The organism is Sulfobacillus sp. hq2 (assembly GCF_002903155.1).
GTDB lineage: Bacteria > Bacillota > Sulfobacillia > Sulfobacillales > Sulfobacillaceae > Sulfobacillus > Sulfobacillus thermotolerans.
In genome coordinates, this window is record NZ_NWUL01000045.1 from 115,343 (window position 1) to 173,013 (window position 57,671).

General features: G+C 52.4%; 56 protein-coding genes (2 of these 56 running past the window's edge). 25 read left to right on the forward strand and 31 right to left on the reverse strand.

Features of this window, described 5'->3' with window-relative positions; all coding sequences use genetic code 11:
* Nucleotides 1-641 carry the 3' portion of a protease pro-enzyme activation domain-containing protein gene (locus CO251_RS13155; protein ID WP_103376275.1) on the forward strand. Its footprint begins 2,686 nt before the window's first position, so 641 of the gene's 3,327 nt are visible here — the last part of the coding sequence; its start codon lies beyond the left edge, outside the window; it ends in the stop codon at nt 639-641.
* A gap of 42 nt (nt 642-683) precedes the next feature.
* Here CO251_RS13155 and zwf read toward each other — a convergent pair whose 3' ends face one another.
* Both zwf and CO251_RS13165 read right to left on the reverse strand, forming a co-directional pair.
* Nucleotides 684-2,093, reverse strand: a complete 1,410-nt coding sequence (gene zwf / locus CO251_RS13160) for a glucose-6-phosphate dehydrogenase (protein ID WP_103376276.1) — start codon at nt 2,091-2,093, stop codon at nt 684-686.
* A complete protein-coding gene (locus tag CO251_RS13165; RefSeq protein WP_103376277.1) occupies nt 2,094-3,899 on the reverse strand; it encodes a glycoside hydrolase family 15 protein in 1,806 nt (601 codons plus the stop codon).
* A 256-nt stretch (nt 3,900-4,155) separates the two neighbouring features.
* Here CO251_RS13165 and CO251_RS13170 point away from each other — a divergent pair, with 256 nt between their 5' ends.
* Entirely contained in the window at nt 4,156-5,124 is a 969-nt protein-coding gene (locus CO251_RS13170) for a diacylglycerol kinase family protein (RefSeq protein ID WP_103376278.1), read from the forward strand.
* 11 nt (nt 5,125-5,135) lie between these two features.
* On the opposite strand, the gene CO251_RS13175 is transcribed toward CO251_RS13170, so the two are convergent.
* The 8 genes from CO251_RS13175 to rmuC form a co-directional block, all read right to left on the reverse strand.
* Entirely contained in the window at nt 5,136-6,161 is a 1,026-nt protein-coding gene (locus tag CO251_RS13175) for an XdhC family protein (protein ID WP_242968601.1), read from the reverse strand.
* A complete protein-coding gene (locus tag CO251_RS13180) occupies nt 6,161-6,616 on the reverse strand; it encodes a carbon monoxide dehydrogenase subunit G (protein WP_242968602.1) in 456 nt (151 codons plus the stop codon). The genes CO251_RS13175 and CO251_RS13180 overlap by 1 nt, the downstream gene beginning before the upstream one ends.
* 26 nt (nt 6,617-6,642) lie before the next feature.
* Entirely contained in the window at nt 6,643-7,761 is a 1,119-nt protein-coding gene (locus CO251_RS13185) for a VWA domain-containing protein (RefSeq protein ID WP_103376280.1), read from the reverse strand.
* Nucleotides 7,754-8,647 (reverse strand): MoxR family ATPase, encoded by an 894-nt coding sequence (locus CO251_RS13190; protein ID WP_103376281.1) that lies wholly within the window; start codon nt 8,645-8,647, stop codon nt 7,754-7,756. The genes CO251_RS13185 and CO251_RS13190 overlap by 8 nt, the downstream gene beginning before the upstream one ends.
* A gap of 5 nt (nt 8,648-8,652) precedes the next feature.
* Entirely contained in the window at nt 8,653-9,504 is an 852-nt protein-coding gene (locus CO251_RS13195; protein ID WP_103376282.1) for a xanthine dehydrogenase family protein subunit M, read from the reverse strand.
* A complete protein-coding gene (locus tag CO251_RS13200; protein ID WP_103376283.1) occupies nt 9,485-11,851 on the reverse strand; it encodes a xanthine dehydrogenase family protein molybdopterin-binding subunit in 2,367 nt (788 codons plus the stop codon). Before CO251_RS13200 ends, CO251_RS13195 begins: the two co-directional genes overlap by 20 nt.
* A 27-nt stretch (nt 11,852-11,878) precedes the next feature.
* The gene (locus CO251_RS13205) at nt 11,879-12,406 is read right to left on the reverse strand and encodes a (2Fe-2S)-binding protein (protein WP_103376284.1); all 528 of its coding nucleotides are present in this window, start codon (nt 12,404-12,406) and stop codon (nt 11,879-11,881) included.
* Nucleotides 12,407-12,620: 214 nt separating this feature from the next.
* Nucleotides 12,621-14,093 (reverse strand): DNA recombination protein RmuC, encoded by a 1,473-nt coding sequence (rmuC, locus tag CO251_RS13210; RefSeq protein WP_242968603.1) that lies wholly within the window; start codon nt 14,091-14,093, stop codon nt 12,621-12,623.
* 246 nt (nt 14,094-14,339) lie between these two features.
* Here rmuC and CO251_RS13215 point away from each other — a divergent pair, with 246 nt between their 5' ends.
* The 6 genes from CO251_RS13215 (at nt 14,340) to CO251_RS13240 (ending at nt 20,847) form a co-directional block, all read left to right on the forward strand.
* A complete protein-coding gene (locus CO251_RS13215) occupies nt 14,340-15,404 on the forward strand; it encodes a hypothetical protein (RefSeq protein WP_103376285.1) in 1,065 nt (354 codons plus the stop codon).
* A complete protein-coding gene (locus CO251_RS13220; protein ID WP_103376286.1) occupies nt 15,401-17,110 on the forward strand; it encodes an SCO family protein in 1,710 nt (569 codons plus the stop codon). The genes CO251_RS13215 and CO251_RS13220 overlap by 4 nt, the downstream gene beginning before the upstream one ends.
* Before the next feature lie 47 nt (nt 17,111-17,157).
* Nucleotides 17,158-18,072, forward strand: coding sequence for a hypothetical protein (locus CO251_RS13225; protein WP_103376287.1), 915 nt, complete (start codon nt 17,158-17,160; stop codon nt 18,070-18,072).
* A gap of 23 nt (nt 18,073-18,095) precedes the next feature.
* Complete coding sequence (locus tag CO251_RS13230; protein WP_103376288.1) at nt 18,096-18,635, forward strand: hypothetical protein; 540 nt, start codon at nt 18,096-18,098, stop codon at nt 18,633-18,635.
* A 191-nt stretch (nt 18,636-18,826) separates the two neighbouring features.
* On the forward strand, nt 18,827-19,405 hold the full coding sequence (locus CO251_RS13235; RefSeq protein ID WP_103376289.1) for a hypothetical protein: 579 nt from the start codon (nt 18,827-18,829) through the stop codon (nt 19,403-19,405).
* Between the two features lie 215 nt (nt 19,406-19,620).
* Nucleotides 19,621-20,847, forward strand: coding sequence for an MFS transporter (locus CO251_RS13240; RefSeq protein ID WP_103376290.1), 1,227 nt, complete (start codon nt 19,621-19,623; stop codon nt 20,845-20,847).
* A 50-nt stretch (nt 20,848-20,897) separates the two neighbouring features.
* Here CO251_RS13240 and CO251_RS13245 read toward each other — a convergent pair whose 3' ends face one another.
* The 3 genes from CO251_RS13245 to CO251_RS13255 form a co-directional block, all read right to left on the reverse strand.
* Entirely contained in the window at nt 20,898-21,740 is an 843-nt protein-coding gene (locus CO251_RS13245) for an MBL fold metallo-hydrolase (RefSeq protein WP_103376291.1), read from the reverse strand.
* A 4-nt stretch (nt 21,741-21,744) separates the two neighbouring features.
* Entirely contained in the window at nt 21,745-22,467 is a 723-nt protein-coding gene (locus tag CO251_RS13250; protein ID WP_103376292.1) for an NUDIX domain-containing protein, read from the reverse strand.
* A gap of 385 nt (nt 22,468-22,852) precedes the next feature.
* The gene (locus tag CO251_RS13255) at nt 22,853-23,803 is read right to left on the reverse strand and encodes an NADP-dependent oxidoreductase (protein WP_103376293.1); all 951 of its coding nucleotides are present in this window, start codon (nt 23,801-23,803) and stop codon (nt 22,853-22,855) included.
* Nucleotides 23,804-23,976: 173 nt separating this feature from the next.
* Here CO251_RS13255 and purU point away from each other — a divergent pair, with 173 nt between their 5' ends.
* The 7 genes from purU to CO251_RS13290 all read left to right on the forward strand — a co-directional run bounded on the left by purU (nt 23,977) and on the right by CO251_RS13290 (nt 31,218).
* Nucleotides 23,977-24,831, forward strand: coding sequence for a formyltetrahydrofolate deformylase (purU, locus tag CO251_RS13260; protein ID WP_103376294.1), 855 nt, complete (start codon nt 23,977-23,979; stop codon nt 24,829-24,831).
* Nucleotides 24,832-24,938: 107 nt separating this feature from the next.
* Entirely contained in the window at nt 24,939-25,628 is a 690-nt protein-coding gene (locus CO251_RS13265; protein WP_103376295.1) for an aspartate/glutamate racemase family protein, read from the forward strand.
* 184 nt (nt 25,629-25,812) lie between these two features.
* Nucleotides 25,813-27,570: an ABC transporter transmembrane domain-containing protein gene (locus tag CO251_RS13270; protein WP_103376296.1), complete on the forward strand. Its 1,758-nt coding sequence runs from the start codon at nt 25,813-25,815 to the stop codon at nt 27,568-27,570.
* Entirely contained in the window at nt 27,567-29,354 is a 1,788-nt protein-coding gene (locus CO251_RS13275) for an ABC transporter ATP-binding protein (protein ID WP_242968604.1), read from the forward strand. The genes CO251_RS13270 and CO251_RS13275 overlap by 4 nt, the downstream gene beginning before the upstream one ends.
* A gap of 172 nt (nt 29,355-29,526) precedes the next feature.
* The gene (locus CO251_RS13280) at nt 29,527-29,853 is read left to right on the forward strand and encodes a cyclic-di-AMP receptor (RefSeq protein ID WP_242968611.1); all 327 of its coding nucleotides are present in this window, start codon (nt 29,527-29,529) and stop codon (nt 29,851-29,853) included.
* Between the two features lie 45 nt (nt 29,854-29,898).
* Nucleotides 29,899-30,267, forward strand: coding sequence for a TIGR02328 family protein (locus tag CO251_RS13285; RefSeq protein WP_103376298.1), 369 nt, complete (start codon nt 29,899-29,901; stop codon nt 30,265-30,267).
* 228 nt (nt 30,268-30,495) lie between these two features.
* A complete protein-coding gene (locus CO251_RS13290) occupies nt 30,496-31,218 on the forward strand; it encodes a hypothetical protein (RefSeq protein WP_103376299.1) in 723 nt (240 codons plus the stop codon).
* A 12-nt stretch (nt 31,219-31,230) separates the two neighbouring features.
* Here CO251_RS13290 and CO251_RS13295 read toward each other — a convergent pair whose 3' ends face one another.
* From CO251_RS13295 to CO251_RS13305, 3 genes are all read right to left on the reverse strand, one after another.
* Nucleotides 31,231-31,452 carry a hypothetical protein gene (locus tag CO251_RS13295; protein ID WP_103376300.1) on the reverse strand — a complete coding sequence of 74 codons (222 nt, stop codon included), beginning with the start codon at nt 31,450-31,452 and terminating at the stop codon, nt 31,231-31,233.
* Between the two features lie 212 nt (nt 31,453-31,664).
* Entirely contained in the window at nt 31,665-32,969 is a 1,305-nt protein-coding gene (locus CO251_RS13300; RefSeq protein WP_103376301.1) for an acetamidase/formamidase family protein, read from the reverse strand.
* A gap of 48 nt (nt 32,970-33,017) precedes the next feature.
* Nucleotides 33,018-33,269 (reverse strand): hypothetical protein, encoded by a 252-nt coding sequence (locus CO251_RS13305; RefSeq protein WP_103376302.1) that lies wholly within the window; start codon nt 33,267-33,269, stop codon nt 33,018-33,020.
* A 209-nt stretch (nt 33,270-33,478) separates the two neighbouring features.
* Between CO251_RS13305 and CO251_RS13310 the strand changes: the two genes are divergently transcribed.
* The 5 genes from CO251_RS13310 to CO251_RS13330 all read left to right on the forward strand — a co-directional run bounded on the left by CO251_RS13310 (nt 33,479) and on the right by CO251_RS13330 (nt 38,949).
* Nucleotides 33,479-34,387 carry a bifunctional enoyl-CoA hydratase/phosphate acetyltransferase gene (locus CO251_RS13310; protein WP_207654686.1) on the forward strand — a complete coding sequence of 303 codons (909 nt, stop codon included), beginning with the start codon at nt 33,479-33,481 and terminating at the stop codon, nt 34,385-34,387.
* 31 nt (nt 34,388-34,418) lie between these two features.
* Nucleotides 34,419-35,471, forward strand: coding sequence for a thiamine pyrophosphate-dependent enzyme (locus tag CO251_RS13315; RefSeq protein ID WP_103376303.1), 1,053 nt, complete (start codon nt 34,419-34,421; stop codon nt 35,469-35,471).
* 13 nt (nt 35,472-35,484) lie between these two features.
* A complete protein-coding gene (locus CO251_RS13320; RefSeq protein ID WP_103376304.1) occupies nt 35,485-36,480 on the forward strand; it encodes an alpha-ketoacid dehydrogenase subunit beta in 996 nt (331 codons plus the stop codon).
* Complete coding sequence (locus CO251_RS13325) at nt 36,477-37,661, forward strand: 2-oxo acid dehydrogenase subunit E2 (RefSeq protein ID WP_103376305.1); 1,185 nt, start codon at nt 36,477-36,479, stop codon at nt 37,659-37,661. Before CO251_RS13320 ends, CO251_RS13325 begins: the two co-directional genes overlap by 4 nt.
* A gap of 100 nt (nt 37,662-37,761) precedes the next feature.
* Nucleotides 37,762-38,949 (forward strand): acetate/propionate family kinase, encoded by a 1,188-nt coding sequence (locus CO251_RS13330; RefSeq protein WP_103376306.1) that lies wholly within the window; start codon nt 37,762-37,764, stop codon nt 38,947-38,949.
* 69 nt (nt 38,950-39,018) lie between these two features.
* Here CO251_RS13330 and CO251_RS13335 read toward each other — a convergent pair whose 3' ends face one another.
* Nucleotides 39,019-41,400: a phosphoketolase gene (locus tag CO251_RS13335; protein WP_103376307.1), complete on the reverse strand. Its 2,382-nt coding sequence runs from the start codon at nt 41,398-41,400 to the stop codon at nt 39,019-39,021.
* Between the two features lie 185 nt (nt 41,401-41,585).
* Nucleotides 41,586-42,008, reverse strand: a complete 423-nt coding sequence (locus CO251_RS13340) for a hypothetical protein (protein ID WP_103376308.1) — start codon at nt 42,006-42,008, stop codon at nt 41,586-41,588.
* Nucleotides 42,009-42,363: 355 nt separating this feature from the next.
* On the opposite strand from CO251_RS13340, the gene CO251_RS13345 reads away from it, so the two are divergent.
* Together CO251_RS13345 and CO251_RS13350 are read left to right on the forward strand one after the other, a co-directional pair.
* Complete coding sequence (locus CO251_RS13345) at nt 42,364-42,855, forward strand: universal stress protein (RefSeq protein WP_103376309.1); 492 nt, start codon at nt 42,364-42,366, stop codon at nt 42,853-42,855.
* Nucleotides 42,856-43,874: 1,019 nt separating this feature from the next.
* Entirely contained in the window at nt 43,875-44,459 is a 585-nt protein-coding gene (locus CO251_RS13350) for a DUF981 family protein (RefSeq protein ID WP_103376310.1), read from the forward strand.
* A gap of 56 nt (nt 44,460-44,515) precedes the next feature.
* Here the strand turns inward: CO251_RS13350 and CO251_RS13355 are convergent, their stop codons facing one another.
* Nucleotides 44,516-46,468, reverse strand: a complete 1,953-nt coding sequence (locus CO251_RS13355; protein ID WP_158246351.1) for an EAL domain-containing protein — start codon at nt 46,466-46,468, stop codon at nt 44,516-44,518.
* Nucleotides 46,469-46,504: 36 nt separating this feature from the next.
* A complete protein-coding gene (locus tag CO251_RS13360) occupies nt 46,505-47,764 on the reverse strand; it encodes a globin-coupled sensor protein (RefSeq protein ID WP_103376312.1) in 1,260 nt (419 codons plus the stop codon).
* 354 nt (nt 47,765-48,118) lie between these two features.
* Between CO251_RS13360 and CO251_RS13365 the strand changes: the two genes are divergently transcribed.
* Nucleotides 48,119-48,571 carry a deaminase gene (locus CO251_RS13365; RefSeq protein WP_103376313.1) on the forward strand — a complete coding sequence of 151 codons (453 nt, stop codon included), beginning with the start codon at nt 48,119-48,121 and terminating at the stop codon, nt 48,569-48,571.
* Here CO251_RS13365 and CO251_RS13370 read toward each other — a convergent pair.
* The 3 genes from CO251_RS13370 to CO251_RS13380 form a co-directional block, all read right to left on the reverse strand.
* Nucleotides 48,568-48,927 (reverse strand): hypothetical protein, encoded by a 360-nt coding sequence (locus CO251_RS13370; RefSeq protein ID WP_103376314.1) that lies wholly within the window; start codon nt 48,925-48,927, stop codon nt 48,568-48,570. The two genes, CO251_RS13365 and CO251_RS13370, sit on opposite strands and share 4 nt — an antisense overlap.
* A 245-nt stretch (nt 48,928-49,172) precedes the next feature.
* On the reverse strand, nt 49,173-49,658 hold the full coding sequence (locus CO251_RS13375; RefSeq protein ID WP_242968605.1) for a GNAT family N-acetyltransferase: 486 nt from the start codon (nt 49,656-49,658) through the stop codon (nt 49,173-49,175).
* Nucleotides 49,659-49,693: 35 nt separating this feature from the next.
* Nucleotides 49,694-50,272 carry a hypothetical protein gene (locus CO251_RS13380; RefSeq protein WP_242968606.1) on the reverse strand — a complete coding sequence of 193 codons (579 nt, stop codon included), beginning with the start codon at nt 50,270-50,272 and terminating at the stop codon, nt 49,694-49,696.
* A gap of 312 nt (nt 50,273-50,584) precedes the next feature.
* On the opposite strand from CO251_RS13380, the gene CO251_RS13385 reads away from it, so the two are divergent.
* Together CO251_RS13385 and CO251_RS13390 are read left to right on the forward strand one after the other, a co-directional pair.
* On the forward strand, nt 50,585-51,199 hold the full coding sequence (locus CO251_RS13385; RefSeq protein ID WP_103376315.1) for a hypothetical protein: 615 nt from the start codon (nt 50,585-50,587) through the stop codon (nt 51,197-51,199).
* Nucleotides 51,200-51,466: 267 nt separating this feature from the next.
* A complete protein-coding gene (locus tag CO251_RS13390) occupies nt 51,467-51,697 on the forward strand; it encodes a DUF2249 domain-containing protein (protein WP_103376316.1) in 231 nt (76 codons plus the stop codon).
* Nucleotides 51,698-51,820: 123 nt separating this feature from the next.
* Here CO251_RS13390 and CO251_RS13395 read toward each other — a convergent pair whose 3' ends face one another.
* The 8 genes from CO251_RS13395 to ureC form a co-directional block, all read right to left on the reverse strand.
* Nucleotides 51,821-52,213: a phosphate-starvation-inducible PsiE family protein gene (locus CO251_RS13395; RefSeq protein WP_103376317.1), complete on the reverse strand. Its 393-nt coding sequence runs from the start codon at nt 52,211-52,213 to the stop codon at nt 51,821-51,823.
* A 205-nt stretch (nt 52,214-52,418) separates the two neighbouring features.
* Complete coding sequence (locus CO251_RS13400; RefSeq protein WP_207654687.1) at nt 52,419-53,702, reverse strand: MFS transporter; 1,284 nt, start codon at nt 53,700-53,702, stop codon at nt 52,419-52,421.
* A 127-nt stretch (nt 53,703-53,829) separates the two neighbouring features.
* Nucleotides 53,830-54,702, reverse strand: a complete 873-nt coding sequence (locus CO251_RS13405; RefSeq protein WP_103376318.1) for an acyl-ACP desaturase — start codon at nt 54,700-54,702, stop codon at nt 53,830-53,832.
* Between the two features lie 257 nt (nt 54,703-54,959).
* Entirely contained in the window at nt 54,960-55,802 is an 843-nt protein-coding gene (locus tag CO251_RS13410) for an urease accessory protein UreD (RefSeq protein ID WP_103376319.1), read from the reverse strand.
* Entirely contained in the window at nt 55,792-56,418 is a 627-nt protein-coding gene (gene ureG / locus CO251_RS13415; protein WP_103376320.1) for an urease accessory protein UreG, read from the reverse strand. The genes CO251_RS13410 and ureG overlap by 11 nt, the downstream gene beginning before the upstream one ends.
* 71 nt (nt 56,419-56,489) lie before the next feature.
* The gene (locus CO251_RS13420) at nt 56,490-57,182 is read right to left on the reverse strand and encodes an urease accessory protein UreF (protein ID WP_103376321.1); all 693 of its coding nucleotides are present in this window, start codon (nt 57,180-57,182) and stop codon (nt 56,490-56,492) included.
* The gene (locus tag CO251_RS13425; RefSeq protein ID WP_103376322.1) at nt 57,172-57,636 is read right to left on the reverse strand and encodes an urease accessory protein UreE; all 465 of its coding nucleotides are present in this window, start codon (nt 57,634-57,636) and stop codon (nt 57,172-57,174) included. Before CO251_RS13425 ends, CO251_RS13420 begins: the two co-directional genes overlap by 11 nt.
* Before the next feature lie 23 nt (nt 57,637-57,659).
* Nucleotides 57,660-57,671 carry the final stretch of an urease subunit alpha gene (ureC, locus tag CO251_RS13430; RefSeq protein WP_103376323.1) on the reverse strand. Its footprint extends 1,704 nt past the window's final position, so 12 of the gene's 1,716 nt are visible here — the last part of the coding sequence; its start codon lies off the right edge, out of view — the gene reads right to left on this strand; the stop codon is at nt 57,660-57,662.

Sequence of the window (57,671 nt, forward strand, 5' to 3'; positions counted from 1 at the left end):
TTTATATCCAAGGACTCGGCTCCTCACCTGTAACGTTCTCCGATACCATTAACGTCTTGGCTCCCAAGAACACGCCCATGGTGTCTGCGCTACATCTCAGCGGGCCTTCGGCTTTCGCGTCCCGCGGCCAATCCCTAACCTTAACCGCTCAGGCTACGGACGCGAACGGCACGCCCCTTTATCAATTCTGGCTGTTAGCTCCTAACAAAGGATGGGAAATGGTTCAAAACTATTCGCCTCAAAACACTTGGACCATTAGTAATCTCCAACCGGGATCTTATGTCATTGCTGTCTACGCGCTCGATGGCCAACAATTTGCGCAGCATGATTTCTCGCAAGCCTTTGATGCGACGACCGTCATCAACGTGGACAGCCACGTCAACTTAACCATCTCTTCAACCAATCCTGTGGCCTTAGACGCTCATGCATCTGGGATCTCGAATCCCGTTTATCAGTTCTGGATTCAAAGCCCCAACGGTCAATGGCACGCCAGTGGAGCCTACGGAGCGGGCACGGACCTCTTCCAACCTAATGGATCAGGCACTTATACCATTGTCGTCTACGCCAAAGACCTGTATGCTCCAGCCACCAGCGCATTCGCTGTTAGCACCTCCATGACCTTCACAGTGCCCGCAAACTAAAAACGGGCCGGCATCCCAACTATGGGGCCCGGCCCTTTGCCGTTATGATGGCAGTGGACGCCACTGCAATCCGGCCTCCATCAATCGATCCTGGCTGCGCGGCCCTTGGCTGCCAGCAGGGTAAACTTCTGGTGGGGTATTGGCCCACGCTTTCAAAATAGGGTCCACAATCCGCCATGACTGCTCAACTTCGTCCCACCGCGGGAAGGCGCTTTGTTCCCCACTGAGCACATCTAAGAGCAATTGTTCATACGCCGAATAATCATGCTCTCCAGCCTTTTTATACGGCGCACTCAAAGTCACTTGTTTGGTATCCATTTCCAGGCCGGGTTTTTTCGCAAACATCACGAGGTCAATAGCTTCATCGGGTTTCATCCGAAAGACTAGCCAATCCGCCAGGCCCGCCCCAAATAAGTGGCGCGGAACGGGTTTGAGCTGAATCGCAATTTCAGCGTAATCTGCAGCCAGCCGCTTACCGCTTCGCAAATAAAATGGAACGCCATGCCATCGCCAGTTATCGACATGGAGTTTCAATGCCGCATACGTTTCTGTCTGGGAATCTGCGGCAATTCCGTTTTCTTGAACATACCCAGGAACGGCCTGGCCCTGAGTCGTTCCCGGCCCATATTGACCTGCCACCGCACTGTCCGCTTCCAGAGCGCGCACAGCCCGTAATACTTCCGCCTTGTGATTATGGAGCTCCTCCGCTGCCCATCCACTCGGCGGTTCCATGGCGACCAGTGCGAAAAGCTGCAACAAATGATTTTGCAACATATCCCGCAAGGCACCCGCCTTGTCATAGTACTGCCAGCGTCCTTCTAGCCCTAATGTTTCCGCATAGGTAATCTGCACTTGCGCAATATGAGCCCCATTCCAGACGGATTCCAATAATCGATTGACAAAACGAAAGACAAGAACATTTTGCGCCGTATCCTTACCGAGAAAATGGTCAATGCGAAAGATCTGATCTTCTGCCCACCACGCGGCAATGGCGTTCCCTAACGTTTGGGCCGATTCCAGATCCCAACCAAACGGCTTTTCTACGACCAGCCGTCGCCACCCATTCGTTTGATCATTGAACCCTGCCTCTCCCAGGCCCTTTGCGGCTTGAGCAAACAGTTGCGGTGGCAATGCCAGATAAAACACGGCGGGTCCGGTAATGTCTGGAGCCAACTGCTTTAGATCGTGAGCCTGCAGATCGCCGGAACGATACGTTACGGAAGCTTTCAAGCGTTCCCAAGTGTTCGCATCAAAAATCGGCGCAAAAGACTTGAGGTTGTTTTCAACATGCGTCAAAAACTGCGAAGCACTCCAATCTTCTTTCGCATAGGCAATAATCCGCGTAGGCGCCCATTCACCTTGGGCGTATAAACGGTAAATGGCTGGAAACAAAAGTCGACGGGTTAAATCGCCTGTGGCTCCAAAAATAACAAAGGTGCTATGGTCCGTCATCTAACGCCCTCCTTCAACTTGAACTTTGCGTTCCGCGGCATATGGATCTGGAAACCCCCTGGTTGCTTGTTTTCGCTCCATCAACGCCGTAATCACAGCGGCATGAGGAAACAATTGCGGAAAGTTTCCATGAGGTTCTAGTGTCACCGGATCGATATGTTCAGCAAACAACCCCATGTCAGTCACACCACGTAACTGGGCCGCAATTAGCGCATCAGCTCGCTCGAGATTGCCTTTGCGCAAATAAACCCGAGCCAGCCAAAATCCTGCAAGCGTAAAAGGATACAGCACTGGACCCATATTGTCTTCACGGTAGCGATAAACGAAATCTTGGTGTAGCAAGGTGGCTTCAATGTGTTCCAAGGTCCTAGCAAACACCGGATCGTCCACCCCAACAAACCCATAAAGCGGCATCGTTAATAAGGCCGCATCGACATGGCGATGATGTTTGCCCTGCGTAAAATAGGGAAGGCCACTCTCTTTTACATCTTGCCAAAGACTGTTCGCCACCCGTTCCGCCACCTGCCCCCATGTCTTCGCGGTTACAAGATCTTGCATGGCCTCTTTCGCTAACGTTTCACCCACTTTGAGAGCCACCCAGCACATCAGTTGGGAATGTGTGTATAAATCGTCCTCATCGCGAAATTCCCACAACGAAGCATCCGGCGTCTTCCAGTACTCGGCAACCCATGACACCAGTGTCAAAATTGCCCACCAATATTCTTTAATAAAGGTCTGATCATGCGTCTGCCGCCAATATAATAAGACCACCCATAGCAAGTCGCCCTCAATGTCCATCTGAATTTGATCACTGGCTGCATTCCCGACACGGACGGGCCGCGAATTTTTATACCCCGCCAACCAAAGCAACTCACGCTCGCCTTGACTCCGTGTCCCATCCACGCGGTAAAACGGCGCAGCCAACGGTTTGCCCACTAAATCCACAGTATTTAACATGAATTCAATAAAACGTCGGCACGCTACCGGATCACCGGCCAACAACAAGGCTTCTGCTGCATACGAAGCATCACGGACCCAGACAAACCGGTAGTCCCATTGTCGACCCGCTCCCACAGCCTCCGGCAGCGATGTGGTCGCGGCCGCTAATAACGCTCCATTTGTACGGTACATGAGGCCCCTAATCACTAACATACTCCGGTTAAATGCCTCGGGGTGAGGTCCGTCATAAGGGAGCAGGCTTCGTTGCCAAAACTTCCGGGTGGCATCTTCGACGTTTGGCGCATGAGCCAGCGGTTCTTGTAGCCAGATGCGATCTCGTTCGTAATCTTGCCCATAGCGCAGAACTACGACAACTTGCCCTGGGCCAATTTCCCAATGATCCCGACGAGCAAGTTTTTTCATCGGCCCTTGAATCGTCAAAACTACCACTTCAGGTCCCGCCGGATGGCGAAAAATAGCGCCATCGTCAACGATTTCATAGGCTGAGCCCGCCGCGCCAAAAGAAAAAGTCGGACGGCAAATCAGTGTTAACGGAATATCGGCATCCACAACCCTCCACAGCGCCGCACGTCCAATGGGGAGAAAATCCCGCAGTTGTGCCTGACCCTGCTCGGTGTGGAAAGTTGTGACGACAATATTCGTGTTCTCGCCATAGACTTGTTCACTCTCAAAATCATCGCGGGGCTGGATGCTAAAAAACCCGCCCCGGGTTTTATCAAGCATGCGGCAAAAAATCGCATCACTATCAAAGCGAGGAAAGGGCAGCCATTCAATAACCCCGTCGGGGGAGACTAAAGCCGATGTATAACTATTGGACAAAAACCCATAAAACAACGGCTGAGACACGATAAGCGCTCCCTTCTAGGCGCATTGCAATGCGGATATGTCTCGCTATACACGCGCCTCTTTTCTACCTTACCGCACTTCCTCGCCAGAAGATACCAGTGTCCGGTATTGGCTTTACGGCTAAAATTCCATGAAGTATAGCACACCCATGATACAATGATCCCACAGCACTACGGACTAGGAGGCCTCATGAGTTCACTCAGACACCCCACCACCTGTCGTTACCATTTTTTCATATACTGCCTTTTGGACGACCATGGCAACCTTGCTCACTAAAGACCGTCCGTTATGGGCTCAAGGACGTATGATTGCCATTGTCAACCCGCATGCGGCGTCGGGACGGGCTCTACGTACATGGGAGGGGCTTAAGCGCGTGGCCGATACTTGGCACATGTCTTTAGCAACATGGCAAACAAAGCGTCCTAAGCACGCGACGCAGCTTACTCAACGTGCCCTTGAGCTCAATGCATCAGCGCTTTTTGTTATTGGTGGAGATGGCACGCTTAATGAAGTAGTCAACGGCCTTATGGCTAACCGGAATCGCCCGTTACCGGTCCTGATTTTAATCCCCGGAGGAACGGGTTCGGACTTTAGCCGGACGCTCTATGCCCCAGAGCTCAGGCATCTTTCCCCCCAATTGTTCTGGGAAGGGATTATGTCTTGGCCTGTCGTCTATGCGGACATTGGACAGCTGACACTTCAAGGGCCCGGCGGTATCGTGCAAAAATACTTTGCGAACGTTGCAGATGTCGGGTTAGGCGGTGTTACGGCATCCTACGTTAATCATCATAGCAAGCGGTTGGGCGGCCGAGCATCCTTTATCGTAGGCGCGTTCAAAGCCTACCAAATATTTCACCCCCAAGCACTGACGCTCACGATCGACGGATACCAAACACAGATGAGTCCCTTGACTGTCGTTATGGCTAACGGCGCATATTTTGGGGGAGGCATGTGGATTGCGCCTACTGCCCGCATTGATGACGGCGTATTAACGGTCATCTTAGTCGATAATGTTCCGCGTTCATTCTTTCTCCGCCACTTCTTGCAAGTGTACCGTGGACGGCATACCACCCTTCCCGGTGTACGCGTCATGGAGACTCAAGAACTGCGAATCGATGCCAATACTCCCCTCCCTCTCGATATTGACGGCGAGGATTTACTCACCAAGCATATTGAATGCCGGATTATCCCTGCCATTTTGCCAATTCTTAGACCAATCACATGAACTGGAGTTCTTTACTGTCCATGAATTTTCTCACGGCCCTTGAGGTGGTCAGGAGTGCGCTTGGCGCGTACCGCCATCATTTCGCTGACAATGCTAATGGCGACCTCTTCCGGCGTTTCGGCTCCCACATCCAATCCCACGGGAAAAAACGCCACATGAGGTTCGAATTGCCTATTAATATGTCGTAACATCTCTTGGGTGCGGCTTAAGGGCCCCAAAACTCCAACATACCGAGGCTGAGACCGTAAGGCCAAGTCTAGGCAGTGTTCATCACGGTCTTGATGATGGTTCATGATTACCCAATAGGCATGGGGCCAACGCTCGGCATCGACATGCTGCGCATCTTGATTCACCCATTCGACGGCTTGCGGGAAGACTTGGGGATTATTAAACATTCTGCGCGGATCCAACACACTGACTTCAAAGCCGGCTTGTTGTGCCAAGGCGACCAACGGTTTGACGTCATGTCCGGCCCCTGTTACCACCACTTTTTGCGGCGGCGTCAAATGGTCTAAGACCCATCCCTCTCGGACGACCGTTTGACCTTCTCCCACGGGCACGACAGAAGGCAACGGCGAACCTGAAAACGTCGTAATAACGGAACCCGCCTGTAAAAACCTCTCGGGGCCGTTCAGCTCAACACCAAGAACAAAGGGCGCATCCTCTTCCAGCAGACGGCCAAAGGCTTGCCAAAACGGATGGGCCACATCAATAGCCGCAACCCAGACATCGATTGCGCCTTTGCACCCAATGCCAAGGCCCCACATATCTTCTTCGGTTAAGTCATAATGGCACAGCATCGATTCTTTTGTGTTCATTAAATCTTGCGCATGCGCGAAAATATCCCCCTCAAGGCAGCCCCCGCTTAAGGTGCCCGCCATTTGCCCATCGCTCGCCATCATCATCTTCGCACCCGGCCGCCTATAAGCCGAACCCGTCACTGCCGTAATCATCGCCATACACACCTTGTGTCCGCTCGCCTGCGCCGCGCTCATAAGGTGCCAAAGATTTCGCGCTTCGCGTAGCTGGGACATCATCACGCCTCCTTGGCCTGCAATGCCGCTTCTTTGGCCATAGCCGAAAAAAACTGATTGACAATGTAGGTGGCGACACCTGATAACATGCGTTGCCCGACTTGCGCAATGGGCCCCCCAACTTGCGCTTCCCCCTGGTAAGTGACCAGGGCAGCTTGGTCTTGGGAGGAAAAAACAACGTCCATATGCACTTCTACAAATCCTCCAGGACCCTGTCCCGTCATAACCAAGCGATAGGACTGGGCCTTGATGGGATCTCTAATCTCCATACGTCCTTGATATTTGCCCTTGATAGACGCCACCCCTATCTCCATCTCTGCCGCATAGACACCTTCTTCTAATGGTTCCAGCGCCTTAAGTCCTGGCATAGTCCGCACTAAGACAGCCGGATCCATAAAGAGCCTGTAAGCCATCTCGGGGGAAACGCCAAGCCGTTTATGTCCATCGATTTTCATCATAATCTCCCTTCTAAAGAACCGTCATATTATGTTAACCGTGCCCACGCTCTGACACAGTCATCGAGACTGCCGGCTGGTTCGATGCGTGCCGCAAATTGTGCCAAGGCCCGCCCTGTATCCGTCGCAATGCGGTAGCCATCACGCCCTAGCCAAGGGTTCCACCAGACCACACGGTGGGAGCGTCTTGCAATGTTTCCCAATATCACCCCTAAGCCATCGGCTGGCAGCGCATCATAGCCGTCCGTGATGATCACCACATCGCTCCGCGTCGTCGTATGCGTTTGCAAGATTTTAGACAGCGCCCGGGCCGCCATGGCAAATTGCGTGCCTCCTCGTAAATCGTGGGCCATCTCAAACACAGCTTCATAGGCATGCGCCTGGTTCGCAATTTGTAACGCGGCCGTCACATTAGTGAGACGGGTGCTGAAAATGACCACTTGCAGCCGATTTTTTGTGGCCACTAGCGCATGCAGAAATTGAAAATACATGGCCATAAAGCCATCCATCGAACGGCTCGCGTCCCACACAATCCATGTCGGACGCATGGCCGTGCGCTGGGTTTGGTGCCACAGAGTCATAATTTCGGAGCGCCCCCGGTTCTTGCGCAAGAGTCTCGACAAATTCCACAATCGACCACGACGCGCATCTCTTCTACGGTAAGCTCGCATGACGTGTGGCGGCACCGCCAGTAAACGTCGTCGCCATAAATTATCCACGACGGTATGTGTGGGACTTTGGGCCCCATGGACTTCCTCGTCACTGGCTCGACCACTATGCGTCAACACGGTACGATTGCTCATGGTCAATGAGAGAGACATAGAGGCGTCAATCCAACTGACCCAAGTCCGTCCTTGTTCGGGCAAACCGATGCCCGACAGCCAGCGGTCACCGAATGGCGCTGCCGGAGTGATCCCCGCTAAAAAAGCGGCAAAATACGCATACGCCCGGTTAAATAACACCCGTTGCTCAGGCGATGAAATCCAAAGGGCCGACAGGACCGCATGCACACCAGGAAGCGAAAAGTCTTGGGTTAGCGCCATAGCCCGGGCAGCCAAGACCACATCTTCCACACTCAACGAGAATCCCCACTTACGTAAAGCCCGCGCAAACACCCCTAGATTCTGAGCCGCCCTATCCTCATCCATGAGCAATTTCCTGGAGAATGGTGGTTACGGCCTGATGGTCCGCTTGCCCCATATCTTCACGGTATTTCAAAACGCACCCCAACGTCCTCTCGACAGCCTCTGCCGAAAGGGTCTCAACCCCAAGAACTTCGAGCGCAGAAGCCCAGTCCAATGTCTCGGCCAACCCAGGGGGCTTTTGCAACGTCTTCGTTCGTAGACACTGCACATAGCGGACGATGTGCTCCGAAAGGCTAGGATTTAACTGCGGCATGCGTTCACGCAAGATGGCCATTTCCCTTTCATAAGTTGGGTAATCCAACCACTGGTACAAGCACCGTCTTTTCAGGGCATCGTGCACATCGCGTGTGCGGTTCGACGTCAGAATCACAATGGGACGCTCGACCGCTTGAATTGTTCCGAGTTCCGGTATGCTAATTTGAAATTCCGAAAGAACCTCTAGCAAAAACGCCTCAAATTCATCATCACTCCGATCAATCTCGTCAATAAGCAGGACAGGCGCCGGCCCATTGGGACGAATTGCCGCATAAAGGGGCCTTTTGAGCAAGAAATCCTCGTGATACAGCGATTGTTCGAGGGTATCGCGGTCATCTCCATCCAATTCGCGAATGCGAATGTGCAAGAGCTGCCGCGGATAGTTCCATTCATACAGCGCGCTTTCACGGTCAATGCCCTCATAGCATTGCAAACGGATTAAGGGAACGTCCAACATTTGGGCAACGGCTTGAGCCAGGGCGGTTTTCCCGACCCCTGGCTCTCCCTCTACAAAAAGTGGACGCTCAAGCGCAATGCTTAAGAATACTGCCGTGGCTAACGCAGAGTCTGCCAAATAATGCTGTGCGCGCAAGCCCGCTATGACATGGTCAACACTTTGCGGTTTTCTGCCCATAGCGCTCAGCCTTGATTACCTAATGCCGCAAGCGCGCGCGTCACATAAACACGACATAGATTGGCTTTATAGCCATCATCATCGTCGTCAAACGACTGGTCACTCGCCACCTGTTCGGCGGCCTGCAATATGACATCACGCGTAAACGTCTGACCTACCAGCATCTGCTCGGCACTAAAGGCCCGAAACGGCACCGAGCCTATGCCGGTTATCGCTATACGGCAGGAGTCAACCTGCGCGTCCCTTAGGACAACCCATGCAGCAACGCCAATGATGGGATAGCCTGAAGCCAGATGAGGACGTTTGAGATATATGGACCGGGCCCCTTGAGCCATTCGTGGAATGCGAATCGCTGTCAGCACTTCACCTGGGGCCAATGTCGTAATAAAAGGCGCTAAAAAAAAGGAATCAATATCTTCCCGCCGCTTTCCCGCCGGTCCGGCAATCTCCAACTCAGCCCCCAAAGCTAGTAGGGCTGCAGGCAGATCAGCGGCCGGATCCGCATGACATAAACTGCCACCAATGGTCCCTCGGTTGCGCACTTGTAAATCCCCAATGACCCGCGCTGCTTCGGCAACAAGCGGAGCGGCCAAAGCCACTGATGGATCACGGACAAGTTGCACGTAACGGGTAAATGCCCCAACCCGAAGTTCGTTATCACTTAAGACGATTCCTTGCAACTCAGGAATCTGGCCAATGTCAATAAGATGAGACACGGTGGATAAGCGCAGCTTCATTAAAGGCAATAAGCTATGGCCACCTGCTAATATTTTGGTATTATCCGGGTCTTCTTGTAACCACTCAATGACGTCTTGGACAGAATGCGCATTCCGGTAATCAAATGGCGTCGTGAACATGCATGTGACCTCCTTTGGACGCAATAGCCTGCCACACCTTGCGAGGGGTTAACGGCATCGGTAGATCTTGAATCCCAAAAGGTGCGAGGGCGTCCATGACCGCATTCACCACGGCAGGGGTGGAAGCAATCGCCCCCGTTTCCCCCACCCCTTTAACTCCTAAAGGATTGTGGGGTGAAGGCGTTGTCGTATGTGCGGTTTCAAATTTCGGAAAGAACCGCGCTTTAGGCATGGCATAATCCAAAAATGATCCCGTCATCAATTGCCCATTGGTGTCATATTCCACGCCTTCGTACAGCGCTTGCCCGATGCCTTGGACTAGCCCTCCATGAATCTGCCCCTCGACAAGCATGGGATTAATCACGACACCCACGTCATCGACCGCAACATAGCGCATCAATTCCACGTCACCCGTATCGGGATCCACTGAGACGATAGCAATGTGCGTACCAAATGGGTAGGTAAAATTTTCCGGATTGTAAAAAGCCGTGCCTTCCAACGCCGGTTCCATGCCCGCAGGCAAGCTCCACGCCAAATAGGCATCAAGCGCGGCTTCTTGAAATGTCACAGCACGTGCTGGCAATCCCTTGACCGAAAAGATTCCCTGCTCAAATTCCACATCATCTTCGCCCACTTCAAGCTTATGCGCCGCGATTTTTCTCGCCTTCGCAATCACCTTTTGATCTGCTAGATGAATAGCCGCACCCCCAACGACCGTTGTCCGCGACCCATAAGTCCCCCACCCCATGGCAATTTTGCTCGTATCGCCGTGAACCACTTCAATATCTTCTGGGGGAACGCCAAGCTCCTGGGCAACGATTTGCGCAAAAGTCGTTTCCTCACCCTGACCGTGTGGTGAAGCCCCTGTAAATACCGTCACTTTTCCGGTCGGGTGCACTCGCACCGTGGCACTTTCCCAAAGTCCCCCTTGAAACCCTACAGCCCCTGCCACTTCAGAAGGCCCTAATCCACACATCTCCACATAGGTGCTGAACCCAATACCAATATATTTGCCTTGCTGGCGCAGATTTTCTTGTTCACGCCGAAATGCCGCATAATCGACAATCTCTAGCGCCTTGGCCAATGCGCCTTGATAGTTGCCGCTATCATATTGCAGACCGAAAGGATTCGTATAGGGAAAAGCTTCCGCGGGGATTAAGTTGATGTTGCGCACTTCTAACGGGTCTTTGTTAATGGCGTGAGCGTATAAGTCCACCATTCGCTCAACCAAAAACGTAGCTTCTGGGCGCCCGGCGCCCCGATACGCATCGACAGGTGTCGTGTGCGTCAGCATCCCATAGACCTCCGCCGAAGCTTGCGGAATCGCATAGGCCCCATTCACGATGAGTCCAAATAAAATGGTGGGAACACCAGGCGCTGCGGTCGATAGATAGGCCCCTAAATTGGCATAAGTCTTGACGCGAATAGCTTCGATGCGCCCATCTTTTGTCCCCGCTAACGCCACCTCTTGCACATGATCGCGCCCGTGACTGGTCACGGTAAAGTTTTCTGTACGGGTCTCTGTCCATTTCACGGGCCGATTGAGCCGACGTGCCGCCCATGATACGATGATTTCATCCGGATAGCAGGAAATTTTACTACCAAAGGCGCCTCCGACATCAATCGCCACAACGCGCAATTTATGTTCCGGAATGCCCAAAATTCCAGACATGAGCAAACGATGAATGTGAGGATTTTGGGTCGTCGCCCAAAGGGTCAGTTCTTCGGTTGCCGGATTCCATTGTGCCACCGCTGATCGCGGCTCCATGGCATTAGGCACAAGCCGTTGTTGTCGAAATTCTTGACGCACGACGACTTCGGCCCGGTTGAAGATCTCCTCCACATCCCCTCCGACTTTCCAATGAAAGGCAACGTTTCCCGCAATATCTTCATGAACTAAGGGGGCTCCCTCTTGAGCGGCAGCAAAAGGATTGGTCACAGCGGGCAAGGACTCATATTCCACCTCTACAGCATCGACCCCGTCCCTGGCTTGTGCTGGTGTCTGAGCAATGACGACAGCCACGCCGTCTCCTTGATAGCGCACCATATCGACAGCCAAGGCTGGATGAGGGGTCATTTTCATTTCGGAGTCGGGGGGAATCCACGCAGTGGGAATGAAACCCACCTCGTCTTTCAAATCAGCGCCCGTAAAGGCGGCGACAACACCCGGCATTTTAAGCGCACGACTTACATCCACTTTAACAAGACGCGCATGCGCATGCGGACTGCGAACAATCCCCGCATAGAGCATGCCTGGCAATTTTATATCATCGGTATATTGACCTTTTCCACGGATTAAGCGAACATCTTCATGCCGCTTTAGTGCACTCCCGATTACATCAGCCACTGCACATCCCTCCTGGGCATTCACAAATTAACCGATTTTCGTTTCCCGTTCCTCCGTTTGGCGTTCGTCCATAATTTCTTGCGCCCTCTGCACAGAACGCACGATAGTCTCGTACCCCGTACAGCGACAGAGCAGCCCATCGAGCGCATCACGAATATCGGTTTCAGAAGGATGGGGGTTTGTTGAAAGCAGATACGAGGCCGTCAACATGGCACCAGGCGTGCAAAAACCACATTGCAACCCATGTTTTTCCCAAAATCCTTGTTGCACAGGATGCAATACCTCTTGTTCTAAGCCTTCGATAGTGACCACTTCCGCACCATTTGCTTGCACCGCCAACACGGTGCAAGACTTCACCGCGTCGCCATTTAACAACACCGTACACGCACCACATTGTGAGGTATCACACCCGACATGGGTGCCGGTTAAACCCGCTTCGTCCCGTAAAAAATGGACCAGGAGAGTGCGGGGCTCCACCGAACGCGTGATTGTTATTCCGTTTACCGTCATCGTGACAGACACTTGGCTAATCTCCACACGACGTCCCCCAATCATGGCTATCAGATTTGTACAACTAGTCCGATGGTATCACACCTACTAAATTGAAACAATAATCAAACACGTTATTATTCAAATCGACAATCCCATCAAATTCAACATTATTCGACAAACCACGAAGGGAAGTTTAGCGTGTGAGCTTATCCAACAGACACAAAAACCGCCATCTCGAAGGATGGCGGTTTAAAAATCCAAAAGAAGTCCCACACAATTATTCGAGCGAAGCTATATCTCCCTCCGGCAACAAGGAAGATATCTGCCCCGGCGAAGCCGCCTCTACCGTCCGCAACTTGCGCTCAATCGCGCGAGAACGAGTCCGGGCCGTATCAATGGTATTGCTCGCCTCTTGCAGTTTCTTTTGAGTCTTTTCGAGAATATCGCCAAATTTTCCAAACTCCGTTTTAACCGCCCCTAAGAGAGACCAGACCTCACTCGAGCGTTTTTGAATGGCCAAGGTGCGAAAACCCATTTGCAAACTATTTAACAGCGCTGTAATCGTCGTGGGTCCTGTGACAATGACATGGTACTCACGCTGCAACGCTTCCCACAGACCCGGCCGTCGTAGAATTTCCGCGAATAATCCTTCCACAGGAAGGAACATAATAGCAAAGTCGGTCGTGTGCGGAGGATTGATATATTTTTCTTGAATGGCTTTGGCTTCGTGGCGGACCCGATTTTCCAACATTTTTCCTGCTTCTGCCGCCACGGCTCCGTCTCCCGCTTCTTCGGCATCCATTAATTTTTGGTAATCCTCCAAAGGAAACTTGGAGTCAATCGGCAAAAGGACTTGTTTGGCATCATCATCTTTTCCAGGCAGAAAAATGGCAAAGTCGACGCGTTCAAGCGAGTCGGCCCGTACCGCGACGCTGCGCTGATATTGTTCGGGACTGAGCGTTTGTTCTAAAATATTGTCTAACTGAATTTCTCCCAACGTCCCGCGCGTTTTTACGTTAGCCAATACCTTCTTAAGATCCCCAACTCCCGAGGCTAGAGTCTGCATTTCCCCTAGTCCTCTATGCACTTGTTCTAAGCGTTCGCTGACCAGCTTAAACGATTCTCCGAGCCGTTGTTCCAGCGTTTGATGGAGCTTTTCGTCAACAGTGACCCGCATTTGTTCGAGTTGTTTATGATTGTCTTCCTGCAGTGCTGAGAGTTTCTGCTCCACAGTCGTGCGCATCTGTTCCAGTTTTGTTTCATTCACCGTCGTCAAATCCGCCAGTTGCTTGGAAAACGAATCTAAAAGCCCTTTATGTTGGGTAGCCATTTCACTAATGGCCGCAATCGTGTTTCGGTAATGAGCTTCCAACGCGTGCTGAGTCTCTTGGGAGAACGCATCAAAGCGATTCTTATCCGCATTGGCCAAACTTGACAAATTACTGGCGATAAACTGTTGAATGGTATGGAGAGCTGTTTGTTGCTCCCTAGACTTATCACCTAAGGTCACAAGCAGCGCATCCCCTAAACGCTTGAAGGCCTCTTGCACTTCTTCACGAGTCATTTTTGCGCTAAGGCTGGACTCTGTGCGTCCTTGCATCAATTCCTCACGAACGGCTTGCTCAACCGTCTTTTGATATTGCCCGATCACATCAGACACACGACCGTTCGAACGATATTGGATTAAGAGAATCATAACGATAATGTTTAACACTAACGACAGAGCCACTAAAATTTCCAAGAGCGTCAATCGATTTCCCCTCTTCTCACGCCGTGTTGCGAATTTCTTTCAAGTATACAATGCAACCATCACGTACGCAGTTAAAGCTTCCCTCGAATACCATATAACCCAAGGCCTGGTCGCCGCGAAGAAGTATAATCAGACTTATCCGGAGCACCCGTCCAAAATAGCCAGATTTAACCGTGTGCCGTCTTAAAATGCTGTGCTACCATAGTACTAACGTTTAATAACTACCACCAATAAGGGGTGTTCGTTATGAATATGGGGTCTCCCTTACCACCCGCATTTGCTGAAGCGGAATTTTACCATATTTTTTTCGTGTTATTAGCTATCGTCGTCGCGGGCGGCCTAATTATCGGTATCCGGGCATACCGTTTAGGCCACAAAACCATAGCTTCGCCATACCCAGCGGCTCACGAATGGTTGATGCGCGGCATTGGGGCACTATGGCTTTTAGATGGTCTGTTGCAAGCGCAACCGCTCATGATTACGCGTTTCATCGGCGGATTTCTTGCACCTATGCTGCAAGGACAACCTGCACCTGTTGAATCCCTAATGAATATTAGCATTCGGCTATGGGCTATCAACCCTGTACTTTGGAATGAATTCGCGACATGGATTCAGATCGGCATTGGACTCACCATGTTGTTTGGAGCTGGCACTATTTGGCGTCAAGTCGGACTATGGACCTCATTAGCGTGGGGACTCATTGTATGGGTCGGAGGCGAAGCCTTTGGCAGCCTATTTGTCGGCGGCAATTGGCTAAGCGGTTCCCCTGGCTCGGTTCTCTTGTATATGCTTGCCGCCATTCTTCTCCTCGCGCCCGCGACTTACTGGAATTCTCCCCGCGTGGCTAAGGTCTTAAGGCTCTCAATGATTGGCTTGTGGACGCTTTCAGCTTTTCTACAAGCTTGGCCGGCTGCTGGGTGGTGGCATGGTCAAAACCTCGCTTCGTACGTCTTGAGTATGGCTTCAATGCCGCAACCTGCCATCTTTTCTGCTCCTCTCTTTGCCTGGGCTAAATTATTGGGTCAGTCTCCTGCCTTATGGAACGGTATCTTAGTCGGCGTGTTTGCGGTATTGGCTGTCTTGTGGGCTCTCAAACCACGTTCTGGGTGGACGTGGTGGCTCACAGCCCTTGTGACCTTTGCCACTTGGTGGTTGGGCCAGGATTTTGGCGTGCTTGGTGGCATGGGAACCGATCCTAATAGCGGCGTTGTGGTGTTAATCGGACTGGTTGTCTACGCACAAGTCGTGCAACTCCCCTTATTCCATTGGGTATCACACCACGAACCCGCCGTGGAGCATTCCGCGTTATGAGTACGGACAAGAAAAAACTCGTATGGCCATGGATCGCTGCCCCAGCAGCGATTGTGGCCGGATTGGCAGCCGGTCATTTTTGGGTCTCTTCGCCCTCCACGACCCTATCAGCGGCGGCTACCCAGGCATTAGCCGCCGACGGCATGACGCCGGTCAACCATGTGCCGGCCCCTAATTTTCACCTGGTCAACCAAAACGGCCAGCCTGTCAGCTTAAGTCAATTTCGCGGTAAAGCGGTCGTCATGACCTTTTTGGACCCAGTATGCTGGTGGGATTGTCCGATCGATGCCCAAGAAATGGTCGACATGAATCACCTCCTTGGGCCCAAACTAGCGTCACGTGTGGCATTGGTCGCGGTCGTGGCAAACCCCGAGTACCATAGTATTTCCGATGTCCAGGCGTTTGACAAAGAGCATGGTCTAACTCATGTAAAAAACTGGACGTATGCTACCTCATCGTCGTTGAGCACGCTGAAAACCATTTGGCACCAATATTTTGAGTACGTGAATGCCCCGAAATATGGCATGGTCCAACACACTGATGTGTTTTGGCTCATTTCGCCCAATGGGCAAGAGGAATGGCTCAGCGATCCCAGCGCACGTACGCAATATATTGGAGGCACGTCCCAATTGCTGGCCACGTACGTCGCCAAAATGTTACATGCGTCGTTGCCGCCCCAGACTCTAAAAACTTCCAGCCTGGGGCACGGGATATGGCAGCCCATGGGCCTATCATACGCCTTAAGCGCACAAAATCTTTCCCAAGGATGGGCTCTTTACCCCTATCAAGGGTATCGCGGCTTAGGTCACACCGTCAGTGGCGGTTCAACATGGCATTTTGCCACGCCCTTAGGAGAAACAGAGCGAGGCGGCATCGAGATTAATAGTCTCAATCCCTCCACCGCTTGGTTGATGATTGGTGCGTATGGACTACAACCGGACCCTATGGTCCGCGTGACCACCAACAGCGGAGCCTCGTGGAGCACTGCATGGCCGGTACCGGGGGCGATTCCCCCAGAAGCCATTCACCCTCTGGCAGCGACCTCATCTAACTCTGCCTGGATATTGGCTAATCACAAGCTTTTAGAGACACAAAATCAGGGTCAAAACTGGACCACCGCCGCATCACATGCCCCCTGGGTAAAAGATGAAACGCTTTCTGCTCAGACTGCCCAGTCGCTATGGGTCACGGGAATGGATAAAGCCAGTCACCATGTCTCTATTTGGCATTACACCCATGGTTGGCATGCAGTGTCCGTGCCGGTCCCAACCGCATGGAACGGTTTAGGGGTCGTTGCTTCAGCCCCCGAGTGGAGCTCGTCTACAGACGGGGGCATGGCGTTATCCGTCACCATTCATGGTCGTCAATCCGTCGTGTGGGATGCCACAACCAATGCTGGGGCTTCATGGCATTTGGTCTCACCCACCGCAACCATTACCGGCAACCCTGCGGCAAGTGTGCGTGCCGACGGCAACACCGTCTACGCGTTGCAAAAAAATGGCTCGCAAACTCAAGTCATCTCATGGCAACCGGGGCAGACAACGTGGACCCCTGTGGGCACTCCACTGCCGAATCAGCAAGCAGGCGTAGCATTGGCGGTGCCCTCTTCGGGCATTCTTTGGGTAATGAGCCCGGATTCTCCGGTTCCCGTTGTCTGGACAAGTACCAACAACGGCGCAACATGGGTTAAATCGGGCGCTGTGTAAAGATATCACGGACAAAACCTCATTGTGGATGGGAGGGACAACAAAGCATGCCATGGCGCGAGCGTTTGAGGATAGGAACAGGCGCTTTATGGATCATTTCGGGGCTACTCATGTTTCAGCCGCTTATCCGTAGCCCTCTGTTCTTTACCGATGTGCTAGCTCCTGTGGCTGAAGCATGGCAACCTTTTGTTATTCGTGCGCTTTTACGCACTGGGGACCGTTTGTGGCTCACCGCCCCGCACCTCTGGCCTCTGCTAATCGGGGTGGGAGAAGTTTTGAGTGGCATTGGTTTACTGTGGCATCCTACAAAATGGGGATGGCTAACGCGTCTAAGCGCGTGGATACTAGTGCTATGGAGCATCGTCGTCTGGGTTATGGGAGAAGGCTTCGGAAGTTTGTTTAATGGAACAGGCAGCGTGCTCGACGGTACCCCAGGCAACGCCTTGCTTTACGGAATTTGCACAGCCTTGTTACTGATTCCCATCGATTTCTGGGATAGCGGGCAAGTGGCCCACCGCGTCCGCCAAGCCGTGGGGTGGATATGGATTATGATGGCGGGTCTTCAAGCATTACCAGGCGCTGGATTTTGGCACGGTTCAAGGCTAGCCGAGCTGTTTGGGCTCGTTACCATGAACGGTGCTGAGCCTGCATGGCTTCAACAATGGATTAATGAGGGAGTCATGTGGAGCTTTCATGATCCAGCGCTGGTCAATTTGCTTCTCGTCATCATCATGCTAGGGCTAGGTCTAGCGTGGCTTGTCAATTGGCGTTATGCTCCCCTCGCGACGACGTTATGGGTGCTATGGATTTGGATGATTCCGCAAGCATTTGGCGCCTTGATGACCCACCTGGCTCCCACAGTGGGGATGATAGGGCCGTGGCTGCTGCTTATTGGCTTGGCGCGGCACGATCGTAAATCCCTGCGGCAGTCTTCTCCCGCCGCTAAGCCCACCATTGCATAGCTATGAAGGAGAAGACTTTGCGTATGCGCCTTGGTCACAACGTCTCAACAATACTCATTAAGGCCCTCGGATTCGGCATTCTGATTGTCGGCTACGCTTTAATGGTCTCGGCTTGGGTGACCCGCGGTATTGTGTCAGCCGATCGATCAGGATGCCTTGGGCCGCACATTACCACCGCATGGGGCCTCAGCGTATTAGGTATGATAGCCGCCCTACTCCTTATCTCGTCCGTTTCCTCGCTAATTCATACCGTGATGTCCGCATTCCTTCCCCATCAATCAGAACGGTTGCGGTGGCAAATAGCCCGAACGGTCGCTATCGTTTTTTTGGTAGGAAACGCCTTAGCGGGCTTGATTTGGACCAACCCGACTTTGGACTTATTTGTCGCCCTACACCGTCCCCTCCGTACAGAGGCTGACCTGTTGATTTTGGCCATGGGGTTTGCCGGAGGCGTGGCGTGGCGGACGTTATGGCCGAAATGGGCATGGCTTGGTCTAATCATCTCTATCATTATGACCTATATGGTATTAGCGAATACATTAAGTCGCCACGCATGGTGCTAAGGTAGTTGCACCTCCATCGTCGCGACCATTCACAGGGCACGGCGCCTAGTTTAAACGCACTAGGCGCGGTACTACTGCCTTTGGCACATTTACCCTCCTAACGAAGCATTTTTAGCGGCAATCGTCTTATGGTAGGGTCCATGTCATACAATGACCTAAGTGACCAAACTCGCCAAAAGAATGGAGTAAAGATGGCACATTATTCGGTGTTGTCACCGGGGCTACCGGTTCAGTTGACCGTCGGCACACAAACATGGCCGGCTACGGTGCGAGCTAGGCTGCCTGATCGTATCTACTTTGCGTTCGACGACCTTGTGCCCGAACTGTTTCAACATCCCCAGACGGCCACGGTACAGTGGCACAGCCCCCCATTAACGTGGCAACTGACAATTGAGGCTCAAGCCAGTCCCTTGGATGAGCGCCTTTTAACAGGTTTGTTGGTCAGCGCCCCGCGTCCCGTGGAACACCGCCAGTTCCGCCGTTTTCTATGGCAATGGCCCATCCGCATTCAGTGGGGATGGTGGCCCCGCCACGTCTTGGGGACGACCCGCGACCTCTCGACGGCCGGATGTCGCCTGCAAACATCCCGCCCTTTGCCGGATCGTCAAAACCTAACGGCTATCCTAAGTGGGCCCACGCAGGTATGGACCTGTCAAGCGGCTTTGCTGCGACAAACTGAAGAAGCCGCCAACACGTGGACCGCTGTCATTTTGTGGATGCCCGGCCTTCAAACTCCCGAATGGCAGCAGTGGATTGCGCAGCAAGGATAATCTAAACTCCCCATTCTGTTCTATTCCTTCGTCGCCCTTGCCAAAAACGGCTCGGGCGAACTTTTCCCCTTACAAATTTTGATAACCATCTACATGGAAAAAATTTCTTATGGTATCATTGGCGTTATCTTTACTAAACACATATCTTTTTGAATACTGTGTGATGTTTCACCATTTATCATTCGTTCTAAGGGCATACCCATAGGAGGCTGACCGTGAAAAAACAGAAGTGGACAATGCTCACATTGATCTGGCTCATGATGTTTGTGGCCTACCTCGACCGTATTAATATTTCGGTCGCAGGCCCGACCATTATGCACTCGTTGCACATGAGCCCCGCCGTATTTGGTGTTGTGCTGTCATCATTCACCTTCGGGTACGCGTTATTACAAATTCCCGGCGGCTATTTTGCTGACCGGCTTGGCGCTCGAAAACTCTTAGTAATTGCCCTAATTTGGTGGTCTGTGTTTACGGGCATGACGGGACTAGTCTTTTCTGCAGGATTACTCATTGTGGTCCGGACACTATTTGGTGTCGGAGAAGGGCTGGAAAACGGCGCCCAATTCAAGTTGATTGGAGACTTCTTTTCATCTGAGGAACGCTCATCGGCCAATGGCTTATTTCTCACCGCCATCGCCTTAGGGCCAGCCTTTGTGGCTCCCGTCTCCACGTGGCTCTTAGCGCAAGTAGGATGGCATGGCCTTTTTCTGTGGTTTACGGTTCCCGGCATCATTATGGCGATTTTAATTTGGAAGCTCATCCCGACCACGCCAGACGGTGGGGTCGTGCATACCGAAGTGCGAAATAAGCACGGGCACCCCGCCAACTGGCGCCAGATTCTCGGTCAGCCCGGTATTTGGCTTGTTTTTCTGGCGTACCTCTTCTTTAATATCGCATTCTGGGGATTCTTGGGCTGGATGCCCAGCTATCTCTCGCTAAGCCGGCATATCAATCTCGCGGCCCTGGGTTTTGATGCATCAATTCCTTATGTTGCAGGATTTTTCGGCCTCATTATTATTGGATGGCTTGGCAACAAAGTATTTTACCGAACCCGCGCATTGCTTGTCGCTTTTAGCTATTTGCTCTCCGGTTTCTTTCTTTACATGGCTTATAGCGCCCACTCTGTCAATTCCAGCGTGATCGGATTGTCTGTTGCTGCATTCTTTCTATTTGGCGGCTTCGGACCTATTTGGGCCATTCCCTTGGATCTCATCCCTGATGCTTTACGAGGTACATTTACCGGCTTTGTTAATTTCGGTGGGCAAATTGGAGGATTTGTCGCTCCCATTGTCGTCGGCATAATTGTCAGCACAACGCATTCGTTTGTCGGCGGATTCTTGTTCATGATTGGCGGACTCATCTTAGCCGCTATCAGCTTGATCTTGCTGCAAATGATTACCCGCCCCCGCATGGGTCACGCATATCAAGCCAAGGCTTCCTAAAGCGCAGAAGAAAGATCCGGCGGTGAAGCCTAGTTGCTCCGCCGGGTCTTTCAAACCTCTATGGAGGGCAGCGCATATCGCCCCTCTCCTACCGATCGAATTTTTTGATCCTCTGCTAAATATTCCAAATGAGCCATCACCATTAAGGTTCCAACCTTTTGCAACGGCTCCGGATAAATGCGCTCGGCTAATTCAGACGCGGATTGCGGCTTTTCACGCAGGGATTCCACAATTTGTTCCAAGCGTTGATAGCGGTGGGTACGGTATCCGGCAATGTACGCGTGCGGATTTTCAATTAGATCACCATGCGCCGGTGCCGCCAATTTGAGATCAAGCGCAGCCAATCGGTCCAATGTATCTAAGTAGGTGCGCAGATGTCCATGGGGCGGGATAATGATACTAGTGCTGTTTCCCAACAAATTATCCCCTGCCAATAACAGGCCTTGCGCTGGCACGTATACATTGACTTGACCGGGCGTATGCCCTGGAGCTTCTACGAGTATCACCCCCGGCGCAATTTCTAGTCGTCCCCCTTGAAGAACAATCTCCCGCCACTTTGGTAACGCGCGCAACCTTGTGGAAAGCAAAAAGAAATCGGCTGAATGCAGCCAAAGGTCACAATCCCACGTATCAACCGCCCAAACAGCACCCCCGACGTGATCCGCATGACCATGAGTCATATAGACGGCCTGTATATCAGGTTTTCCCAATTCCTCCCATGCCGACTGTAACACACGCGTGCCCTCTGGCATTCCATCTGCCGTATCTACAAGAAGCATCCCATCGCGGCCTTGAATCCAGTAGCAGTGGGTATGTTGATAGGGAGGAATGGTGGCCGATGGTACGGCTGTCTGCCAGACATTTGGGACGATTGGCGTCAAATAGCTTCCCAACTGATTATCCCCCCGTTATCGAAGACTTCCATCGTTGATGTATCATGCGTAGAATATATTGCGTGGGAATCGCTAGTTGCGCGGGCGCATAACGCGTTAGCGCCTCGTCAGGCGTAAACCACTCGCCCACCGCCACTTCTTGCGACAAGGCCATTGGTCCCACCTCGATATCCCACGGCACCAAAAAGAACGCCGTATCAAACCGCCTTGTGCGCGGCCCTAAGTCCGGGGTCGTAATGCGCCCTGCCACTTCGAGCTGGGAAATGTCGGGAATAAAGCCTTCTTGCTCCATCAACGTAGGCAATTGGTCTGTCTGAGCAAGAAGACGATGTTGAAGCCTCCTGGCATCAATCCCGTTAAGACGCGGCGCAGTGAGCGCCATCCCCGTTTCTTCCCATAGTTCCCGTATCGCCGTCACCGCCAATGCCGTCCAATCCTCCACGGAAAAAGGCTCATGTCTTTCCAGCAGGGGTTGCTTTCCCATCATTTGATGAAATTCTGGTGCCATCGCCGCTTGAAAGGCTTCTTGTTCAATAAACCCCGCGTCAAACGTCCGAGTGGGCAACGTCTTCGCCACGAGTTCGTCGGCCGGGTCTTGTTTGCCCCCAGGAAACACCCAAAAACCCGGAAAAGATTGGACCGTTTGAGAACGTTGTGTTAAAAACACTTCCATACGGCCTTGTTGATGGCGATAGAGAATTATGCTAGCGGCTCGTCGCGTAGCCATTGTGCCTCACCTCTTTAACCTCACAGCGATTGTCATTCACGTAACCAAATTATTTTTTCACGAGTCGCTCAACCCATTTACCAAGGCACCTCAGCCTCGATACAGTCACATAAATTGTACTATAAATCGAAGCGGTCCAAAGATGCCATTGCGCGATTACGCAGGAGCCGGATTTGTTGGCATTGGGGCTGGCTGTCAGGTACTTACAAGCCGTTCCCCCAAGAACCTTCTTCTCAACGTGCTTGCTCAAGAACCGAGATAGTAAATTAAGGAGAGGCTCCCACCTTCGCGGGAACCTCTTCCCCTTAAATCCTTAACCAGTCCGCACTCATCCGTGAGAGATTACGTAATCGAGTCTGAGACGAGCGGCTGATGCCATGGGTGTTTATTTCTGATAGGCTCGAACCTCATCCACCACGATGCCAATCTTTCCACGGGTATGCGTAGTCTCGCTCAAGCGGTGGGCCCGAGCAATCTGGGCAAGGGGAAATACTTGACCCACGACCGGGCGCATACGGCCTGTCTCAAACAATTGGCCCAATGCCGTAAGTTTTGCCCCATTGGGTTGCAAAAAGAACCATTCAGCCCGCACGTGGTGGGCTTCCGCTGTCGCAGGGTCTGGCATTTGCGCCACAGATACCAATATGCCTCCTGGTTTTAGCACCCCAAAACTTTTCTCTTGAACCGCTCCGCCCATTGTGTCAAGGACGACGTCAAAGTCGTGGTGCATCTTCTCGAACGACTGGGTCTCGTAGTCAACGGCTTCATCGGCACCTAAGTCCTTGACATAGTCCAAATTCGAAGCTCGAGCCGTCGTGACGACAAAAGTTTGATACGCCTTCGCGAGTTGAATGGCATACCCCCCTACGCCCCCAGCCCCCGCATGCACCAATACCCGCATTCCCGGCTGGATTTGCGCAATTTCCACCAAGGCCTCCCATGCGGTGAGTCCAGCGAGCGGAACACTGGCTGCCTCAAGAAACGTTAGTGTCGACGGTTTTGGAGCCACAAGTGATTCATCAATCACGACATAATCGCTATATGTACCCGGCCTTTCCGTAGCCGGCCGGCTAAAAACGCGGTCACCCACGCGAAAATTCTTGACGTCTGGGCCGACCGCCTCTACGATTCCCGCACTATCCCATCCTAAAATAGCCGGAAAAGTCAGAGGCAGCCGTTCCGCCAAGTACCCTTTACGAATCTTCCAATCAACGGGATTAACCGATGTGGCGAAGTTGTTTACAAGCACATCGTGAGGACCTAGCGGAATAGGCTCCATAACGGCTTCGCGAAACACTTCTGGTGGACCATACTGGTCAATGACCATCGCCTTCATTCCTCAACCACCTTTCGCCTCGTGAATCTCTTGTATTGTAGACCAAGCATGCACGATTCCCAAGCCTTTCGTTGAGTGCCGAACACCTCAAAAGCCGTGACTTTTCACCTTTGCGTCTTTTGCCGTACAATAGAACAATTAACTGACACTGAAGAGATAAAGGAGCCGTTCTTGTGACTGACCGTTACCGCTTATTAATCGCATGTCCCGACACCCCCGGCATCATCGCCAGTGTCTCCGATGCGCTGTGGAAGGAAGGCGCCAACATTACCAGTTTCGATCAATACTCCGAAGGGCTGGAAAACGGCATGTTTTACATGCGCGCCGAATTTGACGCAGCTCCCGGTACTGCTAAGCCATTAACATCGCGCTTTCAAGTCATGGCGGAAGCATACCGTATGCAGTGGACATTGGCATTAGCCAGCCGCCCGCAGCGCTTGGCCGTTTTTGTCTCCCGTGAAGATCACTGCTTAAACGAGTTATTATGGCAAACGCAGCGTGGCGACATCGCAGCTCATATTGCTCTCATCATCAGCAATCATGTCGATTTACAACCCCTTGCCGAGCGCTTTAATATTCCCTATTATCACATCCCCGTCACCCAAACAACGAAAGCCCACAGCGAATCCGAAGCCAGACGGCTGATTGAGTCCCATGATGCCCAAACCATTGTCCTTGCCCGCTATATGCAAATCCTATCAGAAGATTTTGTTTCGGCGTATCCGGAGCGCATCATCAATATTCATCACTCCTTTTTACCCGCATTTGTTGGGCCCAAGCCTTATCACCAAGCGTACGCCCGCGGTGTGAAATTAATTGGAGCCACGGCCCATTATGTGACCAAAGATCTCGATGCGGGGCCGATTATCGAACAAGATGTGCACCGTGTTGACCACAGACACCAACTCGAAGACCTCAAGCGATTAGGACGTCAAGTCGAACGCATGGTCTTAGCACGCGCCGTCAGCTGGCATGTCAGCGACCGCGTCTTGGTTTCAGGGAACCGAACCGTGGTTTTTCCTTTTTAATAAGAATGAAATCACATTCTTCCGGTGGCAAAAGCCTCTCGGCTGTGATCACAAGGCTAGCGCATGGACCAACCATTTGCGCTATTTAGTACAGAAGGAGCACCGACATGCGCACTGCTGGGATTATTGCTGGACTGGGTCCATTAGCCGGAGCCTACTTTTATCGGCGCCTTATTGAGTTAACCCCCGCCCACCGAGACGAGGACCATATTCCAGTCATCCTGCTCTCGTCCCCACAGATTCCAAGCCGCATTGCCCACTTAGAGCACCGCGGCCCTTCGCCTCTCCCGGCTCTGATTCATGCGGCCCAGACCCTTGTCCAAGCCGGGGCCGAATTCCTGGTTATGCCCTCAAGCACGACGCATGCTTACTATGATGCATTGTCCCAAGCCGTTTCCGTTCCTTGGCTCAACATGTTAGCCGTGGTTTCCGACACCATTGCGTCTCACGGCATCCACCGGTTAGCAATTATGGCGACAACACCCACGGTCCAGTATCATCTGTATGATTCACATCTCTTGGCACGCCAGATTACACCCGTTCTTCCTGATGCCACAAGCCAAATGGATATCATGAATATCATTGAGCGTGTCAAAGGACAAGATGACCTTGTAGCCTTAGGCCAGGCCCTGTATGAAATTGCCCAAAGGCCCTGGTCTGCTACGGCCGACGGATTGCTATTAGCGTGCACGGAAATCCCCGTGGTCTTTCCTGTGGCATCATGGAACCAGCCTGCTATCTTCAGCGCTACGGATATCCTAGCGCAACATACGGCCGCGTGGTCTGGTCTCTCCTAGGGGCAAGATTTCGCCGCCCAAGCGTGCGGCGCCATATTCGTTTCGGCTATAATTGAACCACGGTGTCCTCGTGCTGTTGGTCCCGTATTCGAAAGTCGTATGACTTCTTCCCTTGCATTTTCGGTCAAAGGCCTCATGGGCGTCGACCGTCTTTCCATGGCAATTCCCGAAAGGACGAATCTAAGTGCAAGTGTTTTCCGATTTGATGTGGTTTTTTAAAGAGCATCGCACACGATATCTGGTAGGAGTGGCTTTACTCGTCGTCGTCGCGCTAATTGCCCTGATCCCCCCCAAAGTGGTTGGGATCGTGGTAAATGAATTAGCTCACCACACGCTCACCCACAGACGGCTTGCATATGCACTTCTGGCCATTTTGCTATCCGCTCTAGCATCCTACGGTTTGCGGTATCTCTGGCGCATTTTGCTTTATGGAGGATCCATTCAACTCGCCACCGAGCTGCGTGACCGGCTGTATCACCATTTCACCCTCATGGCTCCGGAATTCTACCACGAACACCGCATTGGGGATCTCATGGCTCATTCGACGAATGACGTGCAAGCGATTCAAGAAACAGCCGGAGATGGCGTCTTAACTCTGGTGGACTCCATTACCACGGGAACCGTCGTGATTGCCACCATGGCGGTGACCATCAGTTGGAAACTCACAGCCATAGCTCTACTGCCCATGCCTTTGATGGCCTATGCGGTCTCGCGCTACGGCAAACTCTTGCATGAACGATTCGCCGTCGCACAAGCCGCCTTTTCCGACATCAACGACCGTGTCCAAGAATACGTATCCGGCATTCGAGTGGTGCGGGCGTTTGGTCAAGAAGCATGGGAACGCCAGCAATTTGTCCGCCTGTCGCGAGACGTCGTAGACAAGAACGTGGCTGTCGCCCGCATTGATTCCCTTTTCGATCCCACGATTTCGGTCATTGTAGGGCTGTCTTACTTTCTCTCCATCGCCTTTGGGGCCGACTTTATTGTCCATCACCAGATGAATATCGGGGAGTTGACAACATTTACGCTCTATCTAGGGGAACTGATCTGGCCGATGCTGGCCTTTGGGTTTCTCTTTAATATTGTCGAGCGGGGCAGCGCTTCTTATGAACGCGTGCAACGGTTGCTAGAAATTCCCCCGGCTATTCAAGACGCTCCGCATGCCGACACCCATGTCCCCACTGGGGATATTGTCTATGATCTCGAACGCTTTACCTATCCCACTCAGGACACTCCGGCCTTAAAACACATTCATCTCCACATTCGGCAAGGCGAAACCTTGGGCATTGTGGGGCGTACGGGCTCTGGAAAAACCACGTTGATGCGGTTGCTTTTGCGTGAATTTGACGTGGACCAAGGCGACATACGTATCGGCAATCGGTCCATTAAAATGGTCACGTTAGACGCCTTGCGCCAATGCATCGCGTACGCTCCTCAAGATGATTTTCTCTTTTCTGCCACCATTCGGGAAAATATCGCGTTTGCCCGGCCCAACGCCGCACTCGAAGAGATTGAAGCCTCAGCGCGCTTGGCGCAGATCGCCCACGACATTGAACGGTTCCCCGAAGGCTATGAAACTCTTATTGGTGAACGCGGCACCACCTTATCCGGTGGCCAAAAACAGCGGATCTCAATCGCGCGGGCATTGTTGCAAGATGCGGAAATCCTACTGCTCGATGACACCTTATCCGCCGTCGATGGACGTACAGAGGCTCAAATTCTTGAAGCATTGCGTGCCAATCGTTTAGGACGCACCACCATCATTGCTACCCATCGCCTTCGCACCATCGCGCATGCTGACCAAATTATTGTGCTTGAGGATGGCATGATCGTGGAGCGCGGAACTCATGACAGTCTCTGGGCGCAGGGCGGCCGATATCATGACATGTACCAAAGGCAGCAGCTTGAAGCATTTGTCGAAGAAGGAGGAGCAACGGTATGATGGCAAGCGAATCTTTAGATTTTGTTCCCCAAGCATCTGGTCAACATACATTAAGGCGCCTTTTGCGCTACATGCTGCCTTACCGGCGAACCGTCATCTTCGCTTTGGTCTTATTGCTCCTCGCCACAGCGACAGACGTCTTGCAACCCATTCTCATCAAGGTCTTCATCGATCGCTATCTGATTCCTCGCCACTTTCCAAAGCCTGCGATGATAGGGCTAGGTGGGGGCTACTTGGCACTGGTGGTAATGACAGCTGGATTTAATGTTGCCCAATTGCTCTTATTTCAGGTATTGGCGCTCGATGTGATTCAAACGCTTAGGGTCGAACTTTTTGACAAAGTGCAGACGCTATCTTTAGCGTTTTTTGATCGAACGCCCGTAGGCGTTTTAGTCTCCCGCTTGACCAACGACACCGAAGCGATTTTAGACATGTTTATGACGGTGCTTTCCACGTTTGTCCAAAACATCACCGTGCTCGTAGGCATTTTAATTGCCATGTTTGCTCTTGACGTCCGTCTTGCCACCTATTGCCTGGTGTTGCTCCCGGTCACCGTCGCCATCATGTTGTTCTATCGCAAGATCACCGCTCCCGTTTTTCATCGAGCACGGCAACGGCTGTCTTTGCTCAATGCCAAACTCAATGAATCTCTTCAAGGCATGGCGGTGATTCAAGCCATGCGTCAAGAACCTCGCCTGCGGGAAGAATTTGGCACCATTAATCAAGCCTACCGGCAAGCGCGATTTCGCAACACACAGCTCAACGCGCTTTTGCTCAGACCATTAATGGACGGTATTTACTTATTGGCCCTCATGTTGATCCTGTGGTATTTTGGGGAGCGTTCCTTCGCCCATGTGGTGAACATCGGCGTCTTATATGCCTTCGTCACCTATCTCAGCCGATTTTTTGAACCCGTCAACAGCATGATGCAGCGCCTGAACTTTTTTCAGCAGGCTATGGTTTCATCGGAACGTGTCTTTCAAATTTTGGATAATCCGGACTTAGCGCCCCAACAAGAAGGAGACCACCACCCCGTAATCCAAAGAGGTCAAATTTGCTTTGAAGACGTGTCCTTTTCTTATGATGGCCAAACCGATGTGCTAAAACATATCAGCTTTACCGCACAGCCAGGCCAAACTGTCGCCCTTGTTGGCCATACTGGTAGCGGCAAGAGTTCGACGGTCAACCTGCTTCTGCGCTTCTATCCGGTCCAACGCGGACGCATTACCATTGACGGCATTGACTTGCGGCACTTTAGTGATGACGAGTTGCGTCGCAAGATCGGGCTGGTCCTCCAAGATCCGTTTTTATTTGTCGGGGATGTCAGTTCTAACATTCGGTTAGGAAACACTTGGATCACCGATGAGCAAGTGCAAGACGCGGCTCGGTTTGTGCAAGCCGACACATTCATTGACGCGTTCGATCAAGGATATCATGCGCCCATTGGCGAACGCGGGGCCACGCTCTCGACGGGCCAACGCCAATTGTTGTCCTTCGCCCGCACCATGGCGATGAATCCAGCGATTTTAGTCCTCGATGAAGCCACCGCCAGTGTCGATACGGAAACCGAAGAGGCCATCCAGCAAGCGTTGGCAAAAATGCGTCATGGCCGCACCACGATTGCTATAGCCCATCGCCTCTCGACAATTCAAGACGCGGACATGATTCTGGTTTTGCATCATGGAGAAATCGTGGAACGTGGCACCCATCAGCAGCTATTGGCCCAAAAAGGCTTATATTACAACATGTTTTTGCTGCAACAAGGATCAACCGCCGCTCCCTAAATCGATGTCAACGGCCCAGACCTGAACCTGGGATTCCCGCCGTAACGCCATAGGATGAAGGTTGGTCTGAGAAACCGTTTTCTTTGTCCGCAATCTTCGCTATGATAGGGAGCACACACTTAAAAAGGAGAGGGTCGCCATTTCTGCGGAACCAGTTGATACGTTGCTCATTGTGGTGATTCAGTCCCAAGATGCCAAGGCTCTCTCAAAAGCTTTGCGAGCATTGCCCGCAGCCTTCACGCAATTTGCATCACGCGGCGCTTTTCTTGATCAAGGCAATACCACCTACATGATCGGTACGAGGGCGGAAAAAGTTCCGGCGATTCTTGACGTGGTGCGTCAATATAGTCATCAGCGCGAAGCGCTAGCGCATGGAGGCCATGTGCCTTTGCATCATGACTTCTATGCCTCTCCAACGACGGTGACCATTGGCGGGGCCACCATCTTCGCCTTGCCCGTTGAGCGATATATTCGTATAGAAGGCACCCCGAGCGCATAATCGTGTGACTTTGCATACCCAGTTCGCAGGAGGGATTTTTTCATTGTGAGACTATGGCACGAAGAGTTGCTTTCGCGTTTACCGCGAGCCCAGCTGCTAGGACAACACCGAGAATGTTGTGCGTTAAGGGGAAAGGGGTGGGGACGCAAACACCAAACCGTCAACTACGTGTTCGATTATCCTAGGGAATATCTCGCCGCCTATCATCAGTTGGTCATGGCAGAAATGGAGCGGCGGGGGTATCATCCAGATCCCGCCTGGAAAGATCCGGGATATTGCGGCCAGTTTCTCCCTCCGGTAGCCTGGAGCGACAGCCGCTGGCCTCATCATCATCCCATTTATCCCGAACATAACGCGCAGTACAAGGAAGAATGCCGCCTTAATCTTGCGGCCAAAGGCATCACGATCGCATAACCCCACGACAAATTCTGGTTCGCCTGTCCTGTATCCCCTGCCGACAATGCATAACCATGATATGATTGACATAGAGTCTTTTAACCACTGCGGTATCTACACGGCCTAAGCTTTGCCCTCAACGCATCAACGGCTCACATCACTATTTAAGAGAGGCAGGAGCGGGATGAGACAATCTAATCCAGTGCAAGGCTTCCCCTATCAACCCGCCGGGGCTTCCTGCGTTATATGATGACGACACGGTCTAAGCTTTTTTGGGGAGCTGGCCTTATCCTTTTGACGGGACTCCTTCTTTGGATATCGTCCACAGCCTCAACGACAATCCCTTCGAAACCGATATCCCCTGCTAACTTTGCAGCAGATACGCGCACTCCATGGACACTCCGGTGGGTCTCGCAGGGCATTGCGCCTAAGCTGCGCAATCATCACGGATGGGCTCCGTGGATTGTAGCCAATCCCCAACGTCCACAACAAAGCTGGTGGGTTTGGCCGGTGGTAGAACATCATCGCTTATGGTTTGGACAGAGCGTACCAGGAGGTGTGCAGTGGGTAGGCGTTTCCCTCACGGCCAAAGCGCCAAAACTACCCATTCCATGGGCCACGATGCTAGGATGGGGCCAGCAGTTTCAACATCAACAATCACCGCCCGCGGACGTTACCATAACGCCGACATCGGCGTGGACCCAAGAAGGCCCCTTGGCAGGGCCTATTGCAGGGTTTATGATGGCCATGCAACCGCGAAAAAACACCATCGTGCTAGCGATTTTGTATAAGAAAAAGATTCCAGGATGGATCGAACTCGTGAGTATTTGGCAGTGGAATAGGAAATGGACCCCGCGGTACCTTATCATTAATCCCTTACCGTCTCAAGTGTCAGCGCATGATTTATTAATGCCCCCGAACGCAGGAGTCCCGCTGGATATCCCAACTTGGGTTAAAAACACCTCATAATTCGTAGACGGTTCAGGACACGTTCTTTTGCGGCTCAACCGACTCTTTGCGGGGAGGGCGCACTAGACGCATCGCCAAACGCTTCCAACGCGACGGGAACGCCACAACCGGTCCCGATGGATGAGCCATGGCTTCCCATGCCATGCGAGAAAAACGGTTCCATGCAGGCCGTCCAAACATAGCAAAGATCACAGGGGAAAAAGCCAACATCAAAATAAATATCATCACAATCATTTTTCCATCCCTCCTGAAATAATGCCTCTTTCCCACGGCCAACATGGTTCTTACGGACTATTTTTGAAGCATCTGCCCCTATTATATATCAGTTTATTCTTTTAACAACAAAAACTTAGTCATTAATTACTATGCTCTTCGCCTTGGGTGCATAGAAAAACTCCCCCAGGTCATCTCTGAGGGAGTTTTTTCGAAGTCAGGGTCGTTTTCCTTCACGACGTCAAATATTGCTCATAGGCGATGTTCCACAACCCTTTGGCCTCCAATAGCTCACGAGGCAATTGCAGGCTTAATTGCACCACACCGGGCAACCGCGAAATCTGAACCTCGCCAGCAATGGTGGCCCGGTTTAAGATCTCATCGTCGCCCACATTCATAAAACGGGCCGCGCGCTTCACGGCATTATCCGTAGCAACATTGAGATTTTTACCGGTTCCGATAAACTGAACAGGCAGAACGTCCAACGCGGGAATAATTCCCAATGTGTGTCCCAACTCGCTAAATTGCCGGCGTTCCGCCTCGGAAAACGGACGCGCAATGCGCGGAAGATCCTCGATATTGGGCAGTAAGAGAGGGCCTAACAGCGACAAGCCTTTAATCACCTCGACGCGCACCGTAATATCTGCCGTAATATCGATACTATGTCCGGCAATTTCTCCTCGTCCCATGATAGAATGCGCATCGCCCAGGTACACACCCGCTCCATCCACCTTGACTGGCACAATCAGAACGGCCCCTTCCCGAACATCTCGGCAGTCCAAGTGGGCATCCGTGCGCGCTTCATCCAACTCCTCTTCACTGACATGCCATTCATGATGCGCCCCCACCAAAAAGTACCCAAAGTCTCCCGCGTTATGGGAATCCGGAAGCGTTCGCGACGGGATCGTGCCGATATTGCCAATGCAAGGCTCAACGCGTACCGGCAACCCTGTCAGCGCATGGGCAGCATAAAGCAAAATGGGATATTGCTGGCTCGATTCCGGCAAGGCTGCGAGATGCTTAGCATCGTGTGCATAAGATTCCGCATGATTTTGATCAACCGCCATGGACACCTGGCGGGCCTTGTCAAACGCCACGGTATAGCCTTGGCCAAAATGAAAAGGGCTGGCCTCCGCGCCACAATGCGCACAACGAATACTGCCTTCACCGATCCCGACCACCCGACTTTGCGGCCATGGCGTGCCACAATGTGGACATTTTTTAGCCACAAAGGGATCGTCCGTAAAGGCGGCCTCATTCGTTTGCATTGTACCGGAGCTCGAGGCTTCGGAGAGAACGTTAATTTTTTCGATGTAAATGGCCAGCGCGTCGCCAACTTTTGCATCCTCAACGTAAACGGGTTGCGTCACTTCATGACCACCCCGGAAATCCGGCGTAATCATGGGGCCCCAGCAACCCGGAGGCGTCACCGCTCGGATGCGGCCTCCATTTCGCACGTGTGCAAAAAATCCGGTATCCGGCCCAATGAGCCCATGGGTAAATTTTGTGACCACAACCTCATCCATAGCATTTTCCATCGTATTCCCACTTCCCCCGTCTTAGTCCCGCTGTGGCGGTCACCCTCATTATGGCCGAATTGCGGGTTCACCACTCTTGGAATCACCACAGTCCTGGCGCATATATATGCGCGATTCATCTGCCTCAAAATCGGCATCACAAAAAACATCTTCAGGATGACTCGCGCGGCATACCCACACCGCATTTACATGGCCATCCACCTGCTTAAATAGATCGCATGCCACGTTCTTGGCTGAGGGTCCCATGAGCGTGCGCCACTGAATCCCTTGCCCCACTTGGATTCGTACAAAATAACGCATTTCATCCAACCCGCCCTTTGTATCGTCTTTCTTCTACCTTAGACGAGATGCCTTGATCATTCGCACGGCCATTTGACGTGTTTTCTCTGACAAGCCGGTCCTCTTAGAACCCTAGGATTTGGTCCATTCGGGCCTAACTATGTGTGCCATCCCGATCCATACTGAGACACGCAAGATCACTGGCAAGAACCAAGAAAGGACGACTGGTCGTGTTCACCACGTTTGATGCTCTGTTGGATGCTGTCAAGGGAATGGCTCCCTTACCTGTGGCCGTCGTTGATGCTGCCGAAGCCTACGTATTAGAGGCCGCATGTGAGGCCAAAAGGCGACACATGATTGATCCTATCCTTATTGGCAATCAAGAACGTATTGTAAGTATTTTAGCATCATTGCCCGATTGTCCCACCTTCGACATTGTCAACGTCCAGAGCGATGAACAAGCCGCCGCACAAGGAGTCGATCTGGTGATGAATGGGCAAGCGCAAGCGGTAATGAAAGGCCACATTCATAGCGATGCGTTCTTACATCCGATCTTAGCCCGTCTGCGAACCAAGGAGCGTCTATCCCACGTGTTTATGGCCGAATTACCCACATATCCCAAACTACTGTGTGTGACGGACGCGGCCATCAACATTACACCTTCTCTCATGGATAAAGCACAGATTGTCCAAAATGCTGTCGACTTTCTCCGAGAACTTGGTGTCGAACAACCCAAGGTCGCCTGTTTGTCTGCCATCGAAGTCATAAATCCTCAAATTCCCTCCACCATTGATGCAGCGTGCTTGGCCAAGATGGCCGAACGTGGGCAAATTCGCCATGCTCTAGTAGACGGGCCTTTAGCGTTTGACAATGCGGTGTCCCTTAAAGCGGCACAAATTAAAGGCATTCAGAGCGTGGTGGCAGGCGACGTCGATATTCTCCTGGTGCCAGATCTCGTCTCCGGGAACATTTTGGTCAAAGATTTAGAATACCTGGCCCAAGCCACTTTAGCGGGAATTGTGCTGGGCGGGCGGGTTCCCATCATTCTCACCTCCCGCGCCGATCCTCCACGAGCACGCTTGGTTTCTGCCGCCCTCGCGGTTCTCATGCATAACCGCTCCCAAGTAACTGCCATTTAACGAGAGGTTGCCTTTCGAAAGGAGAAGTCTCATGGAATCGGAGCAACTGCAACAGTTCTTATACGATATGTTGTTGGCTCGCGCCTTCGAAGAACGCGCAGCGGAAGAGTATACCCAAGGGCATATCGCAGGGTTTTTACATCTCTATCCGGGGGAAGAAGCGGTCGCCGTCGGCACCATTCGGGCAGCGGAACCCTCCGATTATATTGTGAGCACGTATCGTGAACATGTGCATGCCTTAATCCGCGATATCGAACCCAAAAAGATTATGGCCGAACTTTATGGCAAACGGACGGGCATCAGCCGCGGCATGGGCGGATCCATGCACCTATTCGACAAAGAACATCGCTTCATGGGCGGCTATGCCATTGTCGGAGAAACCTTTCCGATTGCCACAGGCATTGGCTATGCGATTGCCTATCGCCACCTCCCCGAAGCCGTTCTCTGCTATTTTGGTGATGGAGCGGTCAATCAAGGCACGTTTCACGAATCGCTGAACATGGCCGCGTTGTGGAAACTCCCGATTTTATTTATTTGTGAGAATAATCATTACCAGATTGGCACAGAAATTCATCGCCATTCCGCTGTGGTAGACGTCTATAAGCGGGCAGCTTCTTATGCCATCCCTGCCGAACAAGTGGACGGCATGAACGTCGAAGATGTGTATCATCACACGAAAAGTGCGTTAGCCCATATACGGGCCGGGGGCGGACCCTACCTGCTAGAATTTCAAACATACCGCTACCGCGGGCATTCGATGGCCGATCCCGGAACGTACCGGCCTCCCGCCGAAGTTCGGGCGTATAGCGGTCTTGACCCCATCGTGTTGGCCACTCGCGAACTGACCCGTCACACCCATTTAGCGTCCGCCACACCGCCGTTCGACACGGATGTGATCCAACAGCATATTGAGCAAGGCTACCAAGCGGGACACTGGCAAGTCGCCGATGTCGAGACCATGAAGGCGCAGATTCAGCAAATCTTAGATGACGCGGTGGCTTTCGCCCAAAGCAGCCCTTCGTTAACCATGGACGAGGCTATCCAGTTGGTCAACCAAAATCATGCCCATGAAGGGCTCATCTAAGGGGGACGACACAATGACCGATACGTTGTTTTACTGGCAGGCGGTTAATTTAGCACTCGACCATGCGTTAGCCGAGGATCCGAATGTGTTTATTATGGGTGAAGATGTGGGGCTATACGGCGGCACATACCGTGCGACAGAAAACCTCATGGCCAAATACGGAGAAATGCGAGTACGCGATACCCCCATCTCCGAAAATAGTTTTACCGGTCTAGGCGTCGGCGCTGCCATGACCGGTTTACGCCCCGTCATCGAAATTATGACGGCCAATTTTGCCTTGTTGGCCCTAGACTCGATTATTAACCTCGCTGCCAAAATTCCTTTCATGTCCGGCGGACAATTCCCGGTGCCTCTGACCATTCGCATGCCCCAAGGCGTCGCCAAACAATTGGGCGCGCAGCACTCCCAACGGCTCGAACATACCCTCATGAACGTGCCTGGACTGCGGATTGCGGTGCCATTTACCCCGCACGATGCCTACCACCAAATCCGGCAGGCCATTCGTAGCGAAGATCCCATCATCATTCTTGAGCATGATTTGCTCTACTTTTCCAAAGGCCCCGTCGATCCAAGCCAAGCACCTATTCCTATGCATCAAGCCGTGGTGCGGCAAGAAGGCACTGACATCACGTGCATTAGCTATTCGCTTATGGTGGGCGAAGCCCTAAAAGCGGCACAAGGATTGCAACAAGACGGCATCTCCATGGAAGTCATCGACTTGCGTAGTTTATCTCCCATCGATTGGAATTGTCTTGAGCAATCCGTACAAAAAACGCATCATGTCCTCATTGCCGAAGAGGATAGCCGGTATGCAGGCGCTGGAGCCGAATTAGCCGCCACGTTGCAAGAGCGATGTTTTTATACATTGGATGCCCCCATCGCGCGAACCGCTGGGCTCGACATCCCTATTCCCTTTAATGCGGAATTAGAACAAGCGTCGATTCCCCACGCCAACGACATTGCCCGGGCAGCGCGAACTATTTTATTGCAAAGGAGCCAGAAATCATGAAACACCCCATTGTTATGCCTGTTTTATCCGATACCATGGATACCGGTCGCCTCACGCAGTGGGTTCGCTCCGTAGGAGACAAAGTCCAAAAAGGTGAGGCGGTTGCCGAAGTAGAAACAGACAAGGCGGTACTGGAAGTGGAAGCCTTTCGGGATGGCTATTTAGCAGGTCCTTTAGCGCCGGTCGATCAAGATATTCCGGTCAAGCAAACCATTGGCTTTCTCGCCGATACGGCCGAAGAAGCTCTAGATAATGCCCAAACACCGACGTCCCCGCAACGGACTGAGGAGGCGAAGATCCTAGAAGCGCAGGCCAGCACACCGCAAGTCCCAATGTCTACCAATTCAGCCCCGCCGTCGCCCTCTCTTACGGTCGTCCCGACTCCAGACGAAGTGCTGCCAACAGATCGCCAAGCCTCTCCCTATGCAAGAGCCTTGGCCCATGATTTGGGACTCGATCTGAAAAACATCGCACCGGGCGCTGATGGTATCGTCCACGCGGCTGAGGTGATAGCCGCGGTGTTGTCACCGGCAACGCCGCCGCTCGACTATGGCCCCCCCTACCGCATCGAATCCCCAAGCAAAAGTCGAGACGCTGTCGCCCGCTCCATGGCCGCTACCGTGTCCACGCCCACATTTCGGGTCAGTGCCCGTCTGCCGATTCGTGAAGTGCAGCGTCAAGCCAACATCCATCAGGTGAGTCTCACTGTCGCCCTGAGTAAAGCCTGCGCGATGACTATTCAAGCCTATCCGCGGTTTAACGCGGCTTGGACGGCTCAAGGACTGGCTGTTCGCGATCGCGTAGATATCGGAATTGCCGTGGAAGCTGGCGATAGTTTGCTAACACCCGTATTACGAGATATGGGAGAAAAGTCGCTGGCAGCCATTCAAACGGAATGGAAAGCTCTCCTGGAACGCACGAAGGCTGCGCGTCTTCTTCCCCCTGAGTATTCTGGAGCGACGTTTTACTTATCCAATCTGGGCGTCTATCCTATCGTCAAGCAATTTGATGCGGTCGTTCCCTTAGGGGCTAGTGCCATCTTGGCCATTGCCGCCATGGATGAAGAAGGGACAGCCGATTGCACCTTGACCTGTGACCACCGCGTGGTGTTTGGCGCGGATGCCGCCCATTTTCTCACACACCTGGCTGGACTTCTCGTGTCTTCCGACCTATGGCAATAAGGCGTCGTTCGTGATGGATGCAAGACCACTGAGAAAGTATGGTCTAATGCAGTAAATGGGTCTAAAATGCCCTCCTACTACTGAACATGAGGCGATGAGCATGTCGACTGCTGCCATTCCCGTGCTGGCCCTTAACAGCGGATCATCCTCGCTTAAGTTTTCTCTCTATCTTGTCAACAGCACGGACCATTCCAAGACACCCCATTGGCTGGCCGACGGTGCAATAGAACGCATTGGCCTACCGGACAGTCGAATGTGGTTGAAGCGTCCCGGCACCCCCACAATAGAGGGTAGCGTGGCCATTCGCCACCACCACGACGCGGTTGCCGCAGTGTTTTCGCTCCTCAGCGCCCAAGGTATTCCGAGCCCCCAGGCGGTAGGACATCGCTTGGTGTCGGGTGGCCCTCGCTATGTGAACCATCAACTGATCACCGCGGCATTTCGCGCCGATATCAAAAACTATTTCCGATTTGCTCCGTTGCATCTTCCTGCCGAGGTCCAAGCTATCGATGCGGTCACACAGCATTTTCCGGATATCCCGCAGGCCGCATGCTTTGACACGGCTTTTCACCAACACATTCCTGAAGTCGCGGCCCGCTTACCACTGCCCCGCAATTTGTGGCAAGAGGGCATCAAAAAGTATGGCTTTCATGGCCTCTCCTATGAGTATCTTGTCAGCCAACTACCCGTTAATCCCCAAGAACGCATTGTGGCCGCTCACTTGGGGAATGGCGCAAGCCTTGCCGCCATTCAAAATGGTCAGTCGGTGGACACCACCATGGGACTCACTCCAACGGGTGGTTTGATTATGGGCACACGTCCTGGGGATCTTGATCCTGGTGTCCTGGTCTACCTCATCAATGAAAAAGGCTATAGTGGGGCGGAACTCGAGCACCTTCTAGATCATTTATCTGGTCTTTTGGGCATCTCCGGCATTTCCCCCGACATGCAAACGCTTTTAGCCTCTTCCGATCCTGATGCGCAGCTAGCGATTGACATGTTTGCCTATAGCATCCGCAAGGCTGTGGCAGCCATGGCCGCGGCCCTAGGGGGACTTGACACCCTGATTTTCACCGGGGGAATTGGTGAGCACGCCCCCTTGATTCGTCACAAGGTTTGCGAGGCCCTCGGTTTTTTGGCGATTACCATAGATGACCGCGCCAATGCCCAAAACGCTCCCGTGATTTCTACCCCTACCAGTCAAGTGACGGTCCGCGTCATTCCCACGAATGAAGATATTGTCATCGCCCGTCACACCGTTCGTCTTATTCAAAACAAACCGGCATGACGCTCACACAAAAACCTTCAGCGCCTGGCACGGTTTCGCCAGGCGCTGAAGGTCTTGATGGAGCTCGCTTTAGTTCACAAGATAGGTCCACTCACGAATTTCTTGCGGATCAATGCCATTTGTCCGAGCGTAATTTAAGTGAAAGATCTGCTGATCCTGCAGCCATTGCTTAACAGATGCCGCACGAATAGACAGGCCCGGTACATGGTCGATGACATCGATCGCCAACGAAAAACGGTCAATATGATTCTCAATAGCCAGCTGTAGGGGTGTGTTGATGCTTCCCATTTCTTGATAGCCGTGGACATGAAAATATTCATGGTTGGGCCTTCGGTATATCAACTTGTGGATCAAAGCAGGATAGCCGTGGAAATTGAAGATCACGGGCCGGTCGGCCGTAAACAATCCGACAAAATCTGAATCTGACATTCCATGAGGATGAAGACTGGGAGGAGGCAATTTAAATAGGTCGACGACATTGATAAACCGCACGCGCAACTCGGGCAATTTCTCATGAAGCAAAGCCACTGCTGCCAATGCCTCCATGGTGCTCACATCGCCCGCAGATGCAACCACCGCGTCTGGCACTTGCCCTTCATCATTCGAAGCCCATGGCCATAAGCCGATGCCTTTGCTGCAATGGGTCACCGCTTCATCCATAGTCAAATACTGCAAATGGGGCTGTTTGTCCGCGACAATAATGTTGACGTAGTCTGTGCTCGCCAAACAATGGTCGGCAACGCTTAATAAACAGTTGGCGTCGGGCGGCAGATAGATACGCACCACATCGGCCCGCTTATTCGTGACCACATCCAAAAACCCAGGATCTTGATGGGTAAACCCATTGTGGTCTTGGCGCCATACGGTTGAGCTAATCAAAATGTTCAACGACGCAATCGGGGCGCGCCATGACACCTCGAAACGCGCCTTCTCAATCCACTTGCTATGCTGGTTGACCATGGAATCAATCACATGGACAAAGGCTTCGTAGGAATTCAACAACCCGTGCCGACCCGTCAGGAGATATCCTTCTAACCATCCTTCAAGGGTGTGCTCGCTCAACATTTCCATGACCCGACCATCTGGCGACAACTCGCCGCCATCGCTATCAACCGGAAAGGATTCCGCCATCCACGTCTTTTGCGTAACCTCATATATCGCTTGAAGACGGTTTGATGCGGTTTCATCCGGCCCAAATACCCGGAAATTGTGCATATTCAGCCGCATGACGTCGCGCAGGTATTGCCCTAGAACATAGGTGTTCTCGATAGTAATCTGTCCGGGCTTGGCGAGGCGAACTTGATAATCGTGAAAATCCGGTAACCGCAATGGCTCACGCAACAGTCCACCATTCGTATGCGGATTCGCACTCATACGGCGCTTTCCTCGCGGTGCTAACGCTTTCAAAGAGTCTCGCAAACGGCCCACCTCATCAAACAACTCCTCGGGATGATAGCTTTTGAACCACTCTTCCAGCACGGTGAGATGTTCAGGGTTTGTCTTAACATCCAACACCGGAACTTGGTGCGCACGCCATGACCCTTCAATGATATGACCATCTAACGTTTTAGGCGCGGTCCAGCCTTTCGGTGTACGTAGAATAATCATGGGCCATACCGGCCTCTGATGGTTATGGCCTTGCCTTGCGGCAGCTTGGATGGCTTGAATCTCGGCAATACAGGCATCAAGCGCGGATGCCATGGCTTCGTGCATGAGTCCAGGATCATCACCCGCGACCAGATGCGGTGCATAACCGTACCCGCGAAACAAATTTAAGAGCTCCTCTTCAGGAATACGCGCTAATATCGAAGGATTAGCCAACTTGTAGCCATTAAGATGCAAAATAGGCAAAACCGCTCCATCACGCGCCGGATTCAAAAATTTATTTGAGTGCCAGGCCGTGGCCGCAGGTCCCGTTTCCGCCTCGCCATCTCCGATTACCACTGCAACTAAGAGGTCGGGGTTGTCAAAGGCTGCTCCAAAAGCGTGGGACAACGAGTATCCAAGTTCTCCTCCTTCGTGAATGGACCCCGGAGTCTCTGGGGTACAATGGCTTCCGACGCCCCCGGGAAACGAAAAGAGATGAAAGAACCGGCGCAGGCCTTCTGCATCCTGGCTACGGTCGGGATACACTTCGGAGTAGGTGCCTTCGAGGTAGGTGTTGGCAAGCGTGGCAGGCGCCCCATGGCCTGGGCCTGCTATGTAAATCATATCAAGGTCTTCGCGGCGTATCACCCGGTTAAGATGCGCCCATATAAAATTTTGGCCGGGGTCTGATCCCCAATGCCCGAGAAGTCTGGGTTTAATATCCGTCGGTTCCAATGGTCTGGTCATCAAAGGATTATCTTGAAGATATAACATCCCCAAAGAAAGATAGTTTGCGGCTCTCCACCATTGATTGAGCTGGACTTGCTCCTCTTGGGTCAGTACGTGCTGGTCTGGCGTCTGCATATCACTCCATCAGCTCCTTATTCTGTCCCCTCTTACATGGATTTCAAGTCCAGTATGGTCCCCTCTCCATTTTGCGCCAATGTCCATTCGGTCCAAGGTTAAGGAGCATTGTCCCATGGTTCCATACGGTCTCATAGCAGGTCCAGGTCGAGCCCTAAGAGCTAGCAGCGTCCGTGGTCAACGTATCAATCCCATCGTTCTGGTACCCCAGGATCTAAGAACACCAAGAGTGCTAACCGCATCCAGCCCTGTAAGTCGTCCTCAGCGAGTTCCGTAGTCGAAACCGTCGTCACACGCGAGCTTTTCACACGTTTTTCTCCATATCGGCCATAAAACTCGACGAATATCTCCGCTCCCTCGCGCCGAAAAGCCCAAGCCCGGTCATAGATCGGCAAGCCGTTGACCCAAAAGGAACCGTCTGTTGCACGTGTGATCTGGCAACGGCATCGTCTGAGCAATCGGTCTAAACGCGAAGCATTAAACGCCGTGGGGTCATTATCCCACTCCTTACGGATCTGCCGGCCAATAGGGAAATACCGGGCCATATCCATAAACGAAGCGGTCGATGATAGACGGCGTTTATGGCCTTGTTGTGTAAATGGTTTCATGGGGCCCATTTCCTTTCGTTACCTGATAGCAATCCATTCCCCGTTTCATGTTGTCCTACTTTTTTACTATACGCGGTGAATTCAGACTTTGAGTGAGTTAATCCTTCTTAGCTTCTATCATAACGGGTATGTATCGTCAGGGATATCACTTGCAGCAAAATTGGCGGTTCAAACAATATCTCCGTAAGGAGACATTCCGTAGAAAACGATTTAATCGAAAGAACTTCCGGTGTAACAGTTCCTAGGTTTTTCTCATCATGCCGAAGCCAGACGCTAAAAAAGCTCTATAGAATGGACACATCATTGTGTACACTAAAAGGCGTCGTGACAATGTCTAAGAAGCGGAGGTTCCATCATGCCAGATTTAGTAAGTTGTTGCGCCGTTGCTGTTGACGGCTCTGATTCGAGCATGGAAGCGGTAGCCTGGGCATGTCGTCTGACACAGCCGAACGGCCGAATTATTATGGTCGATATTCAAGACCTTACCCCCTTATACGCGGAAATGGGAATGACGCCATTTAGTGGGGGGCCCAATATTGACGTGGACCAAATTAGTGAGGACTGGGACCGTGATGCACAATCCGTAAAAGAAGCCGCGATGGCCATGGTAACGCAGGCAGGACGTGTTGGTGAGTGGCACGTTCGCACTATGGAGCCCGGAGACGGCAGTCCTGCCGCACTTTTCGCAAAAGTGGCAGCCGAGCACCAAGCGGAATTAATTCTCGTCGGCCAGCATCATGGGTCGACGCGCATCGAGGGGCTGTTTGGTAGCTTTCCGCGCTGGCTTGTTGCCCATAGCCATTTACCTGTTCTCATCGTCCCGATTCCCGCACACGCTTCCCCATAAACATTCTCCCAGCGCTTGGCAATTGGTCAAGCGCTGGGTCATTTATAGTGATGAAACATACGCAAGATAACCTACGCCGAGCGTCATCCCGCGTCCTTCACCGCAATTCCTTCCCGGTAGGCCTCCAACCAAGGCCATGACATGGTCCATGAATAGGAAGATGTATAAAAAAGTGCTCAATTCCTCGTGAAGGATTGCGACACCTATGTAAGCACGATAAGAAGGTGGCAAGGCGCATCTCTTCCACCGCCATGGCCGGTGGTTCCTCCGTGTGCTAATGCCGCAAGAGGTGACCGAGGCCCCTCTCGACGACCTGCGTCAAGTGTCGGCTTAGACTTCGGCATGAACTTTTTGGTCACCGCCTACGATGCCTACGGACACACAACCTTTTTGCCGGAGCGTGCCATCAAAGCACGGTGCCCACTTCAAGGTCCTCCGCCAGACCCTGCATCGGCGGCCCGATGTGAATCCCCATGTTAGTAAGGCACTCGTTGTCCGCTATGGGCACTGACGCTATGTGTCGTGGAAAATCACCTCGCGCGACCGATACACGGCCGTGTCGTAGGCGTTTTACCAGATCCAGCAAATGCTCGAATATAAAACGACCCTATATTAATCCGGCACGGTCGCAAGGGTGCGCTCCCCCTATGGCCCCATGCATTGCCAAGCAGCTCCTTAAATGACTTGGCATTTTGATTCTTAGCCTGTAGCCCTGCCAAATGGCCATTGAATAAAGGGGGCCCTCCATCCATGGACGGGTCTGGTGGACACGAACTTCGGGACCGTTAGCACCACGAACCAAGGACCTGACGGCCCATGAAGCCCTTGCGGCGTTGTTGCACAATGACAGTGCAAGCAAGGAACGACATGAGGTCATGGCCGAGCGTGAATCAAAGGGTTTGCAAAAGCCATTCTTCAAATCAAACTATCTCGTCCCTCACGCAGACCTTGCCCAGAATGGTCAACATAACACGACCCTCTCGAAAAACCCAAAAGTGATAGAAGAAGGAGTGAGTCAGATGTTTGTCGATTACTTAGCCGTAATGCTTTTGAACTTAGGCGCAGGCCTTGCCCTATTAGCCCATTATCTCTACGTGAATCCGGGCAAAGAATATCGACGCAGTTGGGCCGCAGGATTTTTTGCCGTAGGTTTTCTTGGTCTCGTCACCTCATTGCCCATGCTGATTATGTGGCCGTTGCCCGGAGGCTTTAATGTCGCCTACGCAGGCCCTATGCTGTTTCTCAGTATGGTCTTTTTAGCTGCGGGTCTGACCCTAATGCTAGAATGGGAGCCCTTGATTCCCGCCATTTATGGCTTGTTTGGCGGTATTTATGCCATCATCATTGGATTTCGGCTCTTAGACCTGAAAATGGGAGCAGCTCCCGGTGTGGCTTTTGCTGGCTTCGTACTAACGGGACTCGGTGGCATCTTAGTGCTTCCCGCTATCTATTGGCACAAGAACCGGACGCTGACTATCATCACCGCGTTAGTGCTGGGAGTTGCCGCCGTGATTTGGCTCTTCACGGGCTATGAAGCCGTATGGGCTCACATTCTCGATTTTGCTCATTATCTCCCGCCCACCATGTTACACAGCGCGAAATAATTCGTACGCCTATCAAAAAAAGAGGGTTCTCTTCCCCAAGAGAGTCCTCTTTTTCTTTATGCCTTAAGACTCTGATAGATCGCCTGTTTCCACCGTTTTTCTGCGACGGCACTTCCGCCCGATTCATGCCAGGCTTGATGCACTTCGAGAATTTCGTCAGGCACGGAACCATCGGCTTTCCACAAACACAAGGACGCGTCCGCTAACGTTCGTTCCGAAACCCAGTGCCAACTGACCAATCCCCACAATCCTCCAGGCGCCGGGGATGCCGGAGAAACGCTGTGCGAAGCCCAGAATTCCACGGACTCTGGACGTCCCCATAAAAACCCTTGGCCCGCCTCCATCCCCAAAGCCTGGGCCACCGCTAAATGCTCCGACCGCTCAATGCCTTCGCCAATTACGGGAATGCCCAAGGTCTTCACAAAATTAACCATCTCTCCAAGCGTAGGAATCCATCGACCCGGATCCTCGGCAATCCGGCGCCAAAAACTCCGGTCAAACTTTACCCAAGCCCACGGCTCTTCCATGAGCCGATCGAAATTGGCATAGCCCGCCCCAAAATCATCGAGCGCAAGCTGAGCACCCGCTTTCACGAGCGCACGCACGAACTGCCACCCTTTATCATCAATGCGTCCGGACTCCAAGAGTTCCAGAACCACGGTACCGCGGGCAAATCGTGTCATGGCGCGTTCCAGAATGACTTGACCGGCCGCATCCGACAACAACTCGGGTACGACATTGATCGACACCTTGGCCTGGGGCAACCGCGAGGCGTCGTGCTGCAATGCGAGAATGCCTTGGGCTAATAATTCTCGGTGGTCGGCTAATCCCATGAGAGGGAGAAACTCCGAAGGTGCCAACAAAGTGCCTGCTTCGGTTCGCCAGCGTGCTAATTGTTCCCACTTAATCGGACGATCGCTTGCGATATCAACAATCGGTTGGTACCGCCATTCCCAATGCCCACGTGCTAAATCGCGCCGGTTCGTCCCCAAAACTTGGGCCTCTAGCCCCGGAACCAAGCTCGGCCAACTCTGACGCGTCAAGAGGGCGAGCAACTCCAGCCCGTTTTTCACATCGGGATTCTGCCACTGATGGGGATATTGACCATATAGGACAAGAACGGCTGCAGGACTGTTGGCCATATCAAGCAACGGCACATAACATACCGAACGAATCGGGTTGGACTCAGCCTCCACATGCCGGTCGAGTGCGACCATCGTTTGATCCCACCACGCCGCCCACGCGCCGTCTTTGCTGTCTATGTCCCACAGCGCCCGAAAGTCTTGCACAGACACAGGCAATGAACCAGACGCAGCCAAACATTCCCAACGGCCTTCACACCCCTGCGGCTGCCATATCTGCACCCCGATGACACCCGGTGCTTGTTGCAAAGACCTGGCGACCACGGACCACAAGGTGGCCAAATCCAGCGGCTCATGAGCGACGACGTGAAAGGTCTGCCGCAATGCATCCCACCACTGGCGCCGGGTGTCATCGAATCCCTGCAATTCGGCACGCAATTCCCGAACAATGCGCTGATCAAGAAAACTTTGCACCGCCCAGCGTTTAGGGGCCAGCCATCGCCGCGAATTAATTAAGGCTTTGACTGCCTTTTGATAGACGGTAAACGCAGCGACAAATTGTCCCTGTTCCAAACCCACCAACGCATGGGTTTGGCCAGCCTGATAAGCCCACTGGGCGATAGCGTCGTCTGGTTGATGCGGATCCATGAGCTGAATCAGATGACGGTGCATCGTCTCTTGAAGCCGAGTCCATTCGGGAGGCGTCAAGGCATCTAATATTTCGGCATTGTGCGGATCGCGGCGAATTTCGTTGTAAAACTGGATGACAAATTGGTCTGCCCCCATACGCATAATACCCTGCACGGCAGCATCAAGAGCATCGATCGAGGCCTGGCGAATAGGCAGACGTGTATTTAATGCCTGGCGGTGAATGCGTGCCACGCGAATCGCCTTGTCCAACCGTGCGCTCTTTACCGAATGTCCCACGTTACCATAACTCCTCATTCCGTCTCATGATAAGATTCAGGGCATGACCGGCTGCAGCTGCTTTTTGGTGATGACGGCCGTTAACTGCTGGGCAATGCGCGCTAAATCACGCGCTTGTTGCGTTTGATCAGAAGCCGTTGCGCGTACTTGGTGAACCGCGTCAGCCGCCTGCTCCACCTGCTGTTGGAGCGCATGGAAGACCTGCTGTGTCGCCTCGACCGCTTCTTGAATGGCCGTGAACGATGCTACCACCGCGCGGTTAGCCTCCGTTTCATGATCGAGCGTTTTTTGCGCTTCTTGTACCGCCCCGTCCAGCACCGATAAATGGCGCGTAATGCCCCCAACGGTGTCGTCAATGGTCCGTGTTGCGGTCTGTGATGCCTCCGACAGTTTCTTGACCTCATCCGCCACGACAGCAAAGCCTCGTCCGGCATCCCCTGCGCGTGCCGCTTCAATGGACGCATTGAGTGCTAGAAGGTTGGTCTGCCTGGCAATATCTTGAATGAGACGAGTCGCTTGACCAATCGCTTGCGCTTGCTGCTCCAAGGCCTCTTCCGCCGTCAATACCGCTGACAACGTGGTCGCTAAAAGCGCAGCCCCCTCTTGCAAATCGCGTACAGCCGCCGTGCCGTTTTTGACAGCCTGTGCCGTCGTTTCGGATTGTCCGATCGTATCTTGCATCGCCGTACGCATGCTGTCATGCGCTTCCGCCACTTGCGCCACCGTACCTTGTGCCTGCTCGGCACTAGCCGCCAAGCGAGTCGCCTGATCGGACAGCGTCGCTTCTACGGCTGCAATATCCTGGACAGTGGTGTCAAGCGCCTGGCGTTCTTTATCCATTCCTTCTTGGTAGAGACTAATCGTCAAGACCATATCAGCCATCAAACGCTTGCTAATCGCTTGGCGAACCTGTTCGCGCTCGTGAGGATCATCAGGCCACTGAACATCCACCTGATGCATAGCTTGCGCCCAAATGAGACGGTACGCCCCCAAATACCAATCAGGAGTCAGATGGATCCGCACATGGGCTGCGGCAATCGCGTGAATGCGGCGGCGATACGCATCCCCCGTCGGAGCTTGGCCTAAACCCGCCAAATATTGCCGCATGGATCCCCCTAATTGTTCATAGCTCGAATGCTGCTGCACAAGGGCGTTCAATTGCGAAACCGCACGCACTTTTTCATAAAAATGCGGGGTCACCGTTTCAGCCACCACGTTCCAATCAAGATGACCCAAAGCCGTTTCATCCTGGGTATCCCATTCCAAAAAGTTCATAAATTCTGTCCAGTTATCCATTAGAACCACATCCTTCACCTTAGTATAATGAAAATTGTAGTGTGGTGAATAATAAACACATAATTCTAACGCACATTTATTGTACTTATAGGTTAGCTAGTATTTTCCCTAGTGAACCATCTATTCAAAATTCCCTCAACCTCTACGCACCTTTGTCTAATCGATACCATTTTGCTTTCCCAAACGTTCCCAAAGACACCGTGGGTAGCAAAATCACCCCTCCTATAGTGCGGTAAATGGCAAAAGGCTGCCATGCCCCTCTATTGGGAGAAATCCTGCAACACCTATACCAAAAGGTGTGATGCCAAGCGCGAAATCTAGACGCATGGTATCTGGTAGCGATACAATGCCTCTATGACAGAGAAAAAGCCTTTAAGGGCAGGCGGAAACGAACGCGTCTCGTGGACGGAATATTTTGGGACACTGAGCGAATTTGTGGCCACGCGCTCGACGTGTCCTCGCCGTGCTGTGGGTGCTGTGTTAGTGCGAGATCACCGCGTTATTGCCACCGGTTACAATGGGGCTCCCTCGGGAGAGCCCCACTGTCTCGACGTCGGCTGTCTTATCGAAAACAATCACTGTGTACGTACAATTCATGCGGAATTGAATGCGCTGTTACAATGCGCTCGCTACGGCATTGCCACCGAAGGTGCCGATTTATACTGCACCGATCTCCCGTGCCGCTATTGTGCCCGCTCCCTTGTGCAAGCGGGTATTCGCCGCATTTTCTTTCGCCGCCTGTACGACAGTCCCGAAACATGGACACTGGCCCAATCGGCCGGCATCGAGCTAATCCCTCTGGACTAGGCACCAGACTTTGTCTCATGTTCGGCATTTCCCCGGCATTTCGACCGCACTGATGAGTAAATGCGGCACACCTCCGCAAGGTGCGCGATTTCAATGTCGCGGGCCTCGATTTGGCTTTCTAGCCGTTTTTGGTACGCTAAACACTGCTCGAGTTGGGCTTTATATTGGCGCACGCTCTGTTCATAACTGTCATAAAGAGCGGTTTGCGACTGCCGGCACGGCATCTGGCGTGCTATATTTTGCACGAAGGACACCGGTACGTTATACGTTCTAGCCACCGCCGCTGCGGAGGGCAGACGACACAAATCCCGCCGAATACGGGCCTTCAGTTCTTCTGAATAATGCTTGGACACCATGGGCTCACCCCTTACCGCTCATGCTCCGATCCCGTGAAGCGCTTAATGATAACGATAAGGCTGCAAAGAGAGAACGGGGAGTGTCATACGGCCCTATTTGACGTGACCCAAGTGGCGTGTTTTTTTACAGTCCGATTAGAATGACACTACAGCATGTACGGTCAAGTCTTGACTGCTCCATTGTAGCCATGAGCCCACAACACAAGGCTTGCGCAAACAACAGCAACAGCGCAGCAACTCCTCCCCTACAAGGATTTTTCCAATTCCCACTCATCGTGAATGGGAATCCCGTATTGGCCCACAAGCGGAATACTTGGTTTGATGCGCCGCGCTTGATCAATGGCTCCCGTATGGATCCCCGTTAAGCGGTACCCACGGCGCTGATAAAAACGTAGCGCATCCACATTGTCATTCGATGTGATGAGCCATACTTTGCGGACTGCTCGCCGGCGCAAGGATGATTCCAGCGTTTGCAGCAGTGCACTGCCGATACCACGGAGCCTGGTTGTGGCATTAAGACTCAAGATTTCCGCCCGGTCTTCTTCAACATGATATGCGGCTAGACCCACGCGCTCGCTCCCATCCCACGCTATCAGCTGCTCAAGGTCCGTTAAGCGATACGAGCGGCCTTGTGACACCATGACCGTCCCGCCCCATTCCTTGCTCCACAAATCCATTGCCCATGCCATATCCTGAGATATGCTAGGCGTTTTCACGACAATGTCCGCCACCCTACCGTTTGCTCCTTTTTGGGGTGAGAATACCGTTAGCCGGCGCCCATACTCCAGGCGATGCCAAGCCCCACGCCAAAGGTACTAACCATGCCTACCAGTACACTCGGATGAAAGCCTGATAGCACCACGTTAATTAATAGCAACAAAAGCGCCCAGCGGACGGCCCCTTGATAATTGTACCGGGCCATGACATAAACATAAGCGCCTGCCAACCCAAACACGGACAATGCCGCAGCCCCTGCCCCCATGACCGTCATTACGGTAGCACCGATAATTCCGGACCCAAAAAACACCGCCACATATTGCCACGGCTTTAACACCTGCTCGAGCTCCGACCCAATAAGCCATACAAACAGCCCGTCAAGAAGCAGTCCTAACAAACTGCCAGGCAAAATGGTCGAGAGCACAATAAAACCTATGCGCCCCCCGTAGACAGACACATCAAAAATCCAACCCGGAAAGAAATTTTGAATTCCCCAGCCCACAACCAGCAACCCGATAATCACGAAGGTGACGGGGGTCCCTTGTCCTCGGCGCGTACTGCGATCACGCCGCAGCATTTCCCGGCGACGGTCGCGCCAGAATTTCTGGGCCTCTCGGTCCATTCCCATCAGCCTAGACCCTCCCTCATCGCGAACGATTCCTACTCTTTTCCTAACGGTAGCAGATTTTGGCCGTTCCTGCAGGAACGTTTGCTGGCATAGCTTAAAGTCTATCGCCGGGATATGCCCTCCAAACCAGAAAACCTCTTTCATCACAACATAGGCTACTCCGTGTCCATCAGAATCCCTCCCAACGAACCGATTCGTTCGAGTGATAACACTCCACCGGAGTCGAGAAAAAATAGGCCGTATTGTCGTCTTTTATTTTAGGTTATTTTAGAATAACTTGTTATTAAAAGATGTCTGAGGAGTGATTCGCCTATGCAACCCATTTATTACGGCTGGGACGCCGCCAAAGAACACGATCAAGAGGTCGGACACCAACTATTTGACCGTCATGCCACAACGAAACGAACTGTGGAGAAGCTAGCAGATGGTATTCGTACCCTGACGACATCTACCGATCCGGTCACCGTAGCCCTATTGCATGACCATGTGCTGGCAATGGAAGAACGCATGCGCAAAGGACTCGTCATGCGCCGTTGGGATCCGTTTTTTCCCGAACTTTTCCGGTACGCAGACGAAATCAATCAACGCGTAGAACCACGCCCTGAGGGCATTCTCGTCGAAGCTCATTCGCGCAACCCTTATGTTGTCCAACTTTTGTACCGACACGCCGAGGCCGTCACAGATTTTGCCAAGCGGGGCTGGGAAGCAGCAAGAGAACCTCATCAACTTCCGCCAAAGCCCACATCGTCCCTGTCCACTCCCCTATCACAAGACGCCCCCATGCCCACCAACCGTCGTTCAGCAGACGATTCCCGGCCATTGCTGAACGACCAAAGCCAAAGCCCGTCGGCTGTATATCCACAACAATGCCGGGGCCAAGGAGGCCATAGACGCGGACGCCATGGCCCCAGCAACGTCTGGCGCTAGAGAGAATCCACGGCAAGCACCCTGTCATCCCCAAGTTCACGTGCGTGTCATTTCCTCATCAAAAGGACATCATAAGGCTATCCTTGTACACTACGCCTTTCGGACGGCCTTGTCACACACCTTTCTTGTATGAGGTCAATACAAATCGTACGGATAGGTGATATGCGATGGGGCGCTTTAGCAGGTAAGGTAAGGACAAGTAAAGAGATTTTCTTGCACTAGCTTCAATTTAGCTTCTGCTTGACTATTGCAAAGGAGTGAGACAACATGAAACTATTAGATCTGAAGGGCTTACCGGCTAGTGAGCGGCGCCCACGGATTGCGGAAGCGGTCAAGGATCTAGAACCCGGAGAATTGGCCATGATTGTCATTGCGCACGAGGATTTTTGGGGAGCCATTCCCAAAACGATTGAAGGATTTTCGGATCAAGTGAAGTTCGAATCGATTACATTCGAAAACGATTACAACACGTTTAACGTCCTCGTGTTCAAGAAATAGCAAGCCAAACACACGACGCCAAACGCTTAGCCTAGGCGTTTGGCGTCGTGTCACCTTATCGATTCACCCCAGACATGGTCATATCAAGAACGAACAGCGTAGAGCCACGCTTGACACCCGGTCTTATACCGTAGGTGATTTGTCGCGGGCTTCTTGGCTCTCTGCTTTCGTACGGGCTGCCACGATAGCCCACGCCATCCACACGATCACAAACAGCGTGGTGAGGGCTCCACTCGCCCAGAGGCTAGAAATACTCGGATGGTCTGTGACCGTTAACAGCACCAGCAAGTGGCGGGCAGAGGCTAACGATAGCAAAATGATAATCAATTCGGGACGAAGATGGTGTGTTGATTGCATGACGCGAGCGGTGTGAGCCAGCTCGGCGAAGAGGAACGCTAGCATTAACGGATCAACACTGGTATGCAAAGCGCCTAATAAGTGGGGATACGAGGTCACCCACTGCCAAATCGCCGTTCCAATTGCTAAGGCTGTCGCCAAGGTAAACGCTAAAGTCATTGTTCCCCATAACCACGATTCAAATTGACAGCGTATGAGCGCCCCTCCTTTAAAATCATAACGTTCTTTGATGATACAATAGATACTTCCGGCGACACAACGTGCCGAACCGCGGTCTTTTTATCCCACACAAGAGACCCAGCTCGTATGTCGTTCGCGCTAAGCGTTTACGCGGGGCTTCTTTTAAAGGCAATAGAGGCGAATCTCAGGCACTTTCTGCCACCAGGGTTTGCCTACGGTACGCCAACAAGAAACCCAACGCTGCGATTAACAACACGACAGGCAGTCCGCCAAGCAAAATCCGAAATCCCCAAATTGCCCGCGCACTTTGGATAGTGCGCCGGGAATCAAATCCACTGACGGCGAAGAACAGCGCCATGATGGCATATTGCACGGATAATCCAATCCGTACAATGAAGCCATTCATGCCTAAATACATACCCTCTCGGCGCTGACCGGTTTGTTTCGCATCATAGTCAATAACGTCGGCTAACAGCACATTTAGCAAGACAAGAAATCCTGATATCGACAGCCCCAAAATCACTCCCGTACCAATGACGGCGCTCGGAGAGTGGTCAAACAAAAATGAGAGCAATGTGAGTGCACACAATGCCGTACTGAGAAGGGTCGCAGTCGCATTGGAGAAGCGATTAGCGATTTTAGCCCACAAAAACGACACAGGAATCGCCACAACAAAAATTGCGCCCATAAAAAGGCTATACTGCAAGGGAGACAAGGGCACCACATACTTCGTGTAAAAGGCTGCAATCGTCGTCAGCATGGTGGTGACCAGTTGAATCAAAAAGCTAGCCACCACATAAAAGACAAATTGACGATTTGAGAAGGTGGCCCGTATCGCATCCTTAAAAGCCAACGCGGGCACAGCCCGATATGCAGGATCTTCAAAACTGCCGAAAAGGGCGAGATATACGGAAGAACTGCCCAGCAATCCAAACGCCAACGCCATGGCTCCCCACCCAATGAGTTGGCCTAAAGACTTGGACAACGCAACCCCTAAAATGAGACCCACAATTCCAAAGACCTGCGACAAAGCCGAGACAAAATTACGTTGGTGCGACTCTTGATACATTTCGGGAAACAAGGCCATGATGTTGAGTGTTGTGACGGTAAAAAAGAAATCAAAGAGAAAGGTCAATGTCAAAAAATAATAAATCAATGTCGTAACCCCCAGCCGAGGCGGGCTAAACAGAAAATAAAAGGCGAGTCCAAAGGGCAATGCGGACACCAGCACATAAGGAATACGGCGCCCCCACCGCGTCGTCGTGCGGTCACTCAGGTAGCCGGCAAACAAATTGAAAAATGCGTTAATAATTCCAAAAGCAATCAAGCCGAGCGATAAAGCGGCGCCCGGCACGTTCAACACGGTGACATAATAAAATACCGCCACCGTATTGAACGCTTGCCACAATAAATTTACGCCAAGTTGGTTGCTGCTGTAAAAAATCATTTTCCACATTGGCACCCGCACGACCTACGCCACCTTATTCCCGCACTGAACAGCTCTTGGATATCAGCATAGCGAACTTGCTAGCGTTTGTCTTTGAAAAAAACGGGGTGGTACACGAAAGGTCACCCTACGTGACCCCTGTGCGGATTTAATCCATTGCAGGCGCTTGACGCCCTGCGAGACGCTGAAGCTTCACAAGATATTGATCGAGTGTCCGCCTTGCTTCACGAGTTCCTGCCGACACATCATAATGGAGCACTCCCCAAAATTCGAGAACCACTTTCAGGACATTTTGGTAATACGCGTAGATGCCGTAATTCGCGTACTTTGCAATGACGTGCAGGCGCTGGCGAAAATTGGGCATACCAAATCCGGGCATGACAAACTTCGGAATGATACGACACACGGTGGCAATCCGAGACGGGTCGTCATCAATATAAGCCTTTGCCGCATCCCGGTAAAAGGCATAATGGAGCGTCTCGTCTTTCGCAATCACACGGAGGATCTTTGATAACACTGGATCTTGACTCTCGGCAGCCCGTGCTAAGTTGAGATAAAAAACACGGGTGGCTAATTCCTGCAAGCTCGTATAGACCATTACCGCAAATGGATCCCCTTCGTCGTTTTGCCACCCGTTACTAATCACATTTTTGCGGACTTGGTCCCGCGCTTCAGGCTCCCCATTACGACTCAGCAAGAGATAGACATCTAATATCCGTCCATGCTGGTCCTCTTCGCGCGTCCATGTATGAACGAATGCCTTTAACGCGGACGGAGCTTGAGCAAACACCGCCTTAAGGCCCGCCGTAAACCATGGCAAATTAATCTCCGTCAACATGGCGGTTTCAACAGCAACCGTCAATTCAGGACTAATCGTTCCTTGATTCGGGCTCCACGGATGCTCATTAAAATTTTTCCCACGTTCCCACGGCAAAAGGTTGTGATATCCCCAGTCCACCTTGTTGCTAAGTTCTAGATGACGTTGATACAAGGTGTCTAGAGTACTCTCAAGATGACTCACGATCTTTCGCCCCTTTGGAATTTTTCCTACTTTACCACATCGGGCGTTAGAAGTCATTACCGTGTTCATGAGCTCCGTTTACCCCAGAGCTTTCAGCTCAAAGGGCAGACGATCAGGGTATGGATTTACGGAGAACTGTGCGCCCAAAAGCCCTGGCCCCCACCGAAGAAGCACTGGGACGAATCATTCTACAGAACGTTCTGATCGTTCAAACGTCTATTTTTGGAAGGAATTAAGGTCCAACCTCTCGTTTTTACTCACTGCCATTGTCCACCTTGTCCCAGCAGCATAAAAGGTTCTCCCATTTCAGGCCACGCCACCCTTTTCATAACCGCTATTAAATGTCTCTCCACCGTCGCCCCGTCGTCCGCCAACATGCGCCACAGCATGCCTCCCGCAATGGGAGAGGCACCCCAATAAATCTCCTGATTTTCTTGACGCTTTGCTAACGGATTATCTCCGTATGGTCCAGGCAAGATATCGGCCTGCGGTAACGCCGTCGTAACGCCGTTTGCCTTCCATCCCACCGCTAAGAGCTCGCCCCAAGCCTGAAAGGATCCCCAGTAGCCCTGCTGTTGAAGACGGACCCTGGCCGGTTCAAAAACTTGACGCGAATGATAGCTCGGCCATAGAGCCCCGTCTTGATGCACGGTCACGGTGCTGCTAAACGACTGGAATCCAAAGGCCTCACCCGAAGCAATCCGCCCTGCGACGATCTGTTCTCCCGTCATCAACCGACTCCGCTCTCCCACCGTACATACCATTGTCTGGCTATAATTAGCGTCTTTAAACGGAATAAAAAGCCCTGGGACCATCACGAGAGTTGCGTGGTCTTTGACATGAATTCGTCGGTCGTGACGTCCTGATCCATCAGGCATACTGAAAATCTTAGTCGCGGCTTGCTGGACCACAACAAGTTGGGCGCCCGGTTCCACCGTGATTTCTGTTTCCCAATGGTCGTCCTCCAAGATGCCCCCCAGTTCTGCCGCCACGACATAGGCCGGATCACGCTGTCGCAAAACAAATAGATGAAGCGGAGGCTCCGCGTACACCTCCACTCGGTCGGGGAAGGCGTGAATCCATTGCCGATTAGTCCCCACCTACAGCGCCATCCAATCCGGTAAAGAGTGCATCGCGTTTGACAATTCTCAAGAGTTCCCAAAACCCGTCCCCGGTTTTAAGGTTGGTCAAGACGTAAGGCTTGTGACGCATGCGCTCGGTGTCTGCACGCATCACCTCAAGCCGTGCTCCCACGAACGGGGCCAAATCTGTCTTGTTAATGACTAAGAGATCCGATTTTTGAATACCCGGTCCTCCCTTACGCGGCAATTTCTCTCCAGCCGCCACATCTATGACATAAATGACAAAATCGGCCAATTCGGGACTAAAGGTCGCGGCCAAGTTATCGCCGCCACTCTCAATGAGGAGAATGTCGAGATCTGGAAACAGGGCACACAAATCATCCATCGCATCTAAATTCACCGATGCATCTTCGCGAATCGCCGTATGGGGGCATCCCCCCGTTTCCACACCCCTTATCCTGTCTGAAGGCAATACTCCACTTTCCACTAAAATCCGTTCGTCCTCGCGGGTATAAATATCATTCGTGATAACAGCCACGCTATACTCCTCTTTCAACGCCCGCGCCAACCATTCTACGACCGTTGTTTTCCCCGACCCTACTGGTCCCGCCACGCCAATCCGCACAGGCTTCATGCCACCGCCTCCTTTGATTAACAACTCCGCCTGGCAGGGCGGACATTTTCACACAAACGGACTTAACGGCCTTAGGAGCGAAATAGACGGGAATACAATCCCTGATGACGCATGCCGGCAATTTCCCACATCGGCATATGATTACAAAGGTCATCCAGTGTAGTGTTTTGAACAGCCTGCAGGGCTGTGAATGCCACAGGCCGCAAGTGATGCAACATCCGTTGGCCCGCCGACTGACCCAAGGGGATTAGACGCACCAGTGCCTGCACCATGCCTGACAGAGAGAAATAGGCGTATCCTGTTAATGTCGCACGTTCCCCCCACCCTCTCACTCGGCCTAGAAGTGCAATTATGACTGCAGCGTTACCCAGCTCTTTGTAAACCCGCGTTAAATTTCGGTAGGCTTGCAGTTCCCTACTGTCTAACAACGCAGCCGCTTCTTGCAAAATCCGGCGTCCCGTTAATAAAGACCCTTCCCGGGATTCTTGACTAGCCCGGCTTGCACTCAACACCCCATCGATGGACGCTACCTCCTCCACAAGCGCATTATCATGCCCCCGCCATACCTGGGTTGCCGCGAGAGCATCTGTCCAAGCCCAGCTATCCTCAAGAACTTTTCTCAGATACTCCATCCAGCAATCCTCCCCGGAAACCCACCCTTCTTGCACAATCGTCTCCAACCCAAAAGAGTGGGCAAATGTCCCCGAGGGGAACAAGCCATCGAGAAATTGCAACATTTCCCAGAGGTGATGTTCAGAGGGCATGGCGATGCCCGCTCCGACTTCTGGTCGCAAAGCCCCGCGGCAAAATCCGTTCTTCTTGACGACACGAAACCTTCAGCGCGTGCGCTAATGCCCGCAAGCTTTCTTCCGGTGGCGCTAGCACCGTGTGCCCCTCCACCAAACACGGCTGGTGCAAATTGCCGATGTGATAACACAAAGTTCCCATTTCCTCAAACGTCTTGGGTTCCATAACCCACACCGCAACTGGCTGCATCCGCGCCACAATTTGATAGTGCCCATCATCATAAAGAACATCGTGATGGCCAATGGTCGTAAAGCGAGGTAAATCGACGAGCAGTAAGCGGCCTTGTTCTGTCTCTTTCTTCCAACGCAATTTGTCGCACAGCTCTACATCAATGTCCACCCAATCAATGGTTTTCTCCGTCTGATGCTCCTCATATATCCCAATCACGGCGGTCACCGATACGGGTTCCATAGACCTGTCTCCTCTCCCCAAGCTCAGAATAAGAA

Bases quoted from the DNA above. Each gene is read 5' to 3' on its own strand.
- zwf (WP_103376276.1), bottom strand. From the start codon at position 2,093: ATGACGGACCATAGCACCTTTGTTATTTTTGGAGCCACAGGCGATTTA.
- CO251_RS13170 (WP_103376278.1), top strand. From the start codon at position 4,156: ATGGCAACCTTGCTCACTAAAGACCGTCCGTTATGGGCTCAAGGACGT.
- CO251_RS13175 (WP_242968601.1), bottom strand. From the start codon at position 6,161: ATGATGTCCCAGCTACGCGAAGCGCGAAATCTTTGGCACCTTATGAGC.
- CO251_RS13180 (WP_242968602.1), bottom strand. From the start codon at position 6,616: ATGATGAAAATCGATGGACATAAACGGCTTGGCGTTTCCCCCGAGATG.
- CO251_RS13185 (WP_103376280.1), bottom strand. From the start codon at position 7,761: ATGGATGAGGATAGGGCGGCTCAGAATCTAGGGGTGTTTGCGCGGGCT.
- CO251_RS13190 (WP_103376281.1), bottom strand. From the start codon at position 8,647: ATGGGCAGAAAACCGCAAAGTGTTGACCATGTCATAGCGGGCTTGCGC.
- CO251_RS13195 (WP_103376282.1), bottom strand. From the start codon at position 9,504: ATGTTCACGACGCCATTTGATTACCGGAATGCGCATTCTGTCCAAGAC.
- CO251_RS13205 (WP_103376284.1), bottom strand. From the start codon at position 12,406: ATGATTGGGGGACGTCGTGTGGAGATTAGCCAAGTGTCTGTCACGATG.
- CO251_RS13215 (WP_103376285.1), top strand. From the start codon at position 14,340: ATGAATATGGGGTCTCCCTTACCACCCGCATTTGCTGAAGCGGAATTT.
- CO251_RS13220 (WP_103376286.1), top strand. From the start codon at position 15,401: ATGAGTACGGACAAGAAAAAACTCGTATGGCCATGGATCGCTGCCCCA.
- CO251_RS13225 (WP_103376287.1), top strand. From the start codon at position 17,158: ATGCCATGGCGCGAGCGTTTGAGGATAGGAACAGGCGCTTTATGGATC.
- CO251_RS13230 (WP_103376288.1), top strand. From the start codon at position 18,096: ATGCGCCTTGGTCACAACGTCTCAACAATACTCATTAAGGCCCTCGGA.
- CO251_RS13235 (WP_103376289.1), top strand. From the start codon at position 18,827: ATGGCACATTATTCGGTGTTGTCACCGGGGCTACCGGTTCAGTTGACC.
- CO251_RS13250 (WP_103376292.1), bottom strand. From the start codon at position 22,467: ATGGCTACGCGACGAGCCGCTAGCATAATTCTCTATCGCCATCAACAA.
- CO251_RS13255 (WP_103376293.1), bottom strand. From the start codon at position 23,803: ATGAAGGCGATGGTCATTGACCAGTATGGTCCACCAGAAGTGTTTCGC.
- CO251_RS13265 (WP_103376295.1), top strand. From the start codon at position 24,939: ATGCGCACTGCTGGGATTATTGCTGGACTGGGTCCATTAGCCGGAGCC.
- CO251_RS13275 (WP_242968604.1), top strand. From the start codon at position 27,567: ATGATGGCAAGCGAATCTTTAGATTTTGTTCCCCAAGCATCTGGTCAA.
- CO251_RS13290 (WP_103376299.1), top strand. From the start codon at position 30,496: ATGATGACGACACGGTCTAAGCTTTTTTGGGGAGCTGGCCTTATCCTT.
- CO251_RS13295 (WP_103376300.1), bottom strand. From the start codon at position 31,452: ATGATTGTGATGATATTTATTTTGATGTTGGCTTTTTCCCCTGTGATC.
- CO251_RS13300 (WP_103376301.1), bottom strand. From the start codon at position 32,969: ATGGAAAATGCTATGGATGAGGTTGTGGTCACAAAATTTACCCATGGG.
- CO251_RS13305 (WP_103376302.1), bottom strand. From the start codon at position 33,269: ATGCGTTATTTTGTACGAATCCAAGTGGGGCAAGGGATTCAGTGGCGC.
- CO251_RS13315 (WP_103376303.1), top strand. From the start codon at position 34,419: ATGGAATCGGAGCAACTGCAACAGTTCTTATACGATATGTTGTTGGCT.
- CO251_RS13320 (WP_103376304.1), top strand. From the start codon at position 35,485: ATGACCGATACGTTGTTTTACTGGCAGGCGGTTAATTTAGCACTCGAC.
- CO251_RS13325 (WP_103376305.1), top strand. From the start codon at position 36,477: ATGAAACACCCCATTGTTATGCCTGTTTTATCCGATACCATGGATACC.
- CO251_RS13330 (WP_103376306.1), top strand. From the start codon at position 37,762: ATGTCGACTGCTGCCATTCCCGTGCTGGCCCTTAACAGCGGATCATCC.
- CO251_RS13335 (WP_103376307.1), bottom strand. From the start codon at position 41,400: ATGCAGACGCCAGACCAGCACGTACTGACCCAAGAGGAGCAAGTCCAG.
- CO251_RS13340 (WP_103376308.1), bottom strand. From the start codon at position 42,008: ATGAAACCATTTACACAACAAGGCCATAAACGCCGTCTATCATCGACC.
- CO251_RS13345 (WP_103376309.1), top strand. From the start codon at position 42,364: ATGCCAGATTTAGTAAGTTGTTGCGCCGTTGCTGTTGACGGCTCTGAT.
- CO251_RS13350 (WP_103376310.1), top strand. From the start codon at position 43,875: ATGTTTGTCGATTACTTAGCCGTAATGCTTTTGAACTTAGGCGCAGGC.
- CO251_RS13360 (WP_103376312.1), bottom strand. From the start codon at position 47,764: ATGGATAACTGGACAGAATTTATGAACTTTTTGGAATGGGATACCCAG.
- CO251_RS13365 (WP_103376313.1), top strand. From the start codon at position 48,119: ATGACAGAGAAAAAGCCTTTAAGGGCAGGCGGAAACGAACGCGTCTCG.
- CO251_RS13370 (WP_103376314.1), bottom strand. From the start codon at position 48,927: ATGGTGTCCAAGCATTATTCAGAAGAACTGAAGGCCCGTATTCGGCGG.
- CO251_RS13380 (WP_242968606.1), bottom strand. From the start codon at position 50,272: ATGGGAATGGACCGAGAGGCCCAGAAATTCTGGCGCGACCGTCGCCGG.
- CO251_RS13385 (WP_103376315.1), top strand. From the start codon at position 50,585: ATGCAACCCATTTATTACGGCTGGGACGCCGCCAAAGAACACGATCAA.
- CO251_RS13390 (WP_103376316.1), top strand. From the start codon at position 51,467: ATGAAACTATTAGATCTGAAGGGCTTACCGGCTAGTGAGCGGCGCCCA.
- CO251_RS13395 (WP_103376317.1), bottom strand. From the start codon at position 52,213: ATGACTTTAGCGTTTACCTTGGCGACAGCCTTAGCAATTGGAACGGCG.
- ureG (WP_103376320.1), bottom strand. From the start codon at position 56,418: ATGAAGCCTGTGCGGATTGGCGTGGCGGGACCAGTAGGGTCGGGGAAA.
- CO251_RS13420 (WP_103376321.1), bottom strand. From the start codon at position 57,182: ATGCCCTCTGAACATCACCTCTGGGAAATGTTGCAATTTCTCGATGGC.
- CO251_RS13425 (WP_103376322.1), bottom strand. From the start codon at position 57,636: ATGGAACCCGTATCGGTGACCGCCGTGATTGGGATATATGAGGAGCAT.